We start from the raw sequence: 57,671 nt of genomic DNA on the forward strand, positions 1-57,671 counted from the left end.
GCATATTTCTAATGCTTTGGGTTGTATTAATCCAGTAGCAGAAATTGGGGCGATCGCTCACGAATATGGTGCTAAATTTTTAGTTGATGCTTGCCAAAGTGTTCCTCATTACCCCATTGATGTGCAGCAAATAGATTGTGACTGGTTAGTAGCTTCCGGTCATAAAATGTGTGCGCCAACTGGGATAGGATTTCTGTATGGCAAGTTGGAATTGTTAGAATCAATGCCTCCATTTTTTGGTGGTGGTGAGATGATTGCAGAGGTGTATTTAGACCATTCCACCTATGCAGAATTACCACATAAATTTGAAGCCGGTACACCTGCAATTGGAGAAGCGATCGCCCTTGGTGCTGCAATAGACTATCTTACTAGCATCGGCATGGATAAAATTCACGCCTACGAAGCTGAATTAACAGCTTACTTGTTCCAACAACTAGAGCAAATTCCCCAAATTAGAATTTACGGCCCCAAACCAAACGCTCAAGGAGAAGGTAGAGCCGCTCTGGCATCATTCACAGCCGGAGAAGTCCACGCTAACGACTTATCTACATTATTAGATCAAGAAGGCATCGCCATTCGTTCTGGACACCACTGCACTCAACCATTACACCGCTATTTAGGGCTTGCGGCAACCGCACGAGCAAGTCTATCTTTCTACAACACCCGCGAGGAAATTGATGTTTTCATCAAAGCATTGAAGGAAACTCTAGATTTTTTTGCTGGGTTCTCTAGTTAACAGTAGACAATGTTTAGATGCTGATTGCTCTGGACTGTCTATGACCAATTTCAAACCCCACAAGATAATATATATGACAGCAGAACGCTGGATGTAGAACCTGAAATCGTTCTAGTAAATAAGTCAGTCAGATCGTGTGACCCAGCACCAGGGACAATTGTGTTGGGTATTTTCTTGATTGCTTGACTCATTTAGTCATTACCATTTCTAGTATTGATATTACCGGGGTTGAGGATGCCCGTGCTAAAATGTCCGGTTGCAATAGCACATATAGAGTCATTGCCAGCTCCGGTATCAATGATGCCATTATTGTAGACACCTGTTCGGAATTCCCTTGCTAGTTATAGTGTAAAGCAATACAGCACTTCCGGCAGCTATGAGGTACATCCTCAAATCTGAAAGCTTTGATAAGAGAGGGCAAGGAGAAAAACTGTATTGCATAATAGCCGGAAGCGCTGTAATGCGATCGCTATTTGGAGGTATTGTTAAAACGTAAAAGTAGTCCGAAGTACACCTACAGTCGTAGTCTCATTGTTGCTGTTACCTTCTGGATTAAAGAGAATAAACGCACCAGGGGTAATGCTGATATTATCGCTAACTTGAAGGCGGTAATAGGCTTCTAAATGGTAAGGAGTTGCCCGATTCTCGCCTGTGGGGGTAAGTTGAGCAGAACCACCAGTATCACTACGGAAAAGCGGCTGACCAAAAAGAATCCCAGCAGTGTTTCCTGGCTTGAATAAATCTCTGAAGTGAATTCCCGCCATCCAACTTGTAAAGGTGGTGGAAGCATTCACGCTATTGGAAGCAGCATCAACAAATATTGCTGCACCGTAACCAGATAGGGCTATCTTGGGAGACAATCGCCATGTTACCGTACCCCCAACAGAGTTGAGTGTGACCGGTGTCCCTGCTCCAATCCCTGCTAAAGCACCGATATCACTACTAATTAATCCTGTAGCCAAAATATTGATTTCGTGATAACTGTGGGCATAGTTTAAACCAATATCCAGAGCGGGACTTGGCTTGAAGGTTAACTGTGTGGCAATAATACTACTACCACTAAATAAACCTGCTCCCAAAGGTGTAGTAGAAACTCCTGGTAGTGCCTCAGCCGCAGATTTTTCGGGTAAATTGGCATTTACGCTGCCGTATAAAGCTCTTAAATCCAAATTTGGCGAAATATTAAAAATAAATCCCGCCGCCGATGCTAAACCAGTACCCGAAGTTCCACCAGAAACTCGTAGCACAGGATTCAAGCCGGCAAAACGAGATATTGACTCTTGTCCTTCACCATAAAAAGGCGTAATTGCTGGGAAAGCATCTGATGTTTCCGCCGCAGTTCCTGCAAACAAGGTTAATTTATTAGCGACAGGAAAGATATACAGCAATTTGTAAAGCTGAACACTGTTTGCGCCAACACCCGACAAAGTATTGACATTTAACCCCGGAAATTGTGGCTCAAAACTGGTACGAGCGCTACTTGCACTTAAAAGCGGCGCAGCTAATCCTAAACTTTGTTGTAGGCTACCCTGTCCATCGGCTCCACCCAAAAAGTTATAAGCTTGCAATCCAGTAATTAATGAATCTTTACCAGTGAAGCTAGTGGTGAGATTTAACCGCACTCTATTGACTAGGATGATGTTCGAGTCGCTATTATTAGGAGCGCCACCGCTAGCACCAACACCAGCAATAATTACCTCACCATTAAGTTTGGTTGTAGTAGAAAACTGATTTGCTTCCAGTTCTGCTGTGCGAGCTTCTACAGCATCTACTCGACCCCGCAATGTTGCTAATTCCGCCGCAAATTGTTCTTGTAGTTTCTGCAACGTGGCTAAATCTTCTTTCTTGACCAAATCACCAGTTGCAGTCGCAATCAGTTCGTTGATTCGGTCTAAACAAGCATTTAAGCCAGCAGCAAATTCATAGCGAGTCATCGCCCGATTACCGCGATAGGTTTGATTGGGATAACCTGCGATACAACCATAGCGCTCGACTAAAGATTGGAGTGCCTGAAAAGCCCAATCAGTCGGCTGTACATCAGATAATTGGGATACAGATGTTACTTGTGCAAGTTTGTCTGAAGATGGAGATGAACTTGCAGATTGTGGTGTGATTAGCTGCTCAGACTTAACAGCATAATTTACTTCTAAATTTTGATTTTTTTGCTGTTGATTGACTGACGAGAATTTTTTTTGATTCTCATTAGCTATCAGCAATTTAGTCGATATATTATTTCCTAAGTTGCCTGGATGAAAATCATTTTTTTGATGGCTGCTATCATTTTGATTAACAGCTACGTTTTTATCTGCAATTTCTAAATTAGGAAGGGCTTGCACAGGTGACAACCCGGCAATTAAACATAAAAATCCCATCCCACTAGCAGAAGCTAGTAGATATTTTGCCATGAGAACTCCCAATACATATAATAGGGTAAAAATTAATTGCGATTTTGAAATTGATTGATAAGTAAATTTAAAGTATATTTAGCAAGAAAATCTTGTTAACCTGAAAATTTTGATATCAGGATTTTTTCTGAATTTACTTACCGAAAAATCAGTTTATCTCGCAAGTATTAAATTATAGTAAATACTATTTTTGGAAAGAATTAACAAATAATGATATTGATAGTTCTTATAATTACTATTGACAAAGAATAATTACAAAATTATGATTTTATGATAAAGAATATAGATATTGAGCCGAGATTCGAGGCGGGCGGCCGCATGATGTCAATAAGCAAAGTCTATTGATAGTAGACTTTTTAATGTCATTCACTCTTGCTTATTGCGAAATTTTTAGGCCTTGGCGTAGCCCAACCCAAGCATCGCTTTGGGGCTTCAAAAAGAATCAAACGCGAAAGGAAAGATTTTTTGGTTGGTTCTTAACCTTCGTTGCGATCGAGAGTAATATTTAGATGCCTTTGCCCTGTGGCAAAACCCAAACCAAGGTTCAACCTGGCAATCTGTCAAGAAAAAACTAAGTTTATCTCAATGAGCTATTAGTACTAGTTAATAAAGCGATCGCTCCCCACAAAATCAACTCAAAGAATCTGGATCTATCCCCAACCTTCGCAACTCCTGTGCCAGCCTTTGAGCGCGTTGTTCAGCAGTAGTAGCGCGTTGTTCGGCAGCGATCGCCACTTCTTCTGGTGTTGGATATCTAACTCCTTGTTGGTTATACCAATACAACCAATCCCGTATGATTCCCTGATAGGTTCCCCGTTCATAACCAATTGCTAAACCTATCTCTGATAACCAAACAGGATTTCCTGGCTGCAATACATATTCCCCATTTACTAAGCGATAAACTTCTAAAGGCGCTTTTCTACGGCGTTGAGGATTGTAAACAACATAATACAAAATCTCCATCTCAGCATAAAGTTTCTTTTTGCTAGTATATTCCCCCCGCCGTCTGTGAGAAACAACTTCCAACACCATAATTGGCATCACCTTTTCTTCCCACAACACATAACTTAAACGCAAATTTTCATCAAAAACTCGCTCGACTCCTAAACTTAAAAACCCATCGGGTACAATCGGCGGTAGTTCGGGATCGTAATATATCCCCATATCAACGCCAAAAAACCAATCGATTCGGCTTGTCCACAGCCAAGCTAAGATAGCTTCTAGCAGCCCAGGAATCAAATGTTGTAGTTGATTATCCACAGGTTCATCGTCAGAGTCAGGCAGATCCTCGGCGGAGGGTAAGCAGTGTAATGGGTTGTAATTTAACATGGTGGGTGTGATGTCTAAGACGAACTACGCCTACGCACATTCATACGCAAACTTATAATATTGATGATATCTATCCACCTCTGACTTTTTCTTGCGATAATTCCCAAGGGGGACGCGCTCCTCACTGGTTAGTAAAAGAGGCATAGATGACAATCAAACGGTTGATTTTAATTTTTATAATGACGCCAATAGCAGTTCTGTTGGCAGTTTCGTCTTTGTTCGGTAGTTGGCAAGAACCTCAGTTTCAAAGTCGCCTAGAACTCTACCAAACCAATATTGCTCTACAAGCCCAAGCTTGGCAATCAGAAGATAGCAGAGATGACAGGGATGACAGTCTCCAGGCAGTTCGGGAAGCGATACTTGGCGAGCAACCCCTAGAAAGCGCTACAAAGCAGTATCAGGAAGCGCGTCAATCTGTTCAAACTAATTTGGACAAAGTTAACAATAAACTTGCACAGTTGCGCTCTCAATCTGATATAGTTGCCACCCCTCCGAAACCTTTACCAGATGTTCCTTCTGCTACCAAAACTTCTCAACAAGCACAGCTAAAACAGTTACAGCAGTCCCTCAAAGAACAACAAAAATTACTAAGCGAATTAGATCTGCGCCTGGGGATTTTACAAGCGCAGCAAGGACAAACAGATATAGCCCTGAAAACGTGGAGTGAATTACAACAACGCTCAGATATCACTCCAGAATTTGGGCAAACTGCTGCTGTGTTGAGTGGACTCTGGAGTAATCCTCCCCGCCTACTACCAAATACTCAACAACCGATTCAAAAGAATTTAGAAGGTTGGTTTCGCTCTACAGCTTTAGTTAAGTTATACCAACTTCAGCAACGACAAGAAGCGCTATCAGCGGTTAAAGCTGCACAACAAGAAGCTTCTGCTCAAGCAGTAATCAAATTAGCTGTTATTGGTACTATTCCCACTTTAGCAGCGTTAATCGGTCTAATACTACTAATTTTCTTATTTGGTCAACGCTTACTCAAAGGAAAAGCCTCTTTATTAAGTCAAAATGGCGATTTACCTTGGTCAACACCTTGGGATATAGAAACGGTTTTACAGGTTTTTGTCGTCGGCTTTTTCTTTATGGGACAACTTTTTGTGCCCATACTGCTATCGCGGCTCCCAATCTCCCGTCCCGTCGATGATGTGCGACTTCAAGCTTTTTCTGTTTTAGTTAGTTACTTACTGGTAGCATCAGGTGCGTTATCGGTACTGTATTTCTCTATCAAAGACTTTTTTCCGTTACCAGAATTTTGGTTTCGCTTTCGTTTTCAAGATAACTGGTTTTTGTGGGGACTAGGGGGCTATTGCGCTGCTTTACCAATAGTTGTAGTAGTATCTTTAATTAATCAACAGCTGTGGCAAGGACAGGGTGGTAGTAATCCTTTGTTGCAACTAGCGCTGGAAAGTCGAGATAGCATAGCACTTGGCATATTTTTCTGCACAGCAGCGATCGCAGCTCCATTTTTTGAAGAACTTCTGTTTCGCGGCTTTTTACTACCCTCTCTAACTCGTTTTTTACCCGTGTGGGTATCAATTCTGGTTAGTAGTTTGTTATTTGCGATCGCTCACCTCAGCTTGTCGGAAATTCTTCCACTCACCGCATTGGGTATTGTCTTGGGAGTAGTTTACACGCGATCGCGCAATCTCCTCGCTCCTATGCTCCTCCACAGCCTCTGGAATAGTGGTACACTGTTAAGCCTGTTTATTCTTGGTAGTAATTAATACTGTTAAATACTGTTGCCAAAAATGGAAATATCTGATTTTATCTCCATAGGTAGCAATAAATTACTGGTTACAATTGGTTTTAAGCATAAATGCTACCTAAAAGCCAAATTTAATAATCCTGTTCATAGACAACAAACTATCTAAATTAAGCATTTATTCTCATCTGGGTGATTTTAGCCGTTTTCGAGATATTAACTGCTTCACTAAGCTATTTGTGTCTGTAATTAATTGGATTGCAAATTTTGTTTGCAGTGCTGTAAATAGTAGCTGATAACTAAAAATCGGTTACAATTATAACATCTCTAATACCCACAAAACCAATAATCCTTATTGCTGCTGCGATCGTAAAAAACTCCGGAAATAATACTGATGGACTTGTAAAAAGTGGTATGGTCTATCAGTTGTTACTGATTTATTGAGGTTCATTCTTCTTAAGATAAATCTCTTGCCTGAAAATCTGCAAAATTGCCGCACGAGAATTTGCGCTCAAATCAACCACAGCCCTCAACGAGCGGCAGATTTTTCGGCTATGTTGAAATACATTTGATGTTTCATATTTCCAGCGTACCCTGTAGAGCAGAAGCACGCTGATTTTGATTATTAATTTTTGAGGCTTACTTGTACTAAAAAAATTAAGAATCTATTTATTAAACAAATAAATTTACTGGTTTTTATTACAATAAAAACTTTATTTTTATACCTCACTTATTCAGGAGCAGCACTCATATGGCAAATCTCAATCCCAGTCACCCAAGAAAACAACTTTTAGCAGGTTATTGTGGCATTATTCTTGGAGCCTTTGGCGTTCATAAGTTTATTCTCGGATATGCTCCAGAAGGCTTTATCATGTTGGTGATTTCTGTAGTTGGGGGTTCTTTTACCTACGGCATTTCCTTATTGATTATGCAACTTGTAGGTTTAATTGAAGGCATGATCTACTTAAATAAGTCCCCTGAAGAATTTGTAAATACTTACTTTGCGAATAAGCAGGGTTGGTTCTAGAGTTATTAATGAGCGCTCAGGGACTTCCAACTAAAAAAATATCCCATCGTTTCGGCGAGCAGGGGAAACAGGGGAAGAATCTAACAATCATCTTCTCTCCCAAAATTGAATAATTTAATTTCTGGAAGTCCCTCAAGCCAAGGACTAAAATAATTCATAATTCGTAATTAAGTTTTGCAACCTGGATTTAGTAGACCCGCCACAAAACTTGCTCGTTTTTGAAGCAGGGGACTTAAACCCCCAGAATTGGTTAAAGTCCTCTCTACGAGACGCAACGCCAAGACTACGAACTAATTTATACATCTAAGTTGGTCTGGAAGTTCGGAGTGAGGACTTTAGTACTTAAAAAATCAAGGACTAAAGTCCTTACTACATACATATACAAGTATCAAAATTAATCAAAGAGAGTAATTAGGTTTATTTATCTATAGCAGCAGTTATACAACTTTTCTACATTAATTCTTATTGATATGGTGATTCTCAAACCTAAACAGCTTAGCTGGGCGATGTTTTTGTTGTTGGGTATAGGGTATTTCAGTGTTATGTCTCATCTGGAAATCAACTATTTATTGAAAAATCTAATAGTCCTGATGCCAATCCAGATTGCGGCTGTTATCTATGTAACTTATCTACGCTGGAACCGTCGTTGACGCTCAGTGCAGTACGATAAATTAATAAATTTAATATGGTTGACATTAAGTCATAGTTCCAGATTTCGCCTACGCTCGAATTAGAGACGCTTTTAGTCAGGCGTTGAATTCCCGTAGCGAACCTAAACACTTGCCATGCAACTTGTCCCCAAAACTAAGCTAGCCCCAGAATTTGCCCCAATTTTAGAGAAAATTATTCTAGATGTTGGGGGTATGAAGTGTGCTGGGTGTGTGAATGCAGTTGAGCGACAGCTAACCCAACATCCAGGAGTCAAAAGTGCCTGTGTGAACCTGGCGACAGAGGTAGCAGTTGTAGAGTCAGAAGCTGGTGCAGTAGATGCAGATGTACTAGCACAGCAATTAACAGCCGTTGGATTCCCAACTCAATCCCGCAAAGCTAGTGGTACAGTCGCAGGTGAGAAATCTACTTTACCAGACCCAGCAGAACGACAACGCCGAGAAATGCGCTCTTCACTGAGACAGTTGGCGATCGCTGCACTATTGCTGGTATTGTCGGGAAGTGGACATTTTGGTAATATTGGTAGCTCAATCTTACCGATATTGAATAACATCTGGTTCCACTGTGGATTGGCAACCATCGCTTTACTAATTCCCGGTCGCCCGATTTTCATCGATGGTTGGCTGGGTTGGCGGCGAAATGCACCTAACATGAACACCCTAGTGGGATTGGGAACCCTGACAGCCTACATTGCTAGTTTAGTAGCGCTGCTTTTTCCCCAAATGGGTTGGGAGTGCTTCTTTGACGAACCAGTAATGATGCTGGGCTTTATTCTCTTAGGAAGGACATTAGAGCAACAAGCGAGAGGTCGCGCCGCCGCGGCATTTAGACAATTGCTAGCACTCCAACCACAGATAGCTCGGTTAATTGCCAACCCAGAGAAAGCAGGAATCGGATCTGCTAGTGTAGAGATTCCCGCTGAACAGGTGCGAGTTGGGGAATGCTTACAGGTGTTGCCGGGTGATAAAATCCCCGTTGATGGTGAAGTGGTAGCTGGTCAAACAACGGTTGATGAGTCAATGTTGACTGGGGAAGCAGTCCCAGTGAGCAAGCAGGCGGGAGACATGGTAATAGGCGGAACACTCAATCAATCAGGAGCGATCGCCATTCAGGCAACCCGTATTGGAAGTGATACAACCTTAGCTCAAATTGTTACCCTCGTAGAAACTGCCCAAACCCGCAAAGCCCCGGTACAAAAATTAGCAGATACAGTAGCAGGTTACTTTACCTACGGGGTGCTAACGGCATCTGTATTAACATTTATTTTTTGGTACTTTTTTGGTACTCATATCTGGACTGATGTCACCATATCTGGTGGCATGGATATGATGAGCCACTCCCCACTCAGCACTCAGCACGGGCTAAACCTTAGCTATCCGCTAACACCACTCTTAGTTAGCTTAAAATTAGCGATCGCTGTAATGGTAGTAGCCTGTCCCTGTGCTTTAGGACTTGCCACACCAACAGCCATTCTTGTCGGTACAGGTATGGGCGCAGAACGCGGTCTATTAATCAAAGGTGGTGACGTTTTAGAAAAAGTACACCAACTAAACACCGTAGTTTTTGATAAAACCGGCACTTTGACCACAGGTAATCCCATCGTCAGCGATTGTCTATCAATTGAGGGACTGAGGAAGAAGCACGAAGGGAGCAGAGGAGCAGAGGAGCAGGAGAAGAATAACAATGCCCAATCCCTAATACAACTAGCTGCAGCCGTAGAAAGTGGTACTCACCATCCCCTAGCAAAAGCCATTCAGCAAGAAGCACAGCGCCAACAGTTATCTGTTCCAGAGGCTGTGGACTTTCATACGGAACCAGGACTGGGGGTGTCCGCCGTGGTAGAAGGCACTGTTGTACTGTTGGGTAACTGGGACTGGTTGAGTTGGCATGGAATTGCCATTAGCGAAACCGCACAACAGATAACAGAGGATTGGGCAACAAATGGTAAAACGGTGGTTTACGTCGCAGTTGGGGGAATTTTAGCTGGACTAATTGCTGTTTCTGATTCCCTCAGACCAGATGCCCGATTGACCGTAGACAAGCTACGTCAAATGGGCTTACGGGTAATGATGCTCAGTGGCGATCGCCAAGAAGCAGCCAACGCCATTGCCAAAGAACTAGGATTAGATAGCGATGACGTAATCGCAGGTGTTCCTCCAGCTAAAAAAGCGGCTGTAATACAGTCTCTTCAGTTACAAGGGACAAGGGGACAAGGGAGACAAGGGGACAAGGGGACAAAGAAAACTCCTCACTCCTCCCTCAGCACTCAGTACTCAGCACGGGCTAAACGCCCCGCTACCGCTAACAGCACTCAGCACTCAGTTGTCGCAATGGTAGGTGATGGCATCAACGATGCCCCAGCTTTATCCCAAGCAGATGTAGGAATTGCTTTACACTCAGGGACAGATGTAGCGATGGAAACCGCTGAAATTGTTTTGATGCGCGATCGCTTAAACGATGTCGTCGAATCTATTCAACTTAGTCGCGCCACATTCAACAAAATCCGCCAGAATCTATTCTGGGCTTTTGCATATAATACAGTTGGTATTCCTTTAGCAGCAGGTGTTTTGTTCCCTAGCCTTGGTTTTGTTCTGAACCCATCGGGTGCTGCTGCGTTAATGGCTTTTAGCTCTGTTAGCGTCGTCACAAACTCAATATTATTACGGCGGTTGGCTCATCACAGATAAAATGCTCTCTTATATGTAAGATTTGTATCTACAAATCTTCCATATTCTGATCTCAACTTAAATTGAGTCGGTCTTCAGGTTTCTGCCAAAGCTATTATACCTATTGGAGTACAACGTCCATCTTCTACTCTTTCAAGGTATTATGCAATTGTGAAATTCATCCCACTACTAAACTTTCCTGTGGAACGCTTCTTTACGAGACGCTACGCGAACGCAAACGGTATAGTGGGGTAATTGCCGAAATTAGTTAAAGCTTATTTAGATCGCCACCACAGACGATGGTGCGTGAAAATGGCAAAATACGATATTAAACAAATTTTGATTAATCAAAGTTCCAAGCATTTGTCAATGGCAGCAGAAATCAATGAAAACCATCTACTAATTATTGAAGACGATCAAGGTCGCAAAGAATTTTCTCTGGAGCAGCCCGTCTATTCTATTGGTAGAGACCGCGAATGTAATATCCGTTTGATGTCACAATTTGTCTCTCGTCGCCATGCCACATTAGTGAGATTGCCACGAGAGCATAATAGTCACAGCTACTATTACCGAATTGTAGATGGCGATGCCAAAGGAAAGCCTAGTTCCAACGGTTTGATGATTAATGGACGCAAGATACCAGCCCACGATCTAAAAAATGAAGACGAGATTGTTTTTGGTCCTCAAGTACGTGCTATTTATTACCTCTTAAGAAACACTCAGCGTTTAGGGCAAACTGATTCGAGTGAGTATGACATTACATTAATAAACCCCGGGATGACCGAGGATTTCGAGGATCTAGGAGACTGAATTACAACTCCTAAATTAGAAAGCCCACGAATAAAAGTCTCAGAATCCCACAGCTTAGAGTTGTGGGAGCATTAACATAAGCATCAAAGCTATCCTGCGAGACTTTCAATCAAATGCCAATGACGGCTACTTTCGATCGCCTGTTTGATAAGTTCAAACATTTGTCGGCAGTAATTATCTAATTGGAGTGGCAACTCTTCATTTTTAATCACAATACTCATCCGGGTTTCTGTTTCAGTACTTTTTGATTTATCAATCAGTATTTCCACTGTCACTAATTTAGAAAAAGAAACATTACCAGGAAACTCACGAGCGATAATGTAATCGCCCATATGGTATTGAATATCCAATTGACAGTCCTGTAGAAGTTCTACAAGTAACGGCAACAGATGGTCACTCGGAACAGAAACAATAAATGAACAGGTATAGCGAGCCATAATAGCCCCACGCCTTGCAACACTCCGTCCATCCTATAATACCGAAGCATCTAAACAGCAATTCATTAAAAAAGCAAAGTTTTTCATTTTTTAGCTCAACCAGTACAAGATATACAATCAGATCTGTGTTATGTTCTAACGCAGAAAACTAGTATATTTACCTGATGACAGTTGACAGTTGACTATGACCGATAGATAACCGTCAACCGCCAACGATTATAAAGAGTGTTTATATAATTTAGACCCATATCAGCTTACCCATAAGAAAAGTGCCCCAAGCTGAAAAATTGATAAAAAACTTTAAAATAAGGGTTTGGCGGAGGTAAAAAATGAAAGTAGCAATTACTGGGGCAACAGGATTTGTTGGTAGTCTTTTAGTCAAACGACTTCACCGGGAAGGTCATAGAATACTGGTGTTAACTCGAAACACTGGTTTTGCTCAAAAGGTTTTTCCATCTGGGGCTTTCCCAAATCTAGAAATTGTTGCCTATAAACCTACTACATCAGGTTCTTGGCAAAGTGCGATCGCACCTTGTGATGGTGTAGTTCATCTAGCAGGAGAACCCATTGGTGAGGGACGCTGGACAGCAGAACGTAAACAAGAAATCCTCAATAGTCGAAAGCTAGGCACACAAAAAATCGTTGAAGCAATAGTCAATGCTAACCCCAGACCAACAGTATTAGTGAATGCTTCGGCTATTGGCTACTACGGCACCAGTGAGACAGCTACTTTTGATGAAACAAGTTTATCTGGTAAGGATTTTCTCGCCCAAGTCTGTCAAGCCTGGGAAGCAGAAGCTATAAAAGTAAAAGATGCTGGTGTCCGGCTAGTAATTCTGCGTTTTGGCATTGCTTTAGGTAATGGTGGTGCCTTGGCCAAAATGATTCCGCCTTTCCAACTCTTCGCCGGTGGGCCTATTGGCAGTGGTCGCCAGTGGTTCTCTTGGATTCACGTAGACGACTTAGTTAACCTGATTCTGCAAGCTTTAATTAAACCCCAAATCGAAGGCGTATATAATGCCACTGCCCCTAATCCAGTCCGCATGGGAGATTTGAGTCAAACGTTGGGACAAGTAATGCATCGTCCTTCTTGGTTACCCGTCCCTAGTTTTGCCATCGAAGCCCTTTTAGGAGACGGGGCTATAGTAGTTTTAGAAGGTCAAAAAGTCTTACCCAAGCGCACCATCGAAACAGGCTTTGAGTATCGATATCCTAATTTACAATCAGCACTCACACAAATTCTTGCATAGAGTGGGGACTAGGGACACTTCTCTGCGAGAGGCTGCGCCAACGACAAGCTCAGTGCATCGCTGGGTACTGGGGAGTGGGGACACTTTTCTGCGAGAAATGTCCCTAGTCCCTAGTCCCTAATATCCTTACGACTATCAATACTTGTCGGTTAAGGGGAAAAGGGGAAAGGGAAAGGGGAAAGAAAAAACCTTTAACCTTTACCCTTTAACCTTTTCCCCAAACCCAATTCCGAGTTAAAAATGCACAAAGCGAGCAGTATTGTGACGACTATGGATTAGAGAGAAATTTTTTGGAAACCCAACTGATAATACCGCTGAGAATGGCACCACCCATAAGAATGCCAATTGCTGGGTTAAATAAAGGTTGCCACAATTTATGCCATAGATCCAAACCCAGGTTTACTCCAGCAGCATCACCCATCGCAGCGATCGCTAACCAGGCAAAACCAAACAAAACTAAAAAAACATCTGCGACTAAAACCACGTTTAGCCAATTTAACAATTTATCTTTCATGATCGGGATAGGGACTGGGGACACTTCTGTGCGAAAGGCTGCGCCAACGACAAGCTCAGTGCATCGCTGGGGACTGGGGACTGGGCATTGGGAGTCTCGGAGGGGTAGGGTGGTGGGCTGAAATTCTCTCTCCATCTCCCATACTTCGACTTTGCGGTAGTTGAATCTCGACTCACTTCGACGCCGCTCAGTGCAAGTCGCTCGATTTTTGCGTAGTCGAAACTCAGTACAAGTCTCCCCATCTCCCCAGTCCCCAATCCCTACTCCTCAAACAGCCATTTTTTGACTTTTATCAAACTTTGCCAATCTGGTTTTCTGCTTAAACCGTCTTCAATACTACTTTTTATTTCGTCTGCCCATTCTTCATTGACAAAAATTAACTGTTGTGCAAAGTCAATGTGTTCCCGCAAACCTTTTTGTCCTGTTTCCAGCATTGCTAAGGCAAGATTGACTCTAGCCTGGGGGTCTTGTGGATTTAACTTGACAGCTTTATTAGCAGCTTTGTAAGCCAAGTTGGCTTTGTCATTGAGTAGATATAACCACGCCAAACAAATCCAAGCAGCACTAGTTTTCGGGGCGCGATCGCACACTTCTTTAAACACAGGAATTAAAGAATCTACTGGTTCTCCAGCTTTATAACGTTCTAAACCTGTATCAAACAGGGATTCAACTGTTTGAGTCATACTAAATTAGTCATTAGTCATTGGTCATTAGTCACTTGTACTGAGCGTAGTCGAAGTATTGGTCATTAGTCATTGGTCATTTGCAAAAGACAAATGACAACTGACAGATGACAATATTACACCCCAAATGACTTGCCGCAACCGCAAGTTTGGCTAGCATTGGGGTTTGTAAATTGGAAGCCACCGCCAATCATTGCATCGCTATAATCGAGCATCAAGCCGTAGAGATACAATAGACTCTTGGGATCGCATACAATTTTGAAGCCGTCATAGTCGAAAACTTCATCCTGAGGAGCGATCTTGCTGGCGTCTTCAAAATCCATAATATAAGACATCCCAGAGCAGCCACCCTGACGTACTCCTACCCGTAAGCATAGGTCTGTGCCTTGCTTCTCCTGAAGGGATTTTACCTGGCGCAATGCGGCTTCACTCAACAGAATTCCGCGTTGTTGAGCCTGAGTTGCTTGTGTCATCTGCTTTTCAACTCCTTAATTAGTTTAAGGCTTACCCTGTGTAGGCTTATTATTGCCTCTGGATTCCCCTTGGTGTTTTTGTTTTCATTCTAACGGCTTAGATGTCGCTAAGTGCCAAATTGTAAACACTCCGTTAAAAGCGACCAAAGATTTTTATTCTAGAATTGAGAGACTCAATATATTTATCGATTCTGTATTTTTGGAGTTCAAGCCTTTTGGCAGCAACAGAAGCAACTAACCTTCAGGTGCAGCCATGAAAATTTTATCCGAGGCGAGCCATCCCCAAAAGTTTACTGCCAAATTGCTTCTTTTGATTAAGTTACTCTATGACAAGTTTTAATCGCTCTACCAGTCGTCGCTTGAAGAAATTAACTCAAATTCCTTCTGTATGGGAGGGCGATCGTCGTCCGCTGTCATCACCAAGCCAGCAGTCAGACTCAGAGGCAAAGGGAGAATGCATTCTTTGGGTAGATTACTCCCAAGGTATTGTTCGAGGAATGGATGTGGTAGCTTCAGATATCGGTCCGGAAGCAATAGTTCGTACTCTCATGCGAGCAATGGAGCATCCCCATAGTCCGGCAAAACCTGCCAGACCGCAAAGAATTGTAGTCAAAGACCGCGAGATCCAATTTTACCTGCGAGGGGTGTTGCAAGATTTGGATATCGCCATTGACTATGCACCAGAACTACCTTTAATTGACGAATTGTTTCGTGGGTTCGCGGATATTCTCGATAGTCAAACCCCTGACTTACCACCACAGTACGCACAAATTTTGCGAGAGAAAGCATTTGCAATTTGGCAAGCAGCACCTTGGGAATTTTTAGAAGAACAGCAAATTTTATCAATAGAAATTAACAAGTGGGATGTTGGTACGCTCTATGCCTCCATTATGGGAATGCTGGGAATGGAGTATGGGATTTTGTTTTATCGCTCAGAAGAGTCTCTAAAGCGTTTCCGCGCCGCAGTTTTAAGGGATGAAGAATCACAAGAGCGTTTAGAAGAAGCATTCCTCAAGCAAGATTGTCTGTTTCTCACTTTTGAGAGTGCTGATGAAACCGACGAAGATGATGAGGATTTAGATGATTTGGCAGATTTGCCACTATCAGATATTGACCCCACCTTCGGTAATATCCACCCCCTAGAAGGATTGCGGTCTGTTTTGTATGAGGAGGAAGCACTTGTAATCTTTGTAGCGATCGAAAGCTTAAGCCGCTTTATTCGCGATCATCGACGCCAGCTACATTCTGAACCCTTCCCCACCCTCAGCCGTCGCTATCGCATTTCTCCCCCGCAGCCTTGTGAAGAATTAACTAAATCTCTGGCTGTGACAGTCTCTACGATGCCGCAGTTAGCAGCAGAATTAGAGGAAATGGCTGGTTTTGGTGTTGATAATGCAGAAATTGACGATCTTGGATCTTCAACTTTCCAATCATTGCAAGATGACTTGATACCAGAAGATTCCTTCCTCAGCTTAGGTGTGGTGTCGTGGGAAATGTTGGAGTACTTACGTAAAGGAGTTAATTACCATAAGGCAGATGAAATCAAACAAGTGGGTGACGGTTTGCCGGTGATTTTAATTCAAACTTCCCGTCCCAAAGCAAAGATTGTAATTGAAAGAATTGAAGCAGCAGGTGGACTGAGAGCAATTTGCTTTAATCCCGGCGCAGATCCGTTTGATGGCGATCGCTACGACCTCGGTTTATTACAAACTGAAAATGGTGAATTGTTCCTATTTGGTGAATTTTTGGATGAAGATCCGATACATGTAGAAGCCCGAAAAAAATGGAATCAGCGCTGTAAAAATACTAAGGGCTACTGTGGTTTAATTATTGCTAAAGGACTAACGGGAGCTTCCCGTGGTAATCCCCAGTTACGAGATATGATGGCTTTGTTTGAAGGGCGATCGCTTTCACCTAAAGATTTAGGGATTGGTACTCTCCAACTCATGCCCCAACTTAAATTTGAATAGTTGCATTCACTAACTTGAATAGTGCTGAGTTTTTAAGTTATGAGTGCTGTTAGCATTAGCGGGGGTTTAGCCCTTGCTGTACATGGATAGCGGGGCGTTTAGCCGGTGCTGAGTTAAAAGTTTTCCCCTGCTTTGCTCCCTTTTTCTTCGATGGTGCTGAAAAATTTTTTATCAGAACTGCCTTCTACTTAGGACTAATTAGAAGTTTGCTTTATCTAAATTTCATGAAGTATCTGTATTCTGAAAATTTCCAGTATTTTAATCTATACCAAAAACGTATAAATCATTACATTTTAATTAATATTATCTATACATTGCCTTTTAACTACATCTAGCCAATGTGGTTAAACATTGAAATATTTTTTAACAACTTTCTGAGTTTAGTATCTTGTTATATATCAATATTATTAAGCAAAAGCTCAAGAACATAGCTTTTTCTTCGTAAGTTTTTTATAAAGAATAAAAACCTAACTATTTTCTGTTAAATAAAGATTCTTTAAAGTCCTGAAATAATGACTATAATGAACACAGTCAGTCAGTATATTTATATATACAATCATGATTTCTAAAGGATAATAAACAATAAAAAATAATTGGATTTCAAAACTTTATTGCCTATAATTTCTCTTTTAGTTTAGATATGGCAAAAAAAATACTGTCGAATGTGTAACACCATAATTGGCTAAAAATGATTTCTATCACCTCAAGATAGATAAATATAATGAATGGACAAACAGTTTGTTGAGTTGACAACAAACTATATCCCTAGAGGGAAGAGAAAAAACATCGAAAAAATCATTCTATCTTTACGGGTCTTTAGTATAAAAGTATGAAACAAAACTAGAATATTATTATAGATAACAGTCAATTAACATCACATTTTTGGGTTTATTGCTCTGTGTAATATTACAGATAATGCTGTCAAATTTTATCAGTGAATCTTAGATATTTACATCCCAGTAAACTGAGAATCATGCCTTCTTGTGACTACAAGATTGGCAGAAAAAATAAATCAGTTAAATCAATAAAAACCAAAATTTATAGCCCTTAAAGTGACTCTTAGCTTATTGGTTATAGTCATGTGTGCAGATTGATGTTTGTTGTGGAGCGATCGCTTATTTACCTGTTTTTAAGTGGTTATTCGCTAGTTATATATATCATTCTAACCCGCGTCCCGGTAAGCATTTAAGCGTAATAATGATGCTAAAGCTTTATTTTCAGGTCTTATATCCAGATGTTCTCTCCAAGAGCATTCGCTAAGCTTGGCTAACACAGAAGGTAAAAAGGATTTGATCGAAATTAATTTTGTAAATCTTGATTGAGTCAACAGTAGGTCTCTTACATTGCATTTATTAAATTTAATTGTCAGGGTTTACTGATGCTGTTAGTGGGGTTATTATCTTCAAAAGCAACTATGTGATTTTTCTACTGTGACAATGGTAACAAAAAAAGTGTAGTTTATTGATTTTTTTAGAAAATGATGAAACCTTTGACAAAACGAACAATCTTAATATTAATGGTATTACTTGTTTCCTGACACAAACTCTGATAATCTTATCGTTTTCCTCTTTAGTTTAGACTCTTTCGGTAATGCAAATATACAGCAAATAGCATGATAATGACAAACAAAAAATGGGCCGTAAAACGTATAACTGTCAATCTCGCAACACAGGAGGCAGAAAAACTAGAAAAATATTGTCAACAAACAGGTAGACCTGCAACTGATGTGATTCGTGAACTGATTAGAAGTTTGCCTATCTCCGAGGATAGCAAAGATGTAAACAAGTAAGAAGACGCTTTCACTAATTACCAGATAACTGCTTTACCATCAAAAAATAGCAATGATATTTTTTTGAGTCCGCCACAATGGACAAGACTTTGTTTAATCGATACAGACGCGATTTTTCTCGCGTCTGGTCATATAACGAGACTCAAAGGAGCGATCGAGGAAGTTTTAGTATTGACCTTGCTTAGCCTTGATATGCTGGTGAAGTTGATATTAAGTGGCAAATTCCGACACCAACCCAGTTACAATCTGTAAAGAAACTGAAAAGGAACGACGGAATGCGCGTTGCAATTGTAGGTGCGGGACTGGCTGGGCTAGCAACCGCAGTCGAACTAGCTGATGCTGGTTGTGAAGTAGAGATTTTTGAGTCTCGTCCGTTTGTGGGTGGTAAAGTTGGGAGTTGGGTTGATGGAGATGGCAACCATCTAGAAATGGGGTTGCATGTATTTTTTGGGTGCTACTACCAACTATTTGACTTAATGAAGAAAGTGGGGGTGTTAAAAAATTTGCGCCTCAAAGAACATACCCACACTTTTATTAACAAAGGAGGCCGGACTGGGGCGTTAGATTTTCGCTTTTTTACAGGTGCGCCTTTTAATGGCTTAAAAGCATTTTTCACTACTTCTCAACTATCGTTGCAAGATAAATTGCAAAATGCGATCGCTTTGGGTACTAGTCCCATAGTTCGCGGATTGGTAGACTTTAACGGGGCGATGAAAACCATCCGCAACTTAGATAAAGTTAGTTTTGCCGACTGGTTCCGCAGTCATGGTGGAAGTAATGGCAGCATCAAACGCTTATGGAACCCCATTGCTTACGCATTGGGATTCATTGATTGCGAAAATATGTCTGCCCGTTGTATGTTAACCATATTCCAGTTATTTGCAGTCAGAACTGAAGCTTCAGTTTTGCGAATGCTAGAAGGTTCTCCCTATGAATATTTACATAAGCCCATTCTGGAATATTTGGAAGTTAGAGGCACTAAAGTTTACACGCGCAGACAAGTCCGGGAAATTCAGTTTACAGAGTCAGACGGAAAAAGCCGCGTCACTGGTATAGCAGTTGCCCAAGGTGATACAGTAGAAACTATTACCGCTGATGCTTATGTTTTTGCCTGTGATATTCCAGGAATTCAACGCATCCTACCCCACGAGTGGCGTAAGTGGTCAGAATTTGACAATATTTATAAACTTGATGCAGTGCCAGTCGCAACGGTGCAGTTACGCTTCGATGGTTGGGTAACGGAACTGAACGATGGAGAGCAACGTAAACAGCTAAATCATGCGGCTGGAATTGATAATTTATTGTACACAGCTGATGCAGACTTTTCTTGTTTTGCCGATTTGGCGTTGACTAGCCCTGCTGATTATTATCGCCCAGGACAGGGTTCTTTGTTGCAGCTAGTGCTAACACCGGGAGATCCGTTTATTGCACAAAGTAATGAAGCGATCGCCCAACATGTCCTCAAGCAAGTTCATGAACTGTTTCCCTCATCGCGGGAACTAAATATGACTTGGTACAGTGTGGTAAAACTTGCTCAGTCTCTCTACCGAGAAGCGCCAGGAATGGATGCGTATCGTCCCAACCAAAAAACACCAGTAGATAATTTCTTTCTTGCAGGGAGCTATACTCAGCAAGACTACATCGACAGTATGGAAGGAGCGACTATTTCTGGACGGCGTGCGGCAAAAGTGATTTTGGAAACTTTGAAGAATTGACTAACCGCGTACTCCTGCAAAAAACTAAGCTACGCGCAGCGTCTCCTAGAGAAGGAAGAAGAGAAATGTCAGATTGGTTAGAGCATACTGTACAGATAGAAGTAGAAGTTCCCATAGATTTAGTATGGAGCCTCTGGTCAGATTTAGAGCAAATGCCTCGCTGGATGAAGTGGATTGATTCTGTCAAGATTATGCCAGATAATCCAGATATATCTATTTGGAAATTGAGTAGTAACGGTCTCGAATTTAGCTGGAAATCCCGAATTATCAAAGTTATTCCCAACCAAATTATTCAATGGGAATCTATTGATGGTTTGCCGAATCAGGGAGCAATTCGCTTTTACGATCGCCACAATAATAGCATTGTGAAAATGACTATTTCCTACGCCATCCCTGGGATTATTGGCAAAATTATGGATAACTTATTTTTGGGAAGGATAGTTGAATCGACGATTCAAGCTGATTTGGAAAGGTTTAAACAATACGCGCTAAATGTTAAAGGTAATTGATATTGATATAGATAGCAAAAACAGGCTTCAATAGTGGAATTTCCGGTTTATTCGGTTTCATGCGATCGCCTTTCTTCACCAGCCACTCCCCCGATTGGGATCGCGGCGCTATCTGTTTCACCCATTGTCAGCTTTTAGCCTTTGTTCAAATTCATCAACAGCTTGAATTGAATCTGAAATTGAAATTTAGCTGAGGTATTGCGTGTTAGTCGCCCGACTTTGGTCACTTGGGAAAATTTTATGATTTACGAGGGTTAAAAAACTACCAAGTTGGGTCGCTAAACAAATTAATCGTCAATTCATCGCGTGGTGGTATTGCGGTGATACAAGCGCGAATCGTCTCTCCATCTTCTAATTCCACGGTGCAAGCGTGACAAGAACCCATCAGACAACCAGTGGGAATAAATACTCCAGCGCGGTCTGCTACATGTAACAGGGATTCTCCCACTTCGGCATCTACTATGACATCATCTGGTAAAAAGCGGACACGAACAATCATCGCTCTTATGAATTTAATTTAGTATTGTCGTTTGTCACTTGTACTTCGACTCCCTTTGACTTCACTACCTCGGCTACTTCGGCTTTGCGGTAGTTGAGCGTAGTCGAAACTCAGTACAAGTTCGCTCGGCACAAGTCAGGGCAAATCGCTCAGTACAAGTGACCAATGACTAATGACATTTCAAAGCATTTTACCTTAAGACAAAAACGGACTTAAGTCTAAATGGCTTTCAACTTGAGTGGCTAGGGAATCCAAAATCTGCTCCCGTTGTTCTCGGTAGTTAGCTACACCTGTGGGTAAAGATTTTAAACCCCGTTGTTGACGGAGACGATTTAACCAAGCCCGTCGCCAAGGCCCATTGTCAAAAAGCCCATGTAGGTAACTTCCCCACACTGATTGACAACTATCCACTAACCCTAAATTAACATCGTCAAATAGGGCATGGTAAGATTGGCTATCTATGCCTTGCTGTTCAATGCGCGATCGCCCTTGGTGGATTTCAAAGCCATTAACTGGCAAGCCCTGTTGTGGATAATTCGAGGTAACTTGGCGTTGACGGGCGATTTTCTGTCCTGTAATTACAGTTCTGATTGGTAAAAGATTTAACCCTTGAAATCTGCCCGCTTGTCCCTCTATTCCTTCTGGATCGGCGATGATTTGTCCAAGCATTTGATAGCCGCCGCAGATGCCTAAAACCGTTCCCCCAGAAGCAGCATAATGTTGAATAGCTTCTGCCATACCGCTTTTTTGTAGCAGTAGCAAATCAGCAATTGTGGTCTTTGTACCTGGGATAATTACTGCATCTGGATGTCCTAAATCTTGCTTCGGACTCAGAAATCTCACAGAAACTGACGCCTCTGATTCTAGTGGATCAAAATCGGTGAAGTTGGCAATTCTGGGTAAGCGGATGACGGCAATATTGAGGTCAGTGTGGGCTTTGCTCGATTGACGTTCTAACAGGTCAAGGGAGTCCTCCGCGGGAAATACTTCTTCTAAATAGGGTATAACACCGACAACAGGAATACCTGTACGTTCTTCTAACCATTTTATTCCCGGTTCTAAGAGCGATCGCTGTCCTCGGAACTTATTAATTACGACACCTTTAATTAAAGCGCGTTCATCCGGTTCCAATAACTCTAGAGTGCCTACTACATGGGCAAAAGCACCACCGCGATCGATATCAACTACTAACATGGTTGGTGCATTCAAATATTTTGCCACCCGCATATTAGTTAAATCTCGGTGCTTCAGGTTAATCTCCGCAGGACTGCCGGCACCTTCACAAACGATCAAATCAAATTCTGTTCCTAAATGCTGTAGCGATTCTTCAATTGTCCGCCACCCCAGGTCAAAATATTGCTCGTAGTAATCTGAGGCACTCACTTTACCAACAGATCTGCCTTTGATAATTACTTGGGAAGTCATATCTCCTTGGGGTTTCAGTAAAATTGGGTTCATTTCTACCCAAGGTACTACTCCCGCAGCCCAAGCTTGTACTGCTTGGGCATAGCCAATTTCCCCACCATTGGCAGTCACATAAGCATTTAAAGCCATATTTTGACCTTTAAAAGGAGCCACTCGCCAGCCACGCCGGGACAAAATACGACAAATAGCAGTAGTTAAAAGTGATTTCCCTGCGTGGGATGTTGTCCCCACCACCATAATTGATTTCATAGTCAGTATTAGGTTTTTAAGTTATAGGTTATAGGGTGAAATTTTAGGGCTATTGGGTATGGGGCATTGGGCATTAGGAGTGCTGAGTTAGGAGTGTTGAGTTAAGAGTTAGGAGTTTTGTTTATCTCCTTGTTCCCTTGTCTCCCCATACTTCGGCTTTGCGGTAGTTGAGCGTAGTCGAAACTCAGTACAAGTCTCCCCATGCCCAATGCCCAATCTTCACCAGACTTATGGTAAAGACTTCATGAAGGAGTGTGATGTTTCCGTATATATTGTTCCCTTTGATTCGCTAATCCTAACTCTTTAGTTTTGTGTTCTAAAAGGGTAACCGCAACCAACGAATCACCGCATCGGATAAACGATCGCGCCATGAAGGATTACGCCAATTTTTTCCCTGGTATTTTTCTATCAACTGGCGTCCCAAGGGAGTGAGGCGAAAACCATCTGTAATTCCCTGACCATCAACTTCTCGCCGTAATACACCAACTTGAATTAGCCAGCCCAAGGCGTTGTCAGACGTTAATTCCGATAAAGGGCGCTTAGTATAGCCCTGCTTAAATCCATTTTCTACGGCGATCGCACTCAATGTCACACTTTGATGTCCCATAACTTCAAATAAAGATACATTAAAGGGCGAACAAATTAGCGATCGCTCCGCTCTTTGTATTGTGCTGGGAGTATAGACAAAAGTTTTTGGGTTTTGGGAATCTACAGGAGGCATTGTGTATAGGGAGAAATTTTTCTTTTAATAAAGATTAATTTAACAATATGTTTTTTCTTGTACTAAATACCTTATTTAACCAAAATTGGCTGCCTAAAATATAGTTATGCTATTTTTTAGCAATTATATTTAAACATTATAAATTAATGTAAAATTTCAAGTGCATCAACAATCTGAAACAGGAAAGGTTAATTATGCCTCTAGCAGTTGGTACGGATGCACCTGCATTTACCGCCAAAGATACAAACGGCAACACGGTTTCTTTATCTGATTTTGCCGGGAAGACAGTTGTTTTGTATTTTTACCCCAAAGATGATACACCGGGCTGCACTAAACAAGCCTGTAGTTTCCGGGACGCCCAGTCTAAGTATCAAGGTAAAGATGTGGTAGTGCTGGGAGTCAGTGCAGATGATGAGGTCTCCCATCAGGCATTTACCCAAAAATATAATTTGAATTTTCCTCTACTAGCCGACAGCGATAAATCCCTCATCACAGCTTTCGATGTGGATGGCGGTGGTTATGCCAAGCGCGTCACCTATGTAATTGACCCTCAGGGCAAAATCGTCCATGTTGACGCTAGTGTAAATACCACAACCCATGCTGAAGATATTTTAGCTGCACTTGGGTTGTAGTTTTTAACCTGATAACTGAGAATTTTTTAATAGTCTTAGCCCCAAGCTTCTGAAACTTGGGGTTCTTTATTTGAGTTCAGTTACCGGATGCTGGTGTAACTGGTGTAACTAATGACGGTGTAACGACTGGTAATGTAATCCTTGGGAAACTGGGGGTTGCTTGTTGTTGTTGACCTTGAATTAGTTTTTGTTGTCTTGCTTTAAAAGCTGCTGCTGCCGAGTCTAATTGTTCGTTGTGTTGGTCATAATTCCAGTTGAGAGTCCCAAAATTCGCCCGATGAATCAGATCGAGCGGGTTGAAATTGTCTGAGTTTGAGCGCGAGAACGGATCGGTATTTTGGTCTGTTGAGCTATTAGTGGGAAAAGCATCCTGTGGACTGCTGACTTGAGCCGAACTGGGTTGAGCCAGGAGCAAGGAAGCAAAGCTGATTCCTGCAACGGTAACCACAAAGAGTCTAGTAATTTGTAAAAATGGTTTTTTCATGGGGTTTTGACCCTTAAATTGCTCTATTTTATCTTAAGCAAGAGTCCGACGAAGTTGGGGTTGAATACTGACTAAAGCCACAAGTGCAAAGCCAAACAACACTAGCAATGCTCCGCCAAAACTAACATTACCCCAAGGAGCTTGCATAACTACACTATCTAAAGTCCAACTACTGTGGAGATAGAGATAGCGAATGGGTTCGATCGCATAGCTGAGAGGATTCAGAGTAGCTACAACCTGCAACCACTGCGGCATAAAGGATAGAGGAGCCAAGGCAGTGCTAGCAAATAACAATGGTAGGTTAGTGACGAAAATTACTGCAATCAGTTCTATGTGTCCGGGTAAGGTAAAAGCCAAACCGAGGGAAATAGCTGTCACACCCAAAGCGAGGAGAAAGACAATTAAAGCGATCGCACCTAAACCAGCGGCATCAGGTAAACCAGCACCTAAAAACGCTGCCGCTGCTACAATCACCGCGGCTTGCAGTAAACTTTGGCTAATGATAAAGATTGCCGAAGCAAAGACAATAGAAAAGCGTGATGCTAGGGGTGCCACTAGCAAACGATTTAAAAAGCCGAACTCGCGGTCAAACATGACAGGCAAACCAGCATTTAGCGCTCCAGCAAAGGCTGTAAACACAATTACTCCAGCAGCCAAAAATTGACCGTAATTTGTCGTACTACCAAACAAGCCCTTAGGTGCATTTTGGAATAAAGCGCCAAACAGCACCAACCACATCACCGGCTGAATAATTCCCGCAACTAATGTCGAGGGACGGCGTTGCAATTGAATAAACAAGCGACGTGTTAAAGCTAGTGTCTCTTGTACTAATTCACCAAAAAAGTTAGAAGCAGGGTTAGCATCTGCTAGCGGCGATGTTAGCGGTTGCCAATTGATATCAGATTTAGGAGTAACACTCATAATTGGGAATTGGGAATTGGGGATTGGGGATTGGGGATTGGGGATTGGGGATTGGGGATTGGGGATTGGGGATTGGGGATTGGGGATTGGGGATTGGGGATTGAGCATTGGGGATTGAGCATTGGGGATTGAGCATTGGGGATTGAGCATTGGGAGTGGGGAGTTCTTATTCTCCCTCTGCCCCTCTGCCCCTCTGCCCCTCTGCTCCCATGCCCCACTCCCCATTCCCTATCTCATATTCTGCTTTTTCTCAGCTTTCGGATCGCGAGTAGCAACGGCTGCTAGTTCTGCATCCATTAGTGTGCGTCCGGTGGCGGCGAGGTAAACGTCATCGAGGCTGGGGCGAGATTGGGCGATGCCAAATATGGGTAAGCCAGCAGTATTCAGGGCTTGCTGTATGTTAATCAGCACATCATTTTGGGGTGTCACCACCAAGTTGAGAGAATTACCTTGAGCGCTGTTGATGATGACTTCTTGGACAAACGGCAAAGGTTGCAGCAGGTTTTTGGCTTTTTCCGCTTCTTCAAAGGGGGAAAACTCCCGAATTCGCAAAGTGACGCGATCGCCCCCTACTTGATCTTTCAATTGTGATGGTGTGCCACCAGCAATCACAACGCCGCGATCGATAATTGCCACGCGATCGGCTAAAGCGTCAATCTCTTCTAAATAATGGCTGGTAATTACTACCGTCGTCCCAGAGGCGCGTAATTTTCTCAGGAAATCCCATACCACAAAACGGGTTTCTATGTCAAGCCCGACGGTTGGCTCATCCAAGACTAAAACATCCGGTGAATGGAGTAACCCAGCCGCCAAGTCAAGGCGCTTGCGTAAACCGCCAGAGTAGGTTCCAGTTTTTTTGTTGGCGTATTCTTCTAAATCAAGTAAATCTAATACTTTCTCAATGCGCTGTTTGGCTACTGCGCCTGGAAGGTGATAAAGTGCTGCTTGCAATTGGAGCAGTTCTTTTCCAGTCAACACTTTATCTATAGCAACTTCCTGAGCTACATAGCCTAGTCGTTGTCTCGCCAGTTTGGGATTATCTAAAACAGAGATGCCAGATACTTCAATTTTGCCAGCATCCGGTGTGGTGAGTGTACACAAAGCACGCAAGGTAGTAGTCTTGCCAGCTCCGTTGGGGCCAAGTAGACCAAAGATTTCTCCTGATTCTACCTCAAAGGAAACATCCTGGACGGCGACCACTGTGCCGTAGCGTTTTTGCAGATTTTGAATTAAAACGGCGGGAGCCATGACAGCTTTTCCCCAACTATACAAATCTCAATAAAGTCTATCTCTATTTTAGAAGGTGTAGAGCAAGGATATAAGCAATTCAAAATTCAAAATCCAAAATCTAAAATGTTCGCCTAGTGTCTCCTAGAGAACAAAATCTATTTTTGTGAGTCATCGCCAGAGAAAAATCAAATTTTCACCACTTTCAAAGTTTTGAAGCTTGTATCATTACAACCACTGATAAATCCTCCCATTGCCTGGATTTGTTGCAGATAGTCAAGCGCAGGTTTGGTAATGACTTCTCCCGGCATTAACACGGGAATTCCCGGAGGATACGGACAGACGATTTCAGCACAAATGCGATCGCTTGTCTGTGTTACAGGCAATGTTTCACTAACAGCAAAAAAAGCTTCACGGGGAGACAAGTGTAAATTAGTACTCAAGGTTCCGACAAAATCCTGCCAAATATAGTTTTTAACACTCAATTTGGTTCGGCGATATTCTTTGGCAAGGATGGTAAAACTTTGCACTAATTGCTCAATATCTGCTTGGGTGTTCCCCAAACTAATAATAAAAGTCAGGTGTTGCAGTGAAGCGAATTCAGCGGTAACGCTAAATTTTTCATCCAAAATTTCCTCTGCTTCAAATCCGGTTAAACCTAAGTTAGAAACAGTGACAGATAGTCGCGTTTTGTCTAAAGCTACAAAACCGGGAGATCCCCCCAACCCCCCTTGAGAAGGGGGGCTTAAAACCGATAAGCCAGGAATTTGGGTGATTTTGCTTCTAGCTTCTTCAGCAAGTTCCAAAGTGCGAGACATCAGCATTTTTCCGTGGAGTGCCATTTGCTGACGCGCTGCATCTAGAGAAGCTAAGAGTATATAACTAGGACTGGTAGACTGTAGAAGCTGTAAAGCTTTACTAATGCGATCGCTATCTATCCTGTTACCTTGGATATGCAACATTGATGCCTGTGTCATAGCACCAAGTACTTTGTGGATGGATTGGACAGTTAAATCGGCACCTGCGGCTAAAGCTGGAGTGGGTAATTGGGGATGAAAGGCAAAGTGTGCGCCGTGTGCTTCATCTACCAGTAGAGGAATATTGTGTTGATGTGTGATGTTGGCGATCGCCCTTAAATCTCCGCAAACACCGTAATATGTGGGGTAAACTATCAACACTGCTTTAGTGTCGGGATGTTGTTGGAGTGCAGATTCTAGGGCATTGGGCGTAATGCTATGGGCAATATCTAAAACTGGGTCATATTCAGGATTGAGAAAAATTGGTATAGCACCAGAGAGAATTAAACCTGCGATCGCCGAAGAATGTACATTTCGAGGCAAAATAATTTTATCGCCTGTGCCACAGGTAGCGAGAATTGCCGCTTCAATCCCACAGGTAGAACCATTGACAAGGAACCATGTTTGCGAAGCACCAAACGCTTCAGCTGCAAGTTGTTGTGCTTCTTGAATAACGCCTTGGGGTGCAAAGAGATTATCTAAATCTGTTAATTCGGTTAAATCAGCGCAAAAGACGGCTTTACCAAGTAAATCAGCCAAAGGTTGAGAAATTCCCTCACCTTGTTTATGTCCTGGAGTGTAAAAGGGAGCGTGAGGACGGGCTGCATTGGCTTTTAAGGCATCTAACAAAGGTATTTGGTTTTGATTGAGCATTTTTGAAAAAACAAACCGTCAATCGATTTTGGATTAATGAAAAAAGTTAAACTTTTGGATACTATAGCGATTCTCACTTGGGTAAAATACGCCCGTTCGTAGGGGCGCACAGCTGTCATTGGTGTCAACTTCAGCTTAAACGCTTGTCCCACGTACCTTTTACCCCCCTTAATCCCCCCTTATAAAGGGGGGAAAAAGAAATCTAGTTCCCTCCCCAATACATACGGGGAGGGTTAGGGTGAGGTGACGCGGTGAGTAACCGTAAGTGAATGAACTCGATATCACCTCTTCACAAGGGTTTCGCGTTAAGTTGACACCAATGCACAGCTTAGCGCCCCTACAGCGTATTGCATCCAAACGAGAATCGGTAGCGAACATGGCTGTGCCCCTACCCGTGTACTTCATTTACCTGAAATACGCTGTAAATTATAATTTTCATGAACAAAGGCATCGTTTTCATGAACAAACGCATCGCGTTCATGAACAAACGCATCGCGTTCATAAACAAAGGCATCGTTTTCATGAACAAAGGCATCGTTTTCATGAACAAACACATCGTTTTCATGAACAAAATTATTTGATTAAAACAGCAATACTTTTTCTGCCAGATGCTACGGGTAACTTGCTTCTCCATCGGAGTACGTTAGCCAGTAGTGGCGTGACAAGACTAAAATGTTGCAAAAAAATTGTAGGTTGGGTTGAACGAAGTGAAACCCAACACCGAGATCAACGTTGGGTTCTCACTCGGTAAGCCCAACCTACTATACTTTAAATAATTAGCTTCTTACTGCACGCTCTTTCACCCATTGTTTTAACAGAGGAATTTCAAAATCATATCCTCCATTGATTTTGTGTAAAATATGATAACGCAACAAGCGGGTTAATACTTTTTCAGCAATTTCAGTAGTTATAGGTAATAAAATATCTGTTCTGGCAACTTGTAATAATAATTCTTGACCAATTACCATTTCTTCTGGTGTAGTTCCTGTAAATTCTGTCCAAATATTTGTAAAATAAGGCTGACCAGAAGTAAATGCGTCATTAATAGAAGCTTGCAAGAGTTCAGCAGTAATCAAATCAGTATGGTTAAAGTTAGCTTGATTCACCATTGATGCGCCCAATAATTGTAGGCAGTAAGGGTGACAACTGGTAAGCTTTAATACTTCTTTTACAATGTCTGCATCGTAACGCAGTTTAAAATCTGGATCTGGATTAAGCAGTAATTCCTCGGCTTCGCTAGGTTCAAGATAAAGCATTTCTATCGGGACAACGCTGATAAAATAGCTACTCCAATTCGGGCCTAATTCTTCTAAAGTTTGCACCCCAGAAAAGAGAAAACCGAGTTTTTCATAATGTTGAATTAAGTGGCGCAGTTCGTCAAATAAACGTATAGTTATCTGTCCCTTTTGGATGGCAGTACCGATTTTTTCAAATTCATCAAGGTTGAGAAGGATGCGCCGTTCTCCGATTTGGGCAAATGCTTCATCAAACCAATCTTCTAAAGTGGTATAGGGACTAGCTTGAAAATCGGTGCGTTTAGGAATGTTTGGTAATTGAACGCCTTGACTTTTGCAGTCTTTATGAATTGCCCGGACTAAGCCAAAGCAAAAGTCAGATTCGTTGGTGGTAATGGCGGAACTTTGCATATCCACAAATACGGGGAGAATATCACTGGGAAGCAGACGGGGAAAGTTATACAAAAAGGAAGTTTTACCACAGCGACGAGGGCCATGCAGCACAAGGGTAGGTCGGTCACGGTCTAAAACTCGACGGACAACTTCATTGGCAAATCTCTGACGACCTTTAAACAAGTTTTTTTGGTCAAGTCGCACCGGATTTCCATATTGGAACGGGTTGATTAGTTCGCCTTGAGAGAGTTTGCGTTGTTCATTTTGTTCCAGTTCAAGAACCCTTTGCCACTCTTCCAGTACAGGTGTCCAGCGTTTGATGGCTTCGTTTTTAAGTCCGAGAGAGGGTAATTGAGATTGTAACCGCTCAAGCTTGTTATTGATTTTTTCTAATCCTCGTTCTCGTAGGTGTATATTTTGATTTTCAAGTGCAGATTGAATATCTTGATTAATAGTTTGCAAGCGAGAAAGAAGGATAGAAAGTTCGGGTTTAACCTTTGGTAAAGGTGTTTCTAGAACGGGGCTGTCGCTGTCAAAATCGAGGTGATAGAAGGGGGAAATCAAAAAGGGTAATATAGGATGGTCTGAGTTGGCAGTAAAGATTAGTTCTGGAATACTTTTAATTTGCTTGAGTTGATCGGCGACAATTTGTGGTAAGGCATTTTGCAGGGTTATTTGAAATCCTGGTAAAGAAAAAGTTTGCGTATATTGAAAGATTGTTAAGGCTTGTTGAGGTCTTTCACGAAATTCAGAAACAAGAAGTTGAGCATGATTAGGTAAAGGTATCCACAGGAGTTCGCTAGTGTAAGGAGGTAATTGAAAAAGTATTTTTGCTGTTTGGGGACGGAACCACCTAATTGTTGAATCTGAAAATCTAAAAACTTTTAGTAAAGCATGAGTAAATATATAATAATTAATAGAGGTAAAGTAATAATCAGGAAATATTCTGTAATAGCTGACTAAGGTTACAGGAATAATTAATGCTGAACGCCATCCTAAATTTTGGGCAGAAAGAGCTATTAAAATCACTGTAGTGGTGATAAAAACTCTGTTGGCTTTTGCTGGTGCAAGAGCAAAAGCGATTAAACTTGCAACAACCGAAAACCAAGTAAGCGGTAAAGTAGCAACTCCCGCCACGACGAACGCCACGACTCCCGCCACGACGAACGCCACGACGAACGCCACGACTCCCGCCACGACTCCCGCCACGACGAACGCCACGCCTCCCGCCACGACGAACGCCACGACGACCACCATGACGACCGCTACTTCTCCCGCTACTTCTCCCGCCACTCCGACCGCCACTCCGACCGCCACTCCGACCGCCACTCCGACCGCCACTTCTCCCGCCACTCCGACCGCCACTTCTCCCGCCACTCCGACCGCCACGACTCCCGCCACGACTCCCGCCACGACGACCGCCATGACTCCCGCCAGGACGACCGTTACTTCTTCCGTCACGACTCCCGCCACGATGACCGCCACGACGACCGCCACTCCAACTGCCACGACGACCGCCACGACAACCGCATCATAACTATTTTTTATGCTTTCTCTTGCTGAAAATAGGACAAAGCCTGTCATTCCACTTATTAACAACAGAAACAGCCAGTTTTGAGTTGCTAACCACGCTCCTAACATCACACTGATTGTTCCCCCCACCACCATCACATTACGAGCAAAGAAAAGATGTTCTTTTTTTAACAGTTGCAATATTAACCAAACAGTTAATGATATAGATACTCCAAAAACTGCAAGACCTATCCCCATTTGAGGTAAAGGAGGTAAAACTTTAATAGCTTCTATTAAGCCCTTTAACCAGCTATCAGGCTGATTTAATACAACTATGAACCATAACAAAGGGATAACCAGTCCTAAAGGTAAAAATAAAACTCCTGTCGTGTAAGCAATTAAGATTACAGAAGGTAACTGTAACCAATCTAATAATTGATGACGCTCAATTAGCTTTAAAATCAGAGGGGTATTAAAAATAAATAATAGTAATAGATACTGACTAAGAAATCGTAAATTTCCGAAAACCAAAATATACAAAAAACTTGTGTCTGGTCTGCGTCCATCTTTTTCTTTTTGAGGCAACCATTCATTGATTCTTTGCTGAACCCTTGAAGGAAAAAACATTGCCCACCAAAATAGTTCCCAAGTTTCTCGCAAAAACAGCAACATTTTTTATATTTAATGTTTGAATCTTTGGCTTATTGTTTTATCTTTGACCTTTCACAAACTCTGCAAACACACTGCTAAATAAACCCCCATTCTTTCGTAATAACCCATGACGCTGAAGCCTATCTAAAATTGCCCAATGATCGAGAATAAGTAAATTACTCTCTCCCAACTCATAACGCAATGCTAAACGTTCAACTTCGGTTAAATCTTTCCAAAGTTCTTCAAAACGAGGCTTGGTTTGAAAATTAAACTCATTTTTAGCTATTTCTTGATTACTGTTTTGCCACAACATCGCCCCCGCCATCTGCACATAATAGGGCAACCCTCCTGCTAACTCATCCACCCATTGTAATACCGCAGAATTAGGCAAAAATTCTTTCTGTCCTTTCTGGATGATGTTTTGCCAAGCTTCCTCCTCTAATGCCCCTAAAATAGTCGTACTGAAAATATTAGCAAAGGGAGAACCTAGACTCAAAGTTTCGTAAACTTCATTAAGAGGGCGTTTGCTGGCAATTACCATTGTTAATAAACCTGCACAAGCCTTAGAACGCCAATCTTCTCCCCAATCCTGAAACAATTCCAGTCTATCTTTTTTACTAGCAATGGCTTCAAACTCATCCAATAAAATAATTAAACGATACCCTTCATCTACTAACACCTGTAAGCCATCTTCTACTGCAAAGCCATCTTCATTATCTTCCTTTAACCAAGGAAAATTCCCTGTTAGTTTGTGAATCCTTCGCCTTAAGCCTTCAATAATCCCCTCTGGAGTATGAAATTTACCATTCGTTAAATCTAAATCAACAACTAAAGGCTTTTGTTCTGGCGAACAAAATTCGCTGATTCTTTCTCTGATATATCGCAATAGGGAGGTTTTTCCATTGCGCCGCAATCCTACCAAATTGACACATTGAGGACTAATCGCGCCAATGCGGTTTTTAATCTCTAAAATCTCTTTTCTCCGTCCATAAAAACGTTGTGGAGAAACAGGAGAACCATATTCAAATGGATTATCACTTTTGGGCTTTAGCTGATGAAATTGTTTATTAAGTAAGGCAATTTCGGGAAACTGTTGCACAATAACTTGAGCCGAAACTGCCCGTCCCCCTAAATCGTTACTCTCATCACGGGAAAGATGCACAATTCCACAAACTTTACCTGTGAGTAAATTTAACAAAGGCGAGCCACTAAAGCCTGAGATAACTTGCCCTTGCTTTAATTTATAGAGAATAATATCCTGTTTAAAACTTATTCCTTCATATTTAAAACTTGCTGAATCTCCCTGCGAATAATCAACTTCGCTATTCTTGGGATAACCGAAAATATATAAGTCATCGTTGGTTTTCGGTTCTGTGTCATCCAATTCAACACAGGGATGATCCAAACAATCCTCGTACAGTTGTAAAAGCGCTAAATCAAGGGGATATTTGTATGATTGCGTAACCTTAGCTGTGTAATTCTGGTTTCCTGCTTTCCAGAATACTTGCACAGGGTTATCTTTCACAGATTCGACCACATGGGCGCAGGTGAGAATCCAATTCGGTGCAACAAAGAAACCTGTTCCCTGACTACTGGCAACATTTAAACGCACTGTACAGCGTTGTAAATTGTCTTCGTTACCCATTAATTGCTCTCACGTAGCATCTTTGTAAAAAGATTACCACAACTGTAATACCAATTTTCTATGAAGCTGCGTATAATTCGATCCCCCCTAGCCCCCCTTAAGAAGGGGGGAACCCGGAAAAACATCTATTAAAGTCCCCCTTTTTAAGGGGGATTTAGGGGGATCGAGATATGTGCAATTTGACATTAAATTGGTATAAGACAATCAACTGTTATTTACTCCATTCCATCGTAATTTCCAGGTTAGCTGTGCCTGTTCCTTTGACAATTAAAGCGGTTAGTTGTCCTGACTCAACTCCAATTTGTAAACCTAGTTTGACACTAAATTTATCTGGTTTGACTGTCTCGCTAATATCTTTTAATGTACCTGCGACATCTTCAGCAATGGATTTAATAATTTCTGTTGCTTGTTTAAAAACTCTGGTTTCAGCAGAAACAGGTTGTTCCCCTATAGGCGTAACTTCTACTTTAATTATTTTGCCGTCGGAAAGTTCAAAGGAAATAATTTTGGTTTTATCTGCCATACTTCATTCTTTTCTGTTAATTTTTCGTGCAAGGGTATTTCTAAATAATGAGAATAAGGTATATGGTATTTTTACATTTTTCGGGCGCGATTAATTTGGGTCTGCCAACGATTCATAATACAGCAGATTGCAAGTTGGTGAAGTACAGATAATCGTAGGTGGACAACATGTTCATTGGTGTCAACTTAAGCTTAAACGCTTGTCCCACATACGTTTTACCCCCCTTAATCCCCCCTTGTAAAGGGGGGAAACAAGAGAATCTAGTTCCCTCCCCAATACATACGGGGAGGGTTAGGGTGGGGTAATTCGAGGACTGGTATTAATTCGATAACTTGTGTGTATGCCATAGCCAATACATACGGGGAGGGTTAGGGTGGTGTGACGCGGTGAGTAACCGTAAGTGAATGAACTCAATATCACCTCTTCACAAGGGTTTCACGTTAAGTGAACCAAAGTACTTGTCTTGTGAATCGTAGGCTCTTTGAGAGGGGATTATGATGTACCTTATGTGATTAATAAATGCTGTATAACTTTATATACGTAGTATATTATTAGCGTAGGCGTAGCCCACTGTAGATATCGCCCTTTAGAAAAAAGTTTTTGGTTTACTGTTCAGGATTGAGAAAGATTGCTATTGCACGCAGAGGCGCAAAGGACACAGAGGAAGAAGAGAATCGTTACGCACAATGCTATGCTTGCGTTAAAATGCGTAAGTCCTGTGTAGCTGACTAGATGAGGCCTTATCATCAAATCCCAATTTTCGAGTGCGGTGAACCGCTAATCAAGATTCCTTTAGAATTGTTTGCGGTAGAATCTCCCCATCCTTATGAAAAGTTAGGTGCGCCTTATGGCGATCGCTCTCCCTATTATCTCCGCCAAAGCGCTATTGAAAATTTGATTCAAGCGCAAAGTTATCTGGAGATTCTGCATCCCAAGTGGCGGATTCAAATCTTCGATGCTTATCGCCCGATCGCAGTTCAGCAGTTTATGGTAGATTACAGCTTCGCCCAAGCAGTCAAAGATAGGGGACTGACTGGGGTGGAGTTATCACCAAACCAACGCCAAGAGATTTGGGAAGCGGTTTATGAAATTTGGGCTGTACCGAGTTTGGATGAAAAAACTCCCCCTCCTCACAGTACTGGTGGGGCGGTAGATGTGACGCTGGTGGATGATAGTGGGGAAATAGTAGATATGGGTTCGCCCATTGATGAAATGTCAGGGCGATCGCATCCCGATTATTATGCTAATGGCGATCGCCCTGAAGCACAAAAATATCATGCTTCCCGTCAGCTATTGCAAGATGTCATGTTAAAAGCCGGCTTTCAACGCAATCCTAGAGAATGGTGGCATTTTTGTTTTGGCGATCAAATGTGGGCTTGGCTAACGAATCAATCCAATCCAGGTAATCTTATCACTGCACGTTATGGGCGTCTTGTATAGATGGACTAATGCAAAAGCGAAAAGCTGGTTGACTAAAGGTGTAACTTGAGTAGTGTTTATACTAATAGCGATCGCTCAAGTTAGCGCACTCATACTTACTGATCTATTATACTTACAATGCAACTTAAATGCTGATTACTTAACTGAGAATAACATTGCAGACGTATTTTTATGTATTCAAGTATTTTGTAGGTTGTATATTATTACTAGGCCAAACAGAAGTGTAAATTTCTAAGTGTTTTATTTTTAATAACCGTGGAAGAATTTCTGGAAGCTGTGGAAAGAATTCTACAAGATAAGCCTCTCGGTTTAATTGAACGATTTGTACTTTACCAATCTTGGTTGGGCAAAACTTATGATGAAATGGCAGAGGGAACAGATTATGGTAGCGACTACATAAAGCAAGTTGGCTCTCAAGTGTGGCAAAATCTTTCTCAAGTAATTGGAGAGAGAGTAACAAAAAAAAATCTGCATCTAGTGTTGAGGAAATACTGGAAACGTATAGGTTGGGACGAGAATCAAGGACAACAAAAGCTCAAGAAAAAATTCAGATTCAGAAGGATTTCTCTAAATTTATCTTCCCCAAGCAAAATGGACTTTCCTGGCAGTCCTGTGCCATTAGGTTCTAATGTTTATATTAATCGCCCTCCAGTAGAAGAACTTATTTGTAGTGAGGTCGTACAACCTGGCTGCTTAATCCGAATCAAAGCACCCAGGAAAATGGGAAAAAGTTCACTCCTTAATCGGATGATTGCTCATGCGAGAGAGCAAGGTTATCAAATTGTCTATTTGGACTTTCAGGAAGCTGACGAAGATATTTTTGCTTCCTTGGATAAATTTTTGCGTTGGTTCTGTGTAAATGTCAGCAGACAGTTAAACCTTTTTCCCTGTCTAGATGATTTTTGGGATGTGGAAATGGGCAGCAAGGTCAGCTGCAAAATCTATTTTCAAGCATATGTGCTACAACGCATCGATCGCACTGCTTTAGTCTTAGCTTTAAATGAAGTCCAGCGGGTTTTTGAACACCCTAATATTGCCCAAGATTTTCTCCCAATGTTACGATTTTGGCACGAACAAGGAAAGCACGATCGAACTTGGCAACAACTGCGGTTAGTTGTAGCTCATACCACAGAAATTTATATTCCCCTCAATCTCAACCAATCACCTTTTAATGTCGGGATTACAATTACACTGCCACCTTTTACCTTCAACCAGGTACAGAATTTAGCACAACGTTACGGACTGGATTGGGCAGCAAAATCAGAAGGAGCAAGACGCCTTGCACCGCTACAAGCAATGGTAGGAGGACATCCTTATTTAGTTAACCTGGCATTTTATCATTTATCTCAGGGGGAAATGACCCTAGAAATGTTACTCAACACAGCATCGACACCAGTGGGAATTTACACTCAACACTTACGAGAGTTGCTCAGCTTACTCCAACAAGAACCACAATTAATTTCAGCGATGCAACAGGTAATTGCAACAGATGAAAAAGTAGAATTAGATGCGATCGCTGCTTATAAACTAGAAAGTATGGGTTTAATTCAACTAAAAGGCGATCGAGTTTCCGTGATGTGTGAGTTATATCGTCTTTATTTTAGCCAACAGTTAGCAAGGCACTCAAGAGGGTAATGATTCTGGTAAACTCTTGCAGAGCTTTAGAACAAATTCTAAATTCAAATTTTTAATCAAATGAATAATTATCGATATCAAGTTGGAGGTACGCTCACCAGTGATGCCCCTAGCTATGTTAAGCGCAAGGCAGATATAGAACTCTACAATGCCTTGAAACAGGGTGAATTTTGCTACATTCTTAGCTGTAGGCAAATGGGCAAATCATCACTAATGGTCAAAACAAAACATCGTTTGCAACAAGAGGGCTTTCGATGCGCCACCATTGATATGACTAATATTGGTTGTGAAAATATCACACCAGAACAGTGGTATAAAGGAGTTGCAGGTGACCTATGGTTAAGTTTTGAACTGTTAGGAAAAGTCAATTTAAAAGCCTGGTGGGAAGAAAAAAAAGATATCTCTTTAGTTCAAAAACTCAGTCAGTTTATATCAGAAATACTGTTAACTCAGTTTTCTAACGAAAGACTATTTATTTTTATTGATGAAATTGATAATATTCTTAGCTTAGATTTCCCTGTTGATGACTTTTTTAGCTTGATTAGGTTTTGCTACAATCAACGAGCAATTGATCCAGAATATAATCGGATTACATTTGCAATTTTTGGCGTTGCTACACCTTCAGACTTAATTTCATATCGAAACCATACAACCCCGTTTAATATTGGTAAAGGGATAGAAATAAATGGTTTCAGACTTGAAGAAGCTCAACCATTAGCTCTAGGACTAAATATTAAAGACAATCATCCCCATAAACTTTTACAAGAAGTATTAGCTTGGACAAAAGGACAACCATTTCTGACCCAAAAACTATGTCGGCTACTGGTAAGTTTATCTCAAGATGATGTCGGTAGAAAGCTAAAAATTCCTCTTGGTACAGAAGAATTTTGGATAGAAAATGTAGTGCGATCGCACATCATTGAAAAATGGGAATCACAAGATGAACCAGAGCATTTACGAACTATTCGCGATCGCATTCTCAGAAATGAACAATCTGCCGCTAGATTGCTAGGAATTTATCAGCAAATCCTCCAAGGAATTCAAGTGCCCGCAGACGATAGTCGAGAACAGGTAGAACTATTACTGTCTGGTTTGATCGTCAAAAAGCAAGGTTTTCTGCAAATTAAAAACCGCATTTATCAAGAAGTTTTCAATTTAGAATGGGTTGGAAAAAAATTAGCCAACTTTCGCCCCTACTACCAAACTTTCAATGCATGGGTAGCTTCAAACCAAAAGGATGAATCTCGCTTATTGCGGGGAAAAGCTTTAATTGATGCCCAAGTTTGGGCAAATGGCAAAAGCTTGAGCAACTTAGATTATCAATTTTTAGCTGCTAGTGAAGAATTAGATCGGCGAGAAGCACATAAAGCATTAGAGGCAGAACGTGCTAGAGAAGTAGAAGCACGACTTGCAGAACAACAAAAAAGGCTAGCTCAACAGAAAAGATCTTCTAGAATAGTCACACTTTTGCTCGTGGGTATGACAATCAAGTTAGTAATTTCTATCGCGTGGGGAGTATCGCTTTTACGAAAAATTGATGCTCTGCAATCACGAATAAAATGTCCTCAAATAGAGCATCAAACCAAAGTCAAAATAATTTGTCATTAGGCTTGGGGAATTGGGAAAAAAGAGGCAGAAAGCAGCAGTTCTAAAATACTTGAGTTTTGTTAGTGCAGCGTCTTGTAGAGAGCGTCATTTTGAATTTTGAATTTATTTGTCTCCCTCCGCCCTCCGCGTCTTCGGCTAAAATGCTGTTATCCTCATAACTACCAACGCAGAACGCCTTCTAAAAAAGCGATCGCTATGCTTCAGTATCCCCATCTCGAACAAGCGCTTAAATATCACTTCGGTTACGACCGATTCCGCCCCGGACAACGGCAAATTATCGAAGATGCGCTGCAAAATCGGGATTTAATGGTTGTGATGCCAACTGGTGGGGGGAAATCTCTGTGTTTTCAACTACCAGCATTGTTGAAAAATGGACTAACTGTGGTAGTGTCGCCGTTAATTGCTTTGATGCAAGACCAAGTAGAAGCACTGCGAAATAATAATATTAACGCCACATTTCTCAATAGCAGTTTAAATGCTTACCAAGTGCGATCGCGGGAAGAAGCCATCCTCAGCGGTAAAGTAAAATTACTCTACGTCGCCCCGGAACGTCTGTTAAGTGAAAGGTTTCTCCCGTTTCTCGATTTAGTTAAAGAAAAAATCGGCATTTCTAGCTTTGCGATTGATGAAGCGCACTGTGTTTCGGAATGGGGGCACGATTTTCGTCCAGAATATCGCCAGTTAAAATCTCTCAGGAAACGCTATCCTGATGTTCCTACCGTCGCCCTCACCGCCACAGCAACCGATCGCGTCCGTAGTGATATCATTCAACAACTAGGATTAAAGCAACCTAGCATCCATCTTGCCAGTTTTAATCGTGAAAACCTTTATTACGAAGTCCGTCCAAAAACTAAATATGCTTACGCTGAATTATTAGAACTAATTCGAGAAACTGAAGGTTCAACAATTATTTATTCTTTAACTCGGAAAAAAGTTGATGAACTCACGTTTAAACTACAAAATGATAAAGTTGTTGTTTTGCCTTATCATGCCGGATTAACTGATGAGGAACGTAGTAGCAATCAAACGCGATTTATTCGAGATGATGTGCGCGTTATGGTGGCAACAATTGCCTTTGGAATGGGAATTAATAAACCCGATGTGCGGTTGGTAGTTCATTTCGATCTGCCCAGAAATATAGAAAGTTATTATCAAGAATCTGGTAGAGCAGGTAGAGATGGAGAACCATCTCGATGTACAATATTTTTCAGCTTTGGTGATGTTAAAACAATTGAATGGAGTATCGATCAAAAAACCGATCCTCAAGAACAGTTGATTGCTAAACAACAGCTGCGACAAATGATCGATTACGCTGAAGGGACTGATTGTCGGCGAACGATTCAACTAGGTTATTTTGGCGAAAGGTTTCCTGGGAATTGCGGGAACTGTGACAATTGTCGTCATCCCAAACCCATGCAAGATTGGACAATTGAAGCCATGAAATTTTTATCTTGTGTGGCGCGTTGCAAAGAAAGGTTTGGGATGTTACACATAATTGATGTGTTGCGGGGAGCAAAAAAAGACAAAATTATCCAATACGAACACGATAAACTTTCTACCTACGGTATTGGCAAAGATAGAACTGTAGACGAATGGCGAATGTTGGGGCGATCGCTTTTACATCAAGGGCTACTAGAACAAACTACCGATGGTTACTCAGTTTTAAAACTAAATGCCTTAAGTTGGGAAGTAATGCGAAAACAGCGTACAGTTTCCCTAGCTGTAACCACAGTGGAAAAGATTACCTGGGAACAGGGAAGTGAAAAAGCAGAAGTTGCAGAAATATTATTACAGAAATTGCGATCGCTCCGTAAACAATTAGCTGATGAGCAATCTGTACCACCTTACGTCATCTTCCACGATTCCACTTTAAAATTGATGGTACAAGTTCAACCCCAAAACTTAGCTGAATTTGCCAAACTTTCTGGTGTAGGTAGTCATAAACTCGCTCAATATGGCGAAAAGTTTATTACAGAAATTCGCGCCTACCGCCAAGAAAAAGGTTTGAAAAATAAATCTGCTACTTCTGCTTCTGTATCCTCTCCCAACTCATCTTCTTCTTACACTGAATTGCAGACATTACAATTACATCAACAAGGTTTAAATATTGCTCAAATTGCCCAAAAACGCAACCTTAGTCCGGCAACAGTTAGCAATCATCTAGAAAAACTGATTGAGAAAAATCAGCCAGTTGATTTAAATCAATTAGTACCTCTAGAACATCAACAAAAAATTTGGCAAGTTTTAGAAGTACTCGGTGATATTTCCCTCACTCCCATTAAAGAACAACTAGGTGAAAGCTACACTTTTGATGAAATTCGCTTAGTACGGAGTAAGTGGCGGCGCGAAAATCGTAAGTGAAAAATGCTGTAAATGCTTGTCTATGAAGCCAAATCAAAAATTTGTTGTGCAGTTAAGTTGAATTGGGGAAATATTGGGGAAACAATGGTCGTATTTGCTGTAAATGGAGTCATCTGATATTCTCCGTCAACCAAGTTACAAACAAAAATTGTCGGTTGCTTGGGGTTACCAATGAACTTTCTCGCTCCCAGTGCTGCATAATCGATAATCCAATATTCTTCGATGCCCATTTGTTCATAATCTCGAACTTTATCGTAGTAATCGTCACGCCAATTAGTTGAAACCACTTCGACGATTAATTTGACAGAATCAGGATTTTGAATAATCGATTCGCTTTCCCACCGGGGTTCATCCCCAAGAACTTCTTTATTTAAAACGATGATATCTGGCTCGTAACCTGATTTTTCCCGTTTAGGTTTGACGATTGATTCTCTGGGAATAGTCCATATGCCTCCAAAGCCACTCTGCCTGATAATTATCAATAGTTGCTCAATCAGGGAACCTGTTAGATTTGAATGTTTTCCCTTTGGCTTGGGCATTTCGATAATTACTCCATCATGCAGTTCGTATCGGACTTCTGAATTTTCGGGATACCAGCTGATAAATTCATCGAAGCTGTATAGTTTGGGTTCGACTTGGACTTGAGTCATATTATCGAGCTTGTGGGCGTTAAGTGCTTGTTAAGAGAAGGGCTACACACACTTGAGTAATTTTTTTGATTAATTATTTATCAAAACAGAATTCAGGAGTCAGGAGCCAGAATTCAGAATGAATTTTGTGCGACTGGCGGATGAATCAAGGGGTTTAAGACCCCCACTAAATCGAAGATTTAGTGGTCTTCAATCAGTGGCGGGTCTGAATCCCCTACTGATAGCGCAGCGTTAGCGAGTCCGCGAGCGTCTTGATTCTGACTCCTGAATTCTGACTTCTGAATTCTGAATTCTTCTTCAAGCATCAAATGTTTTTCTAATTCTTTAACTATTCTGGCTCCTGTAGCAAGATGCTGTAAGGTATTTTGACTCCTAAATTGTTAATATTTTCTAATTAAATATAAGAGTGAGATTCCAAGAGTTAGGCGATGAGTGAAAAATTACTTTCTGCGAGTAAATGGCGGCGCCAAAATCGCAAGTCAAAAGTTAATTGGTCAACGGTCAACAGCTAACAGTCAACAATTACCTTAAAATACAAGAGTAAGATTAAAGGAGTTAGCTGATGAGTCAGATCCTTAATACCGGAGTACGCTGGACAATTCACGATGTGGAATTATTACCAGAAAATGAGGGGACGCGCTACGAGATAGTTGATGGAGAATTATTTATGACCAGGGCACCTCACTTTAAACATCAGCAAACTTGTGGCAAGATTTTTCGACAACTTGATGTTTGGTCAGAGTCTACTGGTTTAGGAGAAGCTGTAATCAACCCCGGCGTTTTGTTTTCAGAATCAGATAATGTGATTCCTGATGTGGTTTGGGTTACTAAAGAAACCTTGGCGCTAACATTGGATGAAGCGGGACATTTAACTGGCGCACCAGATTTAGTAGTCGAAGTTTTGTCTAGCAGCAACGAAGACCTAAGACGAGATAAGGAAGCAAAACTTAAACTTTATTCTACCAGAGGAGTAAAAGAATATTGGATTGCTGATTGGCGATCGCGTAAACTAGAGGTCTATCGACGCGAAGATAATCAACTTAAGTTGGTAGCAACCCTATTTAGTAGTGATATTATAATTTCTCCCTTATTACCTGGTTTTAGCTGTACTATAAACCAGTTATTTCCTGGATAAATTTTAGGTTTAATGGAACAACAAATCCCAAGTAATGGATTAACTAAAGCCCAGGTACTGATTATGGCGATCGCAGCTGGTGTCTGTGTTGCTAACGTTTATTATAATCAGCCAATCCTCCAAGATATTGCATCATCTTTTCGAGTCAGTGAAAGCGAAGCGGGTAGCATCTCTGTGCTTACCCAAGTTGGTTACGGTTTGGGGCTTTTCTTTTTAATTCCCTTGGGCGATAAAATCAACAAGAAAAAATTAATTCTTTGCTTGCTGGTATGTTTGTTTTGTTTGTTGATAGCCATGACATTTTCACAAAACATCGTCCAAGTTTGGATATTGAGCGTAGCGATTGGGATTTCGACAGTCTCTGCTCAGATTATTCTTCCTTTAGCAGCAAGTATAGATAGAGTAACTACAGGCCAAACCGTAGGTAACATTTTTACTGGTATATTAATTGGAGTTTTAGGAGCAAGGGTTTTTAGTGGATATATTGCTGAATGGTTGAGTTGGCGTTATGTATATGGATTTTCGGCAGTAATGATTTTAATTGTTATTGTCTTACTCCAGATATATTTGCCTAATGTTAAAAATGAATTCAAGGGTTATTATTTGGAATTATTAAGCTCAACAATTCAACAATTTAAGCGGTTTTCGTTATTAAGAGAAGCGTCTTTAATTAGCGGTTTATTATTTGGTGTCTTTTGCTCATTTTGGACAACGCTGACTTTCCATTTAAGCGGAGCGCCTTTTAATTTTCAATCTGACACAATTGGGATGTATGGCTTCGTGGCGATCGCAGGTGCATTGATGGCACCAGTTTTTGGTAAGCTGGCAGATCGAGGTAACTCCCAACGTTCTTTGACTATCGCTGTATCGATGGTGATTGCAAGCTTAGTGATTGCGAAAATTGCTGCTAATTCTGCAATAGCGATCGCTGTTGCTGTATTGTTAGTAGATGTAGGTGTACAGGCTGTCCAAGTCACCAATGTCGCCAGGATATACACTCTTGATGCTCAATCGAATAGTCGCATCAACACAGTTTACATGACTAGCTATTTTATCGGCGGTGCTGTAGGTACTAGCATTGGTTTACTATGCTGGAATCTTGGTGGCTGGAATTTGGTGACTTGGCAAATGTTAGTTTTTACTTTGCTCGCATTTTTTATTATCGTCAGACCTAAAACTACAGCAACAATAAAGAAATAAAATAAAACTCTCGTTTTGGAATCAAATATCGCCTTGCACCACTAACTATATTTTCTCCTCATCAAGGCGATATCTAAAAACAATCACCTAAGAAAAACTGGGAATTTCCGAGTTGGAATCTTGTGAAGTTACAGCAGATGGCGATGGTACAGCATTCTCGTTTTTGGCAGATAGAATTACAGATACCAGCTTAGGTAGCGCTAAACAAGCAACAGTATTTAAAAGCGTTAGGAATAAACCATCTATCAAACTCATGTCTAATACTCCCAGGTGAAAAATTTGTATTTACTATAATTCCTAGTTTGAAGCAAAATTAGTACAATTACATAAAATAAGATTTTGAATTTATTTTATTGAATATAAGTTAATTAAATATATTTTTATACTATGCTAACTATAGCAATCCCCTTTTATTTGTAAATACCGAGGGGCTTAGATCCCCGACTTCTTGAAGAAGTTGGGTATCTTTTGTTCGTACTTAGTTAGTTGGGTAACTATATTTGAGAATGCGTAAGCCCTCTAGTCGAACAGCTTCAGGATATAAAGCTTTGTAAATATTGCAATTTGGAGATTGAATATCGTAACGACCTGTAGCCTTAAATGTAGCTAGAGGACAACCACCTGTACACCAATATTTCCACTCACATGTCCGACAACCTTCTTTTTCTTCAACTGACAAATTTTGAATACCTGCTTTATCTTGTCGGATAACAGTTAAAGGATCTTGAGCGTCAATAGAAGATACAGTTTTATGTAGCTGCATTTGGCATTTGGCAATTTGCCCTTTGTAATCAAATACAAGATAGCTTTGTCCAACTCCACAGGTTCGTTTATGAGGAGACGATAAATTAGCGCGATCGATTAATGAACCTAGCAAACTTCGATTAGGTAATTTCAATTCAATAACTTTGAATGCTGCCAACATTCCCTCAATTAGCCGAGATTCTTCTAATTGTAAGTCTTCGTAAGAAGCCGATAGTTCATTTTCACGATAGAAATTTAGACTAAAAGGTAGATTATATTCTAATATCCATTCTATAAGTTCGGGTAATCCTTCTGCATTCCGCCCAGTAACTGTGATAGAAATATCTGGTATCAGACCATTTTGCAAAGCAATCTTAATACCTCGTTCAACATCTGGAAACGATCCCTTTCCACCTGCATAACTTCTTTGAATATTGTGGAAATTTGCTAATCCATCTAGTGAAATCATGAGACGCAAATTTAATGTTTGCAACATCTCAATCATCTCAGGTGTAATCAATGTTCCATTACTGAGAACAACTCCATCTAATATAATGCCTCTCTCTTGACTCAGAGATTGAGCGTATAAATGGAGAGACTTAATTAAAGGAGAGCAGAGTAATGCTTCTCCTCCTGCATACTTCAGGTTGACACGGCGATAACGATTTAAGGTAGCAGAGCGAAATGTAGATTCAATAGCTGCTCTACCTATATCTATTGACATATCATTTGCTAAATGCGGAAGATAGCAGTAATCGCATCTTAAGTTACAGCGATCGGTGATATGCAACCATGCTGTTAAAGTTTCTGGAATTTCATTTAGGTTCAATAAACAATTATTCTTAGGTGCTATTAAACGTGCTTTATATAGTTCCTGAATAGCTGTCTGTAAGTCTGTTGAATCAATATTAAGATGTCCTATTTCAATATCATCTAATTTATGAGATTTGGTAAATTGATCTAGTAAATCTATTGCTGATTGATTCAGAACTACTACTTTATGATGAGTACTATAACAGATAGAATAAGTATCATCTAGATTCATTATCTGTGAGTTAGGAACTCTCATTAACTCTGTCTGTAACATCCCCAGAGATAATCGGATATCTGAGCTTAATTCTGTTAAAGGGGATAAGTCACAAGCACAATCTCCTCCATCACAATCGCATTGCCCGGTTGGTACGTAAGTAGAATTAAGAGAAACTAAAATTTGGGGTCGATCGCTTTTTTTACTAAGCATGAAAAGATGGCTATTTTGTGGCACGTATTCTAGTGAGAAACATTTGTTGATCGCACCATTCCTTGAGAGCTTTATGATCTCTCCACTCAGATTTGAGTTGCTGAATTAGAGTTTTAGAAAGTTCTATAGGCAACCGTTCGATTTTCTTTTGGAGTAAATTTAGCTCATGTTTGATCGAATATGGACCGAAACCTCCATGCTGGAAGATTTTGGGTATTCCTTGAGCATATTTACTAAAAGCAAAATCGTAGTTAGCTTGTTGAAATGCAACATCACCTTCTATCCGTAATATACGGCCAAAGTATAGTTTATGGGTATTTTCATAGGATTGAAAGCGATCGCTAAGTTCTCGTGCATACTCGGAAATATGCTCGTAGGCTTTGGCATAATAATCAAACTCAGCTTTACCTACAAGGCTATCAATGGCAAATCGCGTGTCATTGTACTCTAAACTAGTCTGATAAGAGCGATCGTTGAGTTTTAGAGCTTGTTCTTGCAGAGAGCGATCGCACTTTTGAAACCCAAGATGCCAATAGACACTGGCAATTTGATGCAAAATTCCAGGTAATTCCTCTTCCAGTCCATATTTCTCTGCCAGTTTCAGGCTTTTTTCTAAAGCATCTTGAGCTTGACTTAGCAAATTGAGATCCCACTCTACCTGTGTCACATCCCAAACGGCTTCATTTATTACCTCAGCACTAAACCACTGATTTAAACCTAAACGAAAATATGCCCTACACAATATTTGATTATCGTTTTCTTCATTGTCGCAACGGCTTAAGGCTCGTTCAAGTAGCTGTTTAGCTTTAACATAGTTACCATTATCAACTGAAATAGTCGCAGAGGCAATTTCGGCGTTGGCTATTTCGCGTTCACTCTCAACACTCGACCACATATCAATAGCAGCCTTAAAACACTGTTCTGCCTTGACGTAATCTTTTTGTTGTCCGTACAAAAATCCCAAGTTATTCTGAATACTAGCCATAACTTGAGTTAAACCTTTGTCAGGAGTGTCAACTTCCATTGCAGCATCCCAACCTAGTTTGTAATATTTTTCAGCTTCCTGAAAGTTGTTGAGTTGTCTATGCAGATAACCAACTTGGTTAGCTACGCCAGGAATAGCAGATGATAGCTTTTTGCTTTCAACTAGAAATAAACACTGTTGCTGATATTTTAAAGCTTCGTCATAAAGATGTAACTTGGCATTTAGCATTCCCAAGACATTGTAAATATCTGCTTGATAAGAAGAATTAGAAGATTGTTCAGAAAGCATTACCTCTAGTTTTCTCACCTCATTTTCTTTCGTATTCTTGTCTCTAAGAGCGTGAACAATTTTTGATTCAAAAATAATCAGTTTAAATTTTTGCTCTGGGCTTATCTGCGATTCAAACTGTTTGGCAATTGCCAATAATTGATTGACAAACCCAAACTTTTTCGATTGGCGGCGTATCCTATCAGTAACTTCGTGCCAAGTTTCAAAGCCCATTGTCGGATCGGCATACAAAGCATTCCAAAGCCATCGGGTAGTATTGAATTCCCGCAGTTGTTTAACTTCTTCAATTAGAAACTCGATATTAGCAATTTTAGGATAATTATCAGAGGAACGTTGAAGCTCCAATGTTCTTTTGTCTGGACCTAACTGATAATCTTTTTGCTCGAAATATTTAGCAGCAATCCGACTATCTCGTTTTCTCCATTCCTCATCGGGGTCAATCTCTGTCCATACATATTTCTCAACCAAGTCTCGCACAATATCATGCAATGATATTTGAGAACCACCTATTACTGGTTTGATAAAAAAGTAACTCTGTGCATCAATAAATAATTTTTGAGCATCTTCCAGAGATATTTCTAATAAATTAGCAATATCAGAGCTATTTAATGGATAGATACGTGAAAGTAACAAGGTTAAACGATCCATTGATGTCTGAAGCTGGGTAATATGTCGAACCATCTCAGCTTCAAATCCACCAGTTTTTTCCAATCTACTGGGAATAGTTTCTATCTCTTCACTTTCTAACCAATCTGGTATAACTTCCCGATAAGCATACTCTACTCCAAATTCAATCATAATGGGGCTACCACCAGAAAGAACTATGATTTTTTTAACCAATTCTTGTCCGAGAGTAAAGTGAAGCTGCTCCTCTTTGCAAACAATATATCTCTGCACATCCTCATGAGTAAATTCATTTAATTCCAAGTAAGTTAATTCTTCTTCTTGGAATGACTTTTCCAGAATTTGCCGCGCCATACTAGGGCGACCTGCTAAAATAAATACGGCATTCTCTAGCTGATAACATAAATTGCTAATATACTCCCAAACTTCTTCTCTTCGCTCTGGCTGTCCTAATTTCTCAACCGTATCAATGAGAAATACTAGCCTCTGCTGCTGAGATTTTCGATTAATTTCATCAACTAAAAACTTTTCAAGTTGTCTCCGTTCTTGTTCGTATGCAATTTGACTGAGGCGGTTTTCATCTTCTCGCAGTTTTCGTAACCGGAGCAACCATTCTTGATATGTAGAATCATATAATTGTTTGGCGATTTGAGTGCATAAATCTTCTGCATCTTTAAAAACAGGGATATCGCAATCAATAATTTCACTTGTCCCAATGTGAACTTGATTTAGACGGGATTGTAATGCACGAAGCAACCAAGTTTTGCCAATTCCACCTCTACCCTCAACCAAAACTACATGCAGATTAGGCTTCCGAACAAGTGAGATAATTCGATTGAGATGTTCTTCACGACCAACAAATTCTAATTTAGCTAGTTCAGACATAATATACAACTCCTATTTAATTTAATTGAATTTTTTAAAAAACTCAATACACATATTCCTCATTCCCTAGTTAATTATTTTGAATAGCTTCATCAAGCCTCTGCATTAAATATCTATAGGGTGTATCATTATATTCGTCATTATGGAGATAGTAATTAACAAGAAACTGAAATTCCCAGTCGTTTTCCACTTCAGACTTCAGCGTATAAAGAAACTCATGGAATTGCTCTTTATCTGTATTACGAAATAGTCCCAGAGTTTCTTCAACAGTTTCATCGAAGAAAGTTTTGCGGAGTTCTTGTCGATAAGCCAGACTATTAGCACCACAATTGATAAATCCAGCGTGTTGCTGAAGACTTTGAAAAAAATACTGCATAGACCAAGTACCCGCAACCGCAGAATTATTCTTTGATTTCAGTTCATGAATATATTCCCAGCAGATTTGAGCCGCTTCACTACAAAGCTCTTGAAAGTTCTCAGGCGAACTTTCTCGGAGCAGACCAATAACTAGTACCCGCCGGGTCATACCATCTTTGATAATCGTTTTGTCACGAGTAAAAATAGATGTTTTTGTCAGTTCAGCATTTAATTTAAAACTATCATCACTGAAAGGTAACTGAAATCTCCGAACGGCTTCCTTTAATACCCAAGTGCCATTTAGTATGGGAAATATACTCAACTTTTCTATAGATTCGTATAGATGATTATTTTCTTTTGTCAAGCTTTCTTTAATCTGATCTCGACACTTTTTGAGTTTTTTTTCCCATAATTGCTTACCATAACTGTTTAAAAACAAATTAACTGTGTAACCGCCGCCTCGATAAACTTTTAGTGCTTCAGCAATTCCCCCTGGATGTCCGCCAGTTAAATACAATAAATGTCCTGCTAGTAAAGCAAGACTTTCAGAAGTCATCTCAATGGGTTTGAGATATTTTGTTGCTGTATCTTGAATTACTTCCCAGTTAAAAGGAGAAAGTGTTAGTTTCGGAAAAGTCCGATCTAAGGGAAGATCGATCAGACATCGAGCTGCAATCACAACTCGAATTCTCCGGTAATTCTCTTTAAAGAATTGTAATTCTTTCAAACATTTTTCAATTCTCCAGGCAAATTCCCTAAAATCATTAAAAATTTCATTTAAACGCTGCTTTTGTGGGGCACTTCCATCGAGATCGATTAGTAGCACAATACCTTTTTTTCCCTGAGATTGCCATCTAGTAGCCCAATTTCTATGCAATAGTAAGCCTAAACGCTCTCCCCAAATTAATTCATGCCCTTCCGGGATTTTCAGATTGAGAGAAGTTGCAAATCGTTGTTCTAAATCTTCAATACTTTCATAACTAGACATAGAAGCATAAGCACAACACCATTGTAATTCTTGAAAACGCACCATTACTTGTTTGAGAAATTCGGTTTTCCCGTAACCTTCAGGTGCAGTTACCAAACGATAAGGAGGAGAATTCGTGGCTGTAATTTCCTGAATTGCAGCATCTCTATTAGTAAATGGAATTTTATCAGGTTCAAATTCTAGAGATTCTTGATTTAGCTGATTTAATTCTGATTCAGCTTTGATCATCTCATTGAATTTCTCGTCAACTTGCCTTCGCAATTTATTTTGATCTACATCATTAATTGTCCACCCTATTTGCTTGCTGAGACTTTCAACCTCAGTTTTTAAATTGGCTATTAACTGCTCTAGATAGTTTTTTCGTGAATCTGAAGAATTATTCATTGTATTTAGGTATTAAATTAATGGCTTATTGTATTAAGTTGGCTTTCTACTTGCTCAAGTTCTTGTAACATGGTGTCGATTTGGCGTTGGAGCTTATGGCGATCGCTCTCATTAAGTGTATAGTTGAGTTGATTGTAAGCTGCCTGATAGTCAGTACTTAGAACGTCAAACCGTTGTTGCAAAGTTTTGATTTGGAGTTCTTTTACTCTACTGGGAACAGTACGGCTATGTGCATTTGATGATTTCGACCAGGCAATTTCATCCCATGCATTAATTAATACATCCACAGGAATCATAAAAGCAGTTTTGATATCTTCTCGCTGCTTCTCCGCCGCCACAGCCATCCCAACGACTCCTACAAGGGTTTCATCCCATATAGGGGCACCACTAAAGCCTTGTTCTACCCTGTAGCCAGTTACCTTGCTATCTTCGAGTTGCACCCATCCCTTACCTTGTACGTCTCGCAACACCCCTGTACCCCAAACGCCATCATTGTGTCCGCTAGGAAAACCGAATATGCGGAAAGGATGCTCCCAAATATTGCTAGCTTTTATTAGCTGGATAGGTTGAGCTTCTTTAGGTAAATGCCCTTCTATTTGCAACCCGGCAATATCTTCAGGCTCAGAAGTTGATGCATTGCTGACAACAGGTTGCCAAAAAACAACTTTAGCTTTTAGTTTTTGTCCCGATGCAATTAGGGGGAAATCCAAATAAATATCATTACTAGGAACTTCAACAATATCTTCTGGTAAAGATAGAGCTGAGGTAACAACATGAGCGCATGTCAGGATGTAATTTTGAGTTCGTCCAGAGACTAAAAAACCTACACCAACTACCGCCCCATTAGGATAAAAAATCCGGGCGATCGCTGACCTAAAAGTTTGAATATAATTATCTGTACTCACTACCATACTATGCCTTGTCTTGCTTCCATTTCAAGGTAATTTCGTAGTTAGCTTCACCACTTACAGAAGTAAAAATTGCACCGGCAGCAGCATTTAACTTAATACCAAATTTAACCTCTACCTCATCGGCAGGTGTATTAAGCTGACTCAGTTTAGTGATAATTGCTGAAGCTACAGGTTGTATTTGATCTAAGACATCCTCAAATTTCTTTTTAGCTTCAACTACCATTTGCCCTCCCTCTGGTCTGGCAACACGTGTCAGAGCATTGGTATTTTCTGGTTCATCAACTTCAGCTAAAAACTTTGTGCCATCGTTGAGAGAAAACTCTGTGATTTGTTTTCGATTCATAGTCAGACCTGTTATTTTGACCTAATAGTTTAATGCGTTGACCGTCAAAAGAGTTAGCAGGAAAATTTGTAATTATATTCTCATTTAATGGTTAACTCGTTAAATACTTATCCAGCAATTACTGACTTTCTCCTCCTATTTAATTCAGCTTGCACCAAAATTATCTCCATCGATAATTTATTGATTTACAGACCATTGGTAGTCTGTTACAAAAGTTCTTAAAGGTTCGTAGTCAATAATTTAGTGTTTAATAATACAAGGAATAAAGTTCTTACTACCAACATATATCACTATCAAAATTAATCAGACAGACCGCTAGGGATCTGAAAGCCTCTTATATTATTAAGCACTGAAGTGCTTAATAATATAAGGACTAAAGTCCTTACTACAAACTTATTTATCATACTTAGTGATAGGTCACGAATACTGAGTAAATTAAGAAATACTCAGTACGGGCTAAACGCTCCGCTACGACCTAACTCAGCACTCTTCATCCAGTTTCGTTAACTTGACAGCCTACTAGAAGTTGGTGAAGTTTCTGAATAAACTGACCGAGTGATTGCTAATTGGGCATTACAAGCTGCTTTACTGTCATGCAATAGATTTAATAATTGTTATATTAGTTATATCTGTACCTTGACTTCAATTAGTAAATATACTTACTAGGCTAACAAATTACTTAAATCTAAGTAAGTAGGTAAGAATAAACTAAACTATATTACGTAATGTAAAATTAATTAAATTTTTTCGTAGTGGTGAATTCGTAGTTTGCCCTGTCTTTGCTAAAGGGCAAACTACGAATAGTATTAAGAGATTTTAGTAGCTGTTAGTAGGAAGTTTTCAGTAATTTTTACTGACAAACATTCCATCAATAGGGAGAACACTTAACACAAAAATCAGGACTGAATTTACAAAACTGACTGCCTGTCAATGAGTAAGCTGTACAATAAGGAAAACTGGTAAGTTCGACTCTAGCTGTTTGCAATTTGGAACCATTTGGCAACTTTTCAGTAAGTTTGGTTTTATTAGCCAAAAGAATAGCAAAAAGCTTAGGCAACGCCATGCAAGCTGCAATGTTGAGCAGCGTTAGCAGTATAGCGTCTATAAAATTCATAGGTAATCATCTCCTGTGAAAAATAGGCGTAGGCATAGCCTGTTGTAGACATTGCTGTTTTGAACTGCAAAGACAATCTATAGCTTGCAGTCTATGTAAATTAACTTTAACATAAATTTTTGTAAATATAAACGTGGAATTCCTGAAATTATCATACACAGAAGGGAATGTGGATAATCAGGAGAGTTAATGTAGCGTAATAACAAAATAAGCTGTAAAAACAATCGGTTTAAAATCTTTAGGTAAGGTGTTATGTCAAAAACCCAAACCGCGTATTCTTTTTTATCTAATATCACTGAACAAGAACGCCAAGCATTAAGGCGGTTGGTAGATTATACCAATGTAGAATCGTTACCAGAAGTTTGGCCTTTAGCAGCTGAGAAATTTGGTGATGTTGTCGCCCTCCGCAGCCCTCACTCTAAACCAGAAGCAGTGATTACTTATACCCAGTTAGCCAAGCAAATGCAACTATTTGCTGCTGGCTTACAAGCGTTGGGAATAAAAGTAGGCGATCGCATTTCTCTAATTGCTGACAACAGTCCCCGATGGTTCATTGCCGATCAAGGTATCATGACTGCGGGAGGAGTTGATGCGGTGCGTAGCTCCCAAGCCGACAAAGAAGAACTGCTGTTTATCATCGCTAATAGTGGCAGCACAGCGATCGTAGTTGAGGATTTAAAAACACTTAAAAAACTCCAAGACCGTCTCAACGATCTACCAATTCAATTTGTCATCTTACTTTCTGATGAAGCACCACCCAGAGAAACAACCTTAAAGGTGCTGAACTTTACCCAGTCGATGGAAATTGGGGTAAATCATAATTTTGTGCCAGTCAAGCAAAATGGTGACGCCCTGGCAACTTTAATTTACACCTCTGGCACTACGGGTAAACCTAAAGGTGTAATGCTGTCTTATAGCAATTTGATGCACCAAGTGATCAGTTTTGGAACAGTATTGCAACCAAACGTGGGCGATATTGTTCTCAGCATTCTACCTTCATGGCACAGCTACGAGCGAACTGTTGAATATTACTTATTATCTCAAGGTTGCACCCAAGTTTATACTAACTTGCGCTCTGTAAAAGGAGATTTGAGACAATTTAAACCTAACTATATGGTGGGTGTACCCCGTTTATGGGAATCGATTTATGAAGGAGTGCAAAAGCAATTCCGAGAACAACCAGCCAACAAGCAACGCCTAATTAAATTTTTATTAGGGATTAGCGAGAAATATATCAAAGCGCAGCGAGTTGCTCAAGGATTGGATTTAAATAATCTTCATGCTTCAGGCGGTGAACGATTAATAGCCAAGATCCAAGCATCTATTTTGTCACCTCTGCATAGCTTGGGAGAACGACTGGTTTATGCCAAAGTGCGGGAAGCCACAGGCGGAGAAATCAAGCAGATGATTAGTGGCGGGGGTGCGCTTCCCAAACATATCGATAACTTTTTTGAAATTATTGGCGTGCAGATTTTGCAAGGTTATGGCTTGACAGAAACTTCTCCTGTCACCCATGTGCGTCGTCCTTGGCGGAATTTGATTGGTGCATCAGGGTTACCGCTCCCCGCAACCGAAGCTAAAATTGTAGATCCGGAAACAAAAGCACCTCTACCATTAGAAAAGCGAGGCTTGGTATTGTTAAAAGGGCCGCAGATTATGCAAGGCTATTATCAAAATCCCCAAGCGACAGCCAAAGCAATTGACGCTGAAGGTTGGTTTGATAGCGGCGATTTGGGTTGGCTGACACCAGAAAACGACTTGGTGTTGACTGGCAGGGCAAAGGATACGATTGTCTTAACTAATGGGGAAAACATCGAGCCACAACCGATTGAAGATGCCTGTTTGCGATCGCCCTACGTCGATCAAATTATGCTTGTCGGCCAAGATCGGCGTAGCCTGGGAGCCTTAATTGTCCCCAATGTCGAAGCCATAGAAAAATGGGCAGCAACTCAGAATCTGACCCTGGACATACAAAGCGATCGGGTTGCTTCCTCATCCACTCAAAAAATTGACCTAGAGAGTAAAATGATCCAGGATTTATTTCGCCAAGAATTAAATCGGGAAGTGCAAAATCGTCCAGGTTATCGACCGGATGACCGCATTGGGTCGTTCAAGCTGATTTTGGAACCGTTTTCTATCGAAAATGGCTTGATGACCCAAACATTGAAAGTTCGGCGACACGTCGTCATGGAACGCTATCGCGATATTATTGACGGCATGTTTGCCTGATGATTCCACCTGCTAACTGTAAAGAGTGAACGTGAAATGTTTATGGATGCCTCCAAATCTAATTTGCTACTCAAACGCGTCGTCAACGTCAAAGTTATTGTTACTCCCCTCTGGAAAGAGGAAGTACAACAGCAGCTACAAACGCAGATCAACCAACTTGACCAGCAACTACAACAACTAGACGTTGAAGGACAAAGAGCGATCGGCGCAATTCAAAAGCAGAGTCTGCAACCACCTGGACCTCAGACCCTCCAACAAATTGACAATATCCAACTCCAAGTCAATCAAAAGAAAAGTGAATTCCTGGAGCAGAAAAATCAGTTGCTGCAAAACCTCCAGCAAGTACAATTTCTCCAGCAAGATCAAGAAGTCAACCAATTCCAAATGGAGGGCTTTTTCAAAGTAGAAACTGGAGATAACTTGATTAGCAAAATGCAAGTTGAAATTGTTCTGCGCGATGGGGTCGTAGAAGAAATTCGCGGCGACATTTAAATTTGTCATTTGTCCTTTATCATTTGTCCGTCGTCATTTGTTTTCTGACTCATGACTAATGACCAATGACTAATGACATATGTGATTTAACTTTGTGTTTGGATGGCTTCCAGCCCAACATTCCACCTGGGAGCCAGCCCAAACAATTTGCCAGACAGGAGGTGAACTAATAAAAAGCGATCGCCCAAAGGTGGTCATCTCCACTCGATATTTAACTCCATCAACAGAATCATTACCCTGGTTGATTTGTGTAATTGTCACCAAGGCCTGATTTCGTTGCGGATAAACTACTTCTACCTTTCGGGTTACTTGAGCTGATGCTATATCGTCGAAGGCATTTAGGGCGAGAGTAGCAGGATCGCTACCTTGAAGAGATGAGTTGAGCTTTTGTAGAGGTATAGTTCTATAATCAGAACGCTCTGGGTATGCTAAAACTTCTTGAGACTGATGCATTGCTGCCACCTGCTGGGTTTGGCCATTACTAGTCTCAACAATCGGTGCAGAGGGCTGGTGCTGGATAATATAAACTCCAGCCCCAGCAGTGGCAAAGATACCAAGTATCACAATTAAAAAGAATTTCAACTTTGCCGACATAAAAGTAAAGAGGAATTTCAAATAGGTTTATTACCAATTTTGAATTCTAGATTGAACTGCATTCCACATACTCTATCTGTAATCTCGCTTTTGTCTCTTAAGCAGTAGTTATGAGGAATATAAATAGCAATCCCATTTAATCTGTGAGAAACTCGTAGTGGTTTTTGCAAGTCAACGACTAAAACTAGATATTAGCTAACCCTGTATGGGGATAGCTCTGTATTATAGACTTCTAAGCCATATTTAGGTTCCTAGAGTCATTGCTCATTTGTCAAGAGTCAATTAATTCTGGCATACCCAATGCCCCATGCCCTTCAGGAGTGGTGAGTAGTGAGTGCTAAGTGGGGAATTTCAGTTCTTTACTCAAAACGGGCTAAACGCCCCGCTACCGCTAACGGAACTGTTTTACCCAATGCCCCATGCCCAACCTAAAATATAAACGGTCTAAAACTCTCCCACCAAGATACAATTCGATCTGACAAAAGCTGTTAAAGTCCATAAACCATTGATTCCCAAACCACCCTATGAGCATTCACGAAGTATTTATGCCGGCTCTGAGTTCTACCATGACTGAAGGCAAAATCGTCTCCTGGGTGAAATCGCCAGGGGACAAAGTGGAAAAAGGCGAAACAGTGGTGGTTGTAGAGTCAGATAAGGCAGATATGGATGTAGAAACCTTTTATGAGGGCTTTCTTGCCCATATCATAGTTGAAGCTGGTGAAACTGCCCCGGTAGGATCTGCGATCGCCTTCATCGCCGAAACGGAAGCTGAAATTGAAACTGCCAAATCCCTCGCCAATTCTGGCGGTGCGGCTGCTACCACCTCTTCCCCTGAACCAGTTGCTGCCACAGCCTCAGCCCCAACACCTGCCTTAGCGTCTCAAAACGGGTCTAACCACAAAGAAGGAAGGCTTGTAGCTTCACCCCGTGCCCGCAAGTTAGCCAAAGAACTCAAAGTTGATTTAACTACACTTCAAGGCAGTG

Annotated in this window: 45 protein-coding genes (2 of these 45 only partly in view); 21 read left to right on the forward strand and 24 right to left on the reverse strand. The window is 40.9% G+C overall.

What is annotated here, in order from left to right:
- Window positions 1-736, forward strand: partial view of a SufS family cysteine desulfurase gene (locus ACFG4S_RS02685; RefSeq protein WP_392533336.1) — the 3' portion only. It extends 527 nt beyond the left edge of the window; the window shows 736 of its 1,263 coding nt (coding positions 528-1,263); its start codon lies beyond the left edge, outside the window; its stop codon occupies window positions 734-736.
- 485 nt (window positions 737-1,221) lie between these two features.
- On the opposite strand, the gene ACFG4S_RS02690 is transcribed toward ACFG4S_RS02685, so the two are convergent.
- Both ACFG4S_RS02690 and ACFG4S_RS02695 read right to left on the reverse strand, forming a co-directional pair.
- On the reverse strand, window positions 1,222-3,141 hold the full coding sequence (locus tag ACFG4S_RS02690; protein WP_392533337.1) for an iron uptake porin: 1,920 nt from the start codon (window positions 3,139-3,141) through the stop codon (window positions 1,222-1,224).
- Window positions 3,142-3,771: 630 nt separating this feature from the next.
- Window positions 3,772-4,470 carry a Uma2 family endonuclease gene (locus tag ACFG4S_RS02695; RefSeq protein ID WP_392533338.1) on the reverse strand — a complete coding sequence of 233 codons (699 nt, stop codon included), beginning with the start codon at window positions 4,468-4,470 and terminating at the stop codon, window positions 3,772-3,774.
- A 146-nt stretch (window positions 4,471-4,616) separates the two neighbouring features.
- Between ACFG4S_RS02695 and ACFG4S_RS02700 the strand changes: the two genes are divergently transcribed.
- The 4 genes from ACFG4S_RS02700 to ACFG4S_RS02715 all read left to right on the forward strand — a co-directional run bounded on the left by ACFG4S_RS02700 (window position 4,617) and on the right by ACFG4S_RS02715 (window position 11,353).
- Window positions 4,617-6,203 carry a CPBP family intramembrane glutamic endopeptidase gene (locus tag ACFG4S_RS02700; RefSeq protein ID WP_392533339.1) on the forward strand — a complete coding sequence of 529 codons (1,587 nt, stop codon included), beginning with the start codon at window positions 4,617-4,619 and terminating at the stop codon, window positions 6,201-6,203.
- A 729-nt stretch (window positions 6,204-6,932) separates the two neighbouring features.
- Window positions 6,933-7,208 carry a TM2 domain-containing protein gene (locus ACFG4S_RS02705; RefSeq protein WP_392533340.1) on the forward strand — a complete coding sequence of 92 codons (276 nt, stop codon included), beginning with the start codon at window positions 6,933-6,935 and terminating at the stop codon, window positions 7,206-7,208.
- Between the two features lie 785 nt (window positions 7,209-7,993).
- Window positions 7,994-10,564: a heavy metal translocating P-type ATPase gene (locus ACFG4S_RS02710; protein ID WP_392533341.1), complete on the forward strand. Its 2,571-nt coding sequence runs from the start codon at window positions 7,994-7,996 to the stop codon at window positions 10,562-10,564.
- 291 nt (window positions 10,565-10,855) lie between these two features.
- Entirely contained in the window at window positions 10,856-11,353 is a 498-nt protein-coding gene (locus tag ACFG4S_RS02715; protein WP_392535887.1) for an FHA domain-containing protein, read from the forward strand.
- A gap of 89 nt (window positions 11,354-11,442) precedes the next feature.
- On the opposite strand, the gene ACFG4S_RS02720 is transcribed toward ACFG4S_RS02715, so the two are convergent.
- Window positions 11,443-11,790: a hypothetical protein gene (locus ACFG4S_RS02720; protein ID WP_392533342.1), complete on the reverse strand. Its 348-nt coding sequence runs from the start codon at window positions 11,788-11,790 to the stop codon at window positions 11,443-11,445.
- A 329-nt stretch (window positions 11,791-12,119) separates the two neighbouring features.
- Here ACFG4S_RS02720 and ACFG4S_RS02725 point away from each other — a divergent pair, with 329 nt between their 5' ends.
- A complete protein-coding gene (locus ACFG4S_RS02725) occupies window positions 12,120-13,040 on the forward strand; it encodes a TIGR01777 family oxidoreductase (RefSeq protein ID WP_392533343.1) in 921 nt (306 codons plus the stop codon).
- Between the two features lie 268 nt (window positions 13,041-13,308).
- Here ACFG4S_RS02725 and ACFG4S_RS02730 read toward each other — a convergent pair whose 3' ends face one another.
- From ACFG4S_RS02730 to ACFG4S_RS02740, 3 genes are all read right to left on the reverse strand, one after another.
- Window positions 13,309-13,554 carry a hypothetical protein gene (locus tag ACFG4S_RS02730; RefSeq protein WP_392535888.1) on the reverse strand — a complete coding sequence of 82 codons (246 nt, stop codon included), beginning with the start codon at window positions 13,552-13,554 and terminating at the stop codon, window positions 13,309-13,311.
- A 260-nt stretch (window positions 13,555-13,814) separates the two neighbouring features.
- Complete coding sequence (locus ACFG4S_RS02735) at window positions 13,815-14,237, reverse strand: tetratricopeptide repeat protein (protein ID WP_392533344.1); 423 nt, start codon at window positions 14,235-14,237, stop codon at window positions 13,815-13,817.
- A 116-nt stretch (window positions 14,238-14,353) separates the two neighbouring features.
- Entirely contained in the window at window positions 14,354-14,710 is a 357-nt protein-coding gene (locus ACFG4S_RS02740) for a HesB/IscA family protein (protein WP_392533345.1), read from the reverse strand.
- A gap of 326 nt (window positions 14,711-15,036) precedes the next feature.
- Between ACFG4S_RS02740 and ACFG4S_RS02745 the strand changes: the two genes are divergently transcribed.
- The 4 genes from ACFG4S_RS02745 to ACFG4S_RS02760 all read left to right on the forward strand — a co-directional run bounded on the left by ACFG4S_RS02745 (window position 15,037) and on the right by ACFG4S_RS02760 (window position 20,693).
- Complete coding sequence (locus tag ACFG4S_RS02745; protein WP_392533346.1) at window positions 15,037-16,680, forward strand: DUF6930 domain-containing protein; 1,644 nt, start codon at window positions 15,037-15,039, stop codon at window positions 16,678-16,680.
- Between the two features lie 1,612 nt (window positions 16,681-18,292).
- Window positions 18,293-18,469, forward strand: coding sequence for a CopG family transcriptional regulator (locus tag ACFG4S_RS02750; RefSeq protein ID WP_392533347.1), 177 nt, complete (start codon window positions 18,293-18,295; stop codon window positions 18,467-18,469).
- A gap of 275 nt (window positions 18,470-18,744) precedes the next feature.
- The gene (gene zds / locus ACFG4S_RS02755; RefSeq protein WP_392533348.1) at window positions 18,745-20,184 is read left to right on the forward strand and encodes a 9,9'-di-cis-zeta-carotene desaturase; all 1,440 of its coding nucleotides are present in this window, start codon (window positions 18,745-18,747) and stop codon (window positions 20,182-20,184) included.
- Window positions 20,185-20,249: 65 nt separating this feature from the next.
- Entirely contained in the window at window positions 20,250-20,693 is a 444-nt protein-coding gene (locus tag ACFG4S_RS02760; RefSeq protein ID WP_392533349.1) for an SRPBCC family protein, read from the forward strand.
- A 262-nt stretch (window positions 20,694-20,955) separates the two neighbouring features.
- Here the strand turns inward: ACFG4S_RS02760 and ACFG4S_RS02765 are convergent, their stop codons facing one another.
- The 3 genes from ACFG4S_RS02765 to ACFG4S_RS02775 all read right to left on the reverse strand — a co-directional run bounded on the left by ACFG4S_RS02765 (window position 20,956) and on the right by ACFG4S_RS02775 (window position 23,587).
- A complete protein-coding gene (locus tag ACFG4S_RS02765; protein ID WP_392533350.1) occupies window positions 20,956-21,192 on the reverse strand; it encodes a 2Fe-2S iron-sulfur cluster-binding protein in 237 nt (78 codons plus the stop codon).
- Between the two features lie 195 nt (window positions 21,193-21,387).
- Window positions 21,388-22,866: a cobyric acid synthase CobQ gene (gene cobQ / locus ACFG4S_RS02770; protein WP_392533351.1), complete on the reverse strand. Its 1,479-nt coding sequence runs from the start codon at window positions 22,864-22,866 to the stop codon at window positions 21,388-21,390.
- A gap of 316 nt (window positions 22,867-23,182) precedes the next feature.
- Window positions 23,183-23,587 (reverse strand): Npun_F0494 family protein, encoded by a 405-nt coding sequence (locus ACFG4S_RS02775; protein WP_392533352.1) that lies wholly within the window; start codon window positions 23,585-23,587, stop codon window positions 23,183-23,185.
- Window positions 23,588-23,781: 194 nt separating this feature from the next.
- On the opposite strand from ACFG4S_RS02775, the gene ACFG4S_RS02780 reads away from it, so the two are divergent.
- Complete coding sequence (locus ACFG4S_RS02780) at window positions 23,782-24,219, forward strand: peroxiredoxin (protein WP_392533353.1); 438 nt, start codon at window positions 23,782-23,784, stop codon at window positions 24,217-24,219.
- Window positions 24,220-24,295: 76 nt separating this feature from the next.
- On the opposite strand, the gene ACFG4S_RS02785 is transcribed toward ACFG4S_RS02780, so the two are convergent.
- The 4 genes from ACFG4S_RS02785 to ACFG4S_RS02800 form a co-directional block, all read right to left on the reverse strand.
- On the reverse strand, window positions 24,296-24,703 hold the full coding sequence (locus ACFG4S_RS02785; protein ID WP_392533354.1) for a hypothetical protein: 408 nt from the start codon (window positions 24,701-24,703) through the stop codon (window positions 24,296-24,298).
- 33 nt (window positions 24,704-24,736) lie between these two features.
- Entirely contained in the window at window positions 24,737-25,624 is an 888-nt protein-coding gene (locus ACFG4S_RS02790) for an ABC transporter permease (RefSeq protein WP_392535889.1), read from the reverse strand.
- Window positions 25,625-25,852: 228 nt separating this feature from the next.
- Window positions 25,853-26,872: an ATP-binding cassette domain-containing protein gene (locus ACFG4S_RS02795; RefSeq protein ID WP_392533355.1), complete on the reverse strand. Its 1,020-nt coding sequence runs from the start codon at window positions 26,870-26,872 to the stop codon at window positions 25,853-25,855.
- Window positions 26,873-27,039: 167 nt separating this feature from the next.
- Window positions 27,040-28,521 (reverse strand): aminotransferase class I/II-fold pyridoxal phosphate-dependent enzyme, encoded by a 1,482-nt coding sequence (locus ACFG4S_RS02800; protein ID WP_392533356.1) that lies wholly within the window; start codon window positions 28,519-28,521, stop codon window positions 27,040-27,042.
- A gap of 265 nt (window positions 28,522-28,786) precedes the next feature.
- Here ACFG4S_RS02800 and ACFG4S_RS02805 point away from each other — a divergent pair, with 265 nt between their 5' ends.
- Window positions 28,787-29,272 (forward strand): hypothetical protein, encoded by a 486-nt coding sequence (locus ACFG4S_RS02805; protein WP_392533357.1) that lies wholly within the window; start codon window positions 28,787-28,789, stop codon window positions 29,270-29,272.
- Between the two features lie 25 nt (window positions 29,273-29,297).
- Here the strand turns inward: ACFG4S_RS02805 and ACFG4S_RS02810 are convergent, their stop codons facing one another.
- The 3 genes from ACFG4S_RS02810 to ACFG4S_RS02820 all read right to left on the reverse strand — a co-directional run bounded on the left by ACFG4S_RS02810 (window position 29,298) and on the right by ACFG4S_RS02820 (window position 34,480).
- Window positions 29,298-32,333, reverse strand: a complete 3,036-nt coding sequence (locus ACFG4S_RS02810) for a hypothetical protein (protein ID WP_392533358.1) — start codon at window positions 32,331-32,333, stop codon at window positions 29,298-29,300.
- Window positions 32,334-32,370: 37 nt separating this feature from the next.
- On the reverse strand, window positions 32,371-33,957 hold the full coding sequence (locus ACFG4S_RS02815; protein WP_392533359.1) for a trypsin-like peptidase domain-containing protein: 1,587 nt from the start codon (window positions 33,955-33,957) through the stop codon (window positions 32,371-32,373).
- Window positions 33,958-34,168: 211 nt separating this feature from the next.
- Window positions 34,169-34,480, reverse strand: coding sequence for a CU044_2847 family protein (locus tag ACFG4S_RS02820; RefSeq protein WP_392533360.1), 312 nt, complete (start codon window positions 34,478-34,480; stop codon window positions 34,169-34,171).
- A gap of 732 nt (window positions 34,481-35,212) precedes the next feature.
- On the opposite strand from ACFG4S_RS02820, the gene ACFG4S_RS02825 reads away from it, so the two are divergent.
- The 4 genes from ACFG4S_RS02825 (at window position 35,213) to recQ (ending at window position 41,524) form a co-directional block, all read left to right on the forward strand.
- Complete coding sequence (locus tag ACFG4S_RS02825; protein ID WP_392533361.1) at window positions 35,213-35,920, forward strand: M15 family metallopeptidase; 708 nt, start codon at window positions 35,213-35,215, stop codon at window positions 35,918-35,920.
- A 276-nt stretch (window positions 35,921-36,196) separates the two neighbouring features.
- Entirely contained in the window at window positions 36,197-37,555 is a 1,359-nt protein-coding gene (locus ACFG4S_RS02830; protein ID WP_392533362.1) for an AAA-like domain-containing protein, read from the forward strand.
- 60 nt (window positions 37,556-37,615) lie between these two features.
- Window positions 37,616-39,163 carry an AAA-like domain-containing protein gene (locus tag ACFG4S_RS02835; protein ID WP_392533363.1) on the forward strand — a complete coding sequence of 516 codons (1,548 nt, stop codon included), beginning with the start codon at window positions 37,616-37,618 and terminating at the stop codon, window positions 39,161-39,163.
- 195 nt (window positions 39,164-39,358) lie between these two features.
- Window positions 39,359-41,524 (forward strand): DNA helicase RecQ, encoded by a 2,166-nt coding sequence (gene recQ, locus ACFG4S_RS02840; protein ID WP_392535890.1) that lies wholly within the window; start codon window positions 39,359-39,361, stop codon window positions 41,522-41,524.
- Window positions 41,525-41,544: 20 nt separating this feature from the next.
- Here recQ and ACFG4S_RS02845 read toward each other — a convergent pair whose 3' ends face one another.
- Window positions 41,545-42,174: a Uma2 family endonuclease gene (locus ACFG4S_RS02845; protein ID WP_392533364.1), complete on the reverse strand. Its 630-nt coding sequence runs from the start codon at window positions 42,172-42,174 to the stop codon at window positions 41,545-41,547.
- A 562-nt stretch (window positions 42,175-42,736) separates the two neighbouring features.
- Here ACFG4S_RS02845 and ACFG4S_RS02850 point away from each other — a divergent pair.
- Both ACFG4S_RS02850 and ACFG4S_RS02855 read left to right on the forward strand, forming a co-directional pair.
- Window positions 42,737-43,309: a Uma2 family endonuclease gene (locus ACFG4S_RS02850; protein ID WP_392533365.1), complete on the forward strand. Its 573-nt coding sequence runs from the start codon at window positions 42,737-42,739 to the stop codon at window positions 43,307-43,309.
- A gap of 12 nt (window positions 43,310-43,321) precedes the next feature.
- A complete protein-coding gene (locus ACFG4S_RS02855) occupies window positions 43,322-44,509 on the forward strand; it encodes an MFS transporter (protein WP_392533366.1) in 1,188 nt (395 codons plus the stop codon).
- An 87-nt stretch (window positions 44,510-44,596) separates the two neighbouring features.
- Here the strand turns inward: ACFG4S_RS02855 and ACFG4S_RS02860 are convergent, their stop codons facing one another.
- The 6 genes from ACFG4S_RS02860 to ACFG4S_RS02885 all read right to left on the reverse strand — a co-directional run bounded on the left by ACFG4S_RS02860 (window position 44,597) and on the right by ACFG4S_RS02885 (window position 52,258).
- Window positions 44,597-44,764, reverse strand: coding sequence for a hypothetical protein (locus ACFG4S_RS02860; RefSeq protein WP_392533367.1), 168 nt, complete (start codon window positions 44,762-44,764; stop codon window positions 44,597-44,599).
- Window positions 44,765-44,987: 223 nt separating this feature from the next.
- On the reverse strand, window positions 44,988-46,493 hold the full coding sequence (locus tag ACFG4S_RS02865) for a radical SAM protein (protein ID WP_392533368.1): 1,506 nt from the start codon (window positions 46,491-46,493) through the stop codon (window positions 44,988-44,990).
- 10 nt (window positions 46,494-46,503) lie between these two features.
- Complete coding sequence (locus ACFG4S_RS02870; protein WP_392533369.1) at window positions 46,504-49,275, reverse strand: tetratricopeptide repeat protein; 2,772 nt, start codon at window positions 49,273-49,275, stop codon at window positions 46,504-46,506.
- A gap of 70 nt (window positions 49,276-49,345) precedes the next feature.
- On the reverse strand, window positions 49,346-51,004 hold the full coding sequence (locus ACFG4S_RS02875) for a hypothetical protein (RefSeq protein ID WP_392533370.1): 1,659 nt from the start codon (window positions 51,002-51,004) through the stop codon (window positions 49,346-49,348).
- Window positions 51,005-51,021: 17 nt separating this feature from the next.
- Window positions 51,022-51,915: a trypsin-like peptidase domain-containing protein gene (locus tag ACFG4S_RS02880; protein ID WP_392533371.1), complete on the reverse strand. Its 894-nt coding sequence runs from the start codon at window positions 51,913-51,915 to the stop codon at window positions 51,022-51,024.
- 1 nt (window position 51,916) lies between these two features.
- A complete protein-coding gene (locus ACFG4S_RS02885; RefSeq protein WP_392533372.1) occupies window positions 51,917-52,258 on the reverse strand; it encodes a CU044_2847 family protein in 342 nt (113 codons plus the stop codon).
- Between the two features lie 1,366 nt (window positions 52,259-53,624).
- Here ACFG4S_RS02885 and ACFG4S_RS02890 point away from each other — a divergent pair.
- Complete coding sequence (locus ACFG4S_RS02890) at window positions 53,625-55,601, forward strand: AMP-dependent synthetase/ligase (protein ID WP_392533373.1); 1,977 nt, start codon at window positions 53,625-53,627, stop codon at window positions 55,599-55,601.
- A 42-nt stretch (window positions 55,602-55,643) separates the two neighbouring features.
- Window positions 55,644-56,093, forward strand: a complete 450-nt coding sequence (locus ACFG4S_RS02895) for a YlqD family protein (protein WP_392533374.1) — start codon at window positions 55,644-55,646, stop codon at window positions 56,091-56,093.
- A 69-nt stretch (window positions 56,094-56,162) separates the two neighbouring features.
- Here the strand turns inward: ACFG4S_RS02895 and ACFG4S_RS02900 are convergent, their stop codons facing one another.
- A complete protein-coding gene (locus tag ACFG4S_RS02900) occupies window positions 56,163-56,687 on the reverse strand; it encodes a hypothetical protein (protein WP_392533375.1) in 525 nt (174 codons plus the stop codon).
- Window positions 56,688-57,211: 524 nt separating this feature from the next.
- Between ACFG4S_RS02900 and ACFG4S_RS02905 the strand changes: the two genes are divergently transcribed.
- Window positions 57,212-57,671: the 5' portion of a dihydrolipoamide acetyltransferase family protein gene (locus tag ACFG4S_RS02905; RefSeq protein WP_392533376.1), read on the forward strand. Its footprint extends 839 nt past the window's final position; only the first 460 of its 1,299 coding nucleotides appear in the window; it begins with the start codon at window positions 57,212-57,214; its stop codon lies off the right edge, out of view.

It is taken from the genome of Nostoc sp. C117, assembly GCF_043099735.1.
Lineage (GTDB): Bacteria > Cyanobacteriota > Cyanobacteriia > Cyanobacteriales > Nostocaceae > Nostoc.

Bases quoted from the DNA above. Each gene is read 5' to 3' on its own strand.
- ACFG4S_RS02825 (WP_392533361.1), top strand. From the start codon at position 35,213: ATGAGGCCTTATCATCAAATCCCAATTTTCGAGTGCGGTGAACCGCTA.
- ACFG4S_RS02765 (WP_392533350.1), bottom strand. From the start codon at position 21,192: ATGATTGTTCGTGTCCGCTTTTTACCAGATGATGTCATAGTAGATGCC.
- ACFG4S_RS02865 (WP_392533368.1), bottom strand. From the start codon at position 46,493: ATGCTTAGTAAAAAAAGCGATCGACCCCAAATTTTAGTTTCTCTTAAT.
- ACFG4S_RS02870 (WP_392533369.1), bottom strand. From the start codon at position 49,275: ATGTCTGAACTAGCTAAATTAGAATTTGTTGGTCGTGAAGAACATCTC.
- ACFG4S_RS02845 (WP_392533364.1), bottom strand. From the start codon at position 42,174: ATGACTCAAGTCCAAGTCGAACCCAAACTATACAGCTTCGATGAATTT.
- ACFG4S_RS02820 (WP_392533360.1), bottom strand. From the start codon at position 34,480: ATGGCAGATAAAACCAAAATTATTTCCTTTGAACTTTCCGACGGCAAA.
- ACFG4S_RS02890 (WP_392533373.1), top strand. From the start codon at position 53,625: ATGTCAAAAACCCAAACCGCGTATTCTTTTTTATCTAATATCACTGAA.
- ACFG4S_RS02760 (WP_392533349.1), top strand. From the start codon at position 20,250: ATGTCAGATTGGTTAGAGCATACTGTACAGATAGAAGTAGAAGTTCCC.
- ACFG4S_RS02800 (WP_392533356.1), bottom strand. From the start codon at position 28,521: ATGCTCAATCAAAACCAAATACCTTTGTTAGATGCCTTAAAAGCCAAT.
- ACFG4S_RS02880 (WP_392533371.1), bottom strand. From the start codon at position 51,915: ATGGTAGTGAGTACAGATAATTATATTCAAACTTTTAGGTCAGCGATC.
- ACFG4S_RS02885 (WP_392533372.1), bottom strand. From the start codon at position 52,258: ATGAATCGAAAACAAATCACAGAGTTTTCTCTCAACGATGGCACAAAG.
- ACFG4S_RS02900 (WP_392533375.1), bottom strand. From the start codon at position 56,687: ATGTCGGCAAAGTTGAAATTCTTTTTAATTGTGATACTTGGTATCTTT.
- ACFG4S_RS02895 (WP_392533374.1), top strand. From the start codon at position 55,644: ATGGATGCCTCCAAATCTAATTTGCTACTCAAACGCGTCGTCAACGTC.
- ACFG4S_RS02795 (WP_392533355.1), bottom strand. From the start codon at position 26,872: ATGGCTCCCGCCGTTTTAATTCAAAATCTGCAAAAACGCTACGGCACA.
- ACFG4S_RS02780 (WP_392533353.1), top strand. From the start codon at position 23,782: ATGCCTCTAGCAGTTGGTACGGATGCACCTGCATTTACCGCCAAAGAT.
- ACFG4S_RS02850 (WP_392533365.1), top strand. From the start codon at position 42,737: ATGAGTCAGATCCTTAATACCGGAGTACGCTGGACAATTCACGATGTG.
- ACFG4S_RS02810 (WP_392533358.1), bottom strand. From the start codon at position 32,333: ATGTTGCTGTTTTTGCGAGAAACTTGGGAACTATTTTGGTGGGCAATG.
- zds (WP_392533348.1), top strand. From the start codon at position 18,745: ATGCGCGTTGCAATTGTAGGTGCGGGACTGGCTGGGCTAGCAACCGCA.
- ACFG4S_RS02710 (WP_392533341.1), top strand. From the start codon at position 7,994: ATGCAACTTGTCCCCAAAACTAAGCTAGCCCCAGAATTTGCCCCAATT.
- ACFG4S_RS02725 (WP_392533343.1), top strand. From the start codon at position 12,120: ATGAAAGTAGCAATTACTGGGGCAACAGGATTTGTTGGTAGTCTTTTA.
- ACFG4S_RS02775 (WP_392533352.1), bottom strand. From the start codon at position 23,587: ATGCCTCCTGTAGATTCCCAAAACCCAAAAACTTTTGTCTATACTCCC.
- recQ (WP_392535890.1), top strand. From the start codon at position 39,359: ATGCTTCAGTATCCCCATCTCGAACAAGCGCTTAAATATCACTTCGGT.
- ACFG4S_RS02745 (WP_392533346.1), top strand. From the start codon at position 15,037: ATGACAAGTTTTAATCGCTCTACCAGTCGTCGCTTGAAGAAATTAACT.
- ACFG4S_RS02700 (WP_392533339.1), top strand. From the start codon at position 4,617: ATGACAATCAAACGGTTGATTTTAATTTTTATAATGACGCCAATAGCA.
- ACFG4S_RS02695 (WP_392533338.1), bottom strand. From the start codon at position 4,470: ATGTTAAATTACAACCCATTACACTGCTTACCCTCCGCCGAGGATCTG.
- ACFG4S_RS02750 (WP_392533347.1), top strand. From the start codon at position 18,293: ATGATAATGACAAACAAAAAATGGGCCGTAAAACGTATAACTGTCAAT.
- ACFG4S_RS02730 (WP_392535888.1), bottom strand. From the start codon at position 13,554: ATGAAAGATAAATTGTTAAATTGGCTAAACGTGGTTTTAGTCGCAGAT.
- ACFG4S_RS02740 (WP_392533345.1), bottom strand. From the start codon at position 14,710: ATGACACAAGCAACTCAGGCTCAACAACGCGGAATTCTGTTGAGTGAA.
- ACFG4S_RS02860 (WP_392533367.1), bottom strand. From the start codon at position 44,764: ATGAGTTTGATAGATGGTTTATTCCTAACGCTTTTAAATACTGTTGCT.
- ACFG4S_RS02815 (WP_392533359.1), bottom strand. From the start codon at position 33,957: ATGGGTAACGAAGACAATTTACAACGCTGTACAGTGCGTTTAAATGTT.
- ACFG4S_RS02875 (WP_392533370.1), bottom strand. From the start codon at position 51,004: ATGAATAATTCTTCAGATTCACGAAAAAACTATCTAGAGCAGTTAATA.
- ACFG4S_RS02735 (WP_392533344.1), bottom strand. From the start codon at position 14,237: ATGACTCAAACAGTTGAATCCCTGTTTGATACAGGTTTAGAACGTTAT.
- cobQ (WP_392533351.1), bottom strand. From the start codon at position 22,866: ATGAAATCAATTATGGTGGTGGGGACAACATCCCACGCAGGGAAATCA.
- ACFG4S_RS02690 (WP_392533337.1), bottom strand. From the start codon at position 3,141: ATGGCAAAATATCTACTAGCTTCTGCTAGTGGGATGGGATTTTTATGT.
- ACFG4S_RS02835 (WP_392533363.1), top strand. From the start codon at position 37,616: ATGAATAATTATCGATATCAAGTTGGAGGTACGCTCACCAGTGATGCC.
- ACFG4S_RS02715 (WP_392535887.1), top strand. From the start codon at position 10,856: ATGGCAAAATACGATATTAAACAAATTTTGATTAATCAAAGTTCCAAG.
- ACFG4S_RS02790 (WP_392535889.1), bottom strand. From the start codon at position 25,624: ATGAGTGTTACTCCTAAATCTGATATCAATTGGCAACCGCTAACATCG.
- ACFG4S_RS02705 (WP_392533340.1), top strand. From the start codon at position 6,933: ATGGCAAATCTCAATCCCAGTCACCCAAGAAAACAACTTTTAGCAGGT.
- ACFG4S_RS02785 (WP_392533354.1), bottom strand. From the start codon at position 24,703: ATGAAAAAACCATTTTTACAAATTACTAGACTCTTTGTGGTTACCGTT.
- ACFG4S_RS02720 (WP_392533342.1), bottom strand. From the start codon at position 11,790: ATGGCTCGCTATACCTGTTCATTTATTGTTTCTGTTCCGAGTGACCAT.
- ACFG4S_RS02855 (WP_392533366.1), top strand. From the start codon at position 43,322: ATGGAACAACAAATCCCAAGTAATGGATTAACTAAAGCCCAGGTACTG.